The sequence below is a fragment of the Streptomyces sp. NPDC054866 genome (assembly GCF_053610745.1).
Genome location: NZ_JBSGZA010000018.1, coordinates 1 through 46,223, shown reverse-complemented (window position 1 = coordinate 46,223; position 46,223 = coordinate 1). Strand labels below are relative to the sequence as shown.

45 protein-coding genes are annotated in these 46,223 nt (G+C 69.6%); 20 read left to right on the top strand and 25 right to left on the bottom strand.

Annotation, left to right across the window (positions count from 1 at the left end):
• Together ACWGI2_RS41575 and ACWGI2_RS41570 are read right to left on the bottom strand one after the other, a co-directional pair.
• The coding region (locus ACWGI2_RS41575; protein WP_453701234.1) for a carboxymuconolactone decarboxylase family protein at positions 1–185 on the bottom strand (185 nt) is incomplete at its 3' end.
• Between the two features lie 116 nt (positions 186–301).
• Positions 302–1,216 carry an aromatic prenyltransferase gene (locus tag ACWGI2_RS41570; protein WP_453701232.1) on the bottom strand — a complete coding sequence of 305 codons (915 nt, stop codon included), beginning with the start codon at positions 1,214–1,216 and terminating at the stop codon, positions 302–304.
• A gap of 428 nt (positions 1,217–1,644) precedes the next feature.
• On the opposite strand from ACWGI2_RS41570, the gene ACWGI2_RS41565 reads away from it, so the two are divergent.
• Complete coding sequence (locus tag ACWGI2_RS41565) at positions 1,645–2,220, top strand: carboxymuconolactone decarboxylase family protein (protein ID WP_453401073.1); 576 nt, start codon at positions 1,645–1,647, stop codon at positions 2,218–2,220.
• 79 nt (positions 2,221–2,299) lie between these two features.
• Here ACWGI2_RS41565 and ACWGI2_RS41560 read toward each other — a convergent pair whose 3' ends face one another.
• The 9 genes from ACWGI2_RS41560 to ACWGI2_RS41520 form a co-directional block, all read right to left on the bottom strand.
• On the bottom strand, positions 2,300–3,376 hold the full coding sequence (locus ACWGI2_RS41560; protein WP_453701230.1) for a ScyD/ScyE family protein: 1,077 nt from the start codon (positions 3,374–3,376) through the stop codon (positions 2,300–2,302).
• A gap of 280 nt (positions 3,377–3,656) precedes the next feature.
• Positions 3,657–5,039: an alkaline phosphatase family protein gene (locus ACWGI2_RS41555; protein WP_453701228.1), complete on the bottom strand. Its 1,383-nt coding sequence runs from the start codon at positions 5,037–5,039 to the stop codon at positions 3,657–3,659.
• Positions 5,036–6,205 carry a metabolite traffic protein EboE gene (gene eboE / locus ACWGI2_RS41550; protein WP_453701227.1) on the bottom strand — a complete coding sequence of 390 codons (1,170 nt, stop codon included), beginning with the start codon at positions 6,203–6,205 and terminating at the stop codon, positions 5,036–5,038. The genes ACWGI2_RS41555 and eboE overlap by 4 nt, the downstream gene beginning before the upstream one ends.
• Positions 6,206–6,208: 3 nt before the next feature.
• Positions 6,209–7,057, bottom strand: a complete 849-nt coding sequence (locus ACWGI2_RS41545) for a TatD family hydrolase (RefSeq protein ID WP_453701226.1) — start codon at positions 7,055–7,057, stop codon at positions 6,209–6,211.
• Entirely contained in the window at positions 7,057–7,677 is a 621-nt protein-coding gene (locus tag ACWGI2_RS41540) for an EboA domain-containing protein (protein WP_453701225.1), read from the bottom strand. The genes ACWGI2_RS41545 and ACWGI2_RS41540 overlap by 1 nt, the downstream gene beginning before the upstream one ends.
• A 10-nt stretch (positions 7,678–7,687) precedes the next feature.
• On the bottom strand, positions 7,688–8,584 hold the full coding sequence (locus ACWGI2_RS41535) for a sugar phosphate isomerase/epimerase family protein (RefSeq protein ID WP_453701223.1): 897 nt from the start codon (positions 8,582–8,584) through the stop codon (positions 7,688–7,690).
• Positions 8,581–9,486, bottom strand: a complete 906-nt coding sequence (locus ACWGI2_RS41530; RefSeq protein WP_453701221.1) for an SCO3242 family prenyltransferase — start codon at positions 9,484–9,486, stop codon at positions 8,581–8,583. The genes ACWGI2_RS41535 and ACWGI2_RS41530 overlap by 4 nt, the downstream gene beginning before the upstream one ends.
• Positions 9,483–10,637 (bottom strand): inositol-3-phosphate synthase, encoded by a 1,155-nt coding sequence (locus ACWGI2_RS41525; protein WP_453701219.1) that lies wholly within the window; start codon positions 10,635–10,637, stop codon positions 9,483–9,485. Before ACWGI2_RS41525 ends, ACWGI2_RS41530 begins: the two co-directional genes overlap by 4 nt.
• A 61-nt stretch (positions 10,638–10,698) precedes the next feature.
• Complete coding sequence (locus ACWGI2_RS41520; RefSeq protein ID WP_453701217.1) at positions 10,699–11,739, bottom strand: ParB/RepB/Spo0J family partition protein; 1,041 nt, start codon at positions 11,737–11,739, stop codon at positions 10,699–10,701.
• 811 nt (positions 11,740–12,550) lie between these two features.
• On the opposite strand from ACWGI2_RS41520, the gene ACWGI2_RS41515 reads away from it, so the two are divergent.
• Both ACWGI2_RS41515 and ACWGI2_RS41510 read left to right on the top strand, forming a co-directional pair.
• Positions 12,551–13,228, top strand: coding sequence for a ScbR family autoregulator-binding transcription factor (locus ACWGI2_RS41515; protein ID WP_453401083.1), 678 nt, complete (start codon positions 12,551–12,553; stop codon positions 13,226–13,228).
• A 148-nt stretch (positions 13,229–13,376) separates the two neighbouring features.
• Positions 13,377–14,150, top strand: a complete 774-nt coding sequence (locus tag ACWGI2_RS41510) for an SDR family NAD(P)-dependent oxidoreductase (RefSeq protein ID WP_453401084.1) — start codon at positions 13,377–13,379, stop codon at positions 14,148–14,150.
• Between the two features lie 59 nt (positions 14,151–14,209).
• On the opposite strand, the gene ACWGI2_RS41505 is transcribed toward ACWGI2_RS41510, so the two are convergent.
• Together ACWGI2_RS41505 and ACWGI2_RS41500 are read right to left on the bottom strand one after the other, a co-directional pair.
• Positions 14,210–14,923 carry a ScbR family autoregulator-binding transcription factor gene (locus ACWGI2_RS41505; RefSeq protein WP_453701215.1) on the bottom strand — a complete coding sequence of 238 codons (714 nt, stop codon included), beginning with the start codon at positions 14,921–14,923 and terminating at the stop codon, positions 14,210–14,212.
• 163 nt (positions 14,924–15,086) lie between these two features.
• A complete protein-coding gene (locus tag ACWGI2_RS41500) occupies positions 15,087–16,550 on the bottom strand; it encodes a multicopper oxidase family protein (protein ID WP_453701213.1) in 1,464 nt (487 codons plus the stop codon).
• 226 nt (positions 16,551–16,776) lie between these two features.
• Between ACWGI2_RS41500 and ACWGI2_RS41495 the strand changes: the two genes are divergently transcribed.
• From ACWGI2_RS41495 to ACWGI2_RS41485, 3 genes are all read left to right on the top strand, one after another.
• Positions 16,777–17,184: a nuclear transport factor 2 family protein gene (locus tag ACWGI2_RS41495; protein ID WP_453401087.1), complete on the top strand. Its 408-nt coding sequence runs from the start codon at positions 16,777–16,779 to the stop codon at positions 17,182–17,184.
• Positions 17,185–17,279: 95 nt separating this feature from the next.
• Positions 17,280–17,930 carry an HAD family hydrolase gene (locus ACWGI2_RS41490; RefSeq protein WP_453401088.1) on the top strand — a complete coding sequence of 217 codons (651 nt, stop codon included), beginning with the start codon at positions 17,280–17,282 and terminating at the stop codon, positions 17,928–17,930.
• A 189-nt stretch (positions 17,931–18,119) separates the two neighbouring features.
• Positions 18,120–18,941 (top strand): BTAD domain-containing putative transcriptional regulator, encoded by an 822-nt coding sequence (locus tag ACWGI2_RS41485; protein WP_160502120.1) that lies wholly within the window; start codon positions 18,120–18,122, stop codon positions 18,939–18,941.
• On the opposite strand, the gene ACWGI2_RS41480 is transcribed toward ACWGI2_RS41485, so the two are convergent.
• The gene (locus tag ACWGI2_RS41480) at positions 18,929–19,579 is read right to left on the bottom strand and encodes a ScbR family autoregulator-binding transcription factor (RefSeq protein ID WP_453701212.1); all 651 of its coding nucleotides are present in this window, start codon (positions 19,577–19,579) and stop codon (positions 18,929–18,931) included. The two genes, ACWGI2_RS41485 and ACWGI2_RS41480, sit on opposite strands and share 13 nt — an antisense overlap.
• A 348-nt stretch (positions 19,580–19,927) precedes the next feature.
• On the opposite strand from ACWGI2_RS41480, the gene ACWGI2_RS41475 reads away from it, so the two are divergent.
• Positions 19,928–20,863, top strand: a complete 936-nt coding sequence (locus tag ACWGI2_RS41475) for an aromatase/cyclase (protein WP_453401090.1) — start codon at positions 19,928–19,930, stop codon at positions 20,861–20,863.
• Between the two features lie 105 nt (positions 20,864–20,968).
• Here ACWGI2_RS41475 and ACWGI2_RS41470 read toward each other — a convergent pair whose 3' ends face one another.
• On the bottom strand, positions 20,969–21,799 hold the full coding sequence (locus tag ACWGI2_RS41470) for a response regulator transcription factor (protein ID WP_453701211.1): 831 nt from the start codon (positions 21,797–21,799) through the stop codon (positions 20,969–20,971).
• Positions 21,800–22,304: 505 nt separating this feature from the next.
• Here ACWGI2_RS41470 and ACWGI2_RS41465 point away from each other — a divergent pair.
• The 3 genes from ACWGI2_RS41465 to ACWGI2_RS41455 all read left to right on the top strand — a co-directional run bounded on the left by ACWGI2_RS41465 (position 22,305) and on the right by ACWGI2_RS41455 (position 25,112).
• Positions 22,305–23,156: an AfsR/SARP family transcriptional regulator gene (locus ACWGI2_RS41465; RefSeq protein WP_453401092.1), complete on the top strand. Its 852-nt coding sequence runs from the start codon at positions 22,305–22,307 to the stop codon at positions 23,154–23,156.
• 69 nt (positions 23,157–23,225) lie between these two features.
• The gene (locus ACWGI2_RS41460; protein ID WP_453701209.1) at positions 23,226–23,681 is read left to right on the top strand and encodes a nuclear transport factor 2 family protein; all 456 of its coding nucleotides are present in this window, start codon (positions 23,226–23,228) and stop codon (positions 23,679–23,681) included.
• 153 nt (positions 23,682–23,834) lie between these two features.
• On the top strand, positions 23,835–25,112 hold the full coding sequence (locus ACWGI2_RS41455) for an MFS transporter (protein WP_453701207.1): 1,278 nt from the start codon (positions 23,835–23,837) through the stop codon (positions 25,110–25,112).
• Between the two features lie 154 nt (positions 25,113–25,266).
• Here the strand turns inward: ACWGI2_RS41455 and ACWGI2_RS41450 are convergent, their stop codons facing one another.
• From ACWGI2_RS41450 to ACWGI2_RS41425, 6 genes are all read right to left on the bottom strand, one after another.
• On the bottom strand, positions 25,267–26,313 hold the full coding sequence (locus ACWGI2_RS41450; RefSeq protein WP_453701205.1) for a hypothetical protein: 1,047 nt from the start codon (positions 26,311–26,313) through the stop codon (positions 25,267–25,269).
• 49 nt (positions 26,314–26,362) lie between these two features.
• Positions 26,363–27,076 carry a class I SAM-dependent DNA methyltransferase gene (locus ACWGI2_RS41445; RefSeq protein ID WP_453401096.1) on the bottom strand — a complete coding sequence of 238 codons (714 nt, stop codon included), beginning with the start codon at positions 27,074–27,076 and terminating at the stop codon, positions 26,363–26,365.
• Positions 27,076–28,230: a nucleotide disphospho-sugar-binding domain-containing protein gene (locus ACWGI2_RS41440; RefSeq protein WP_453401097.1), complete on the bottom strand. Its 1,155-nt coding sequence runs from the start codon at positions 28,228–28,230 to the stop codon at positions 27,076–27,078. Before ACWGI2_RS41440 ends, ACWGI2_RS41445 begins: the two co-directional genes overlap by 1 nt.
• The gene (locus ACWGI2_RS41435) at positions 28,227–29,150 is read right to left on the bottom strand and encodes an NADP-dependent oxidoreductase (RefSeq protein ID WP_453401098.1); all 924 of its coding nucleotides are present in this window, start codon (positions 29,148–29,150) and stop codon (positions 28,227–28,229) included. Before ACWGI2_RS41435 ends, ACWGI2_RS41440 begins: the two co-directional genes overlap by 4 nt.
• 95 nt (positions 29,151–29,245) lie before the next feature.
• Positions 29,246–30,676 (bottom strand): DHA2 family efflux MFS transporter permease subunit, encoded by a 1,431-nt coding sequence (locus ACWGI2_RS41430; protein WP_453701203.1) that lies wholly within the window; start codon positions 30,674–30,676, stop codon positions 29,246–29,248.
• A gap of 56 nt (positions 30,677–30,732) precedes the next feature.
• Positions 30,733–31,647, bottom strand: a complete 915-nt coding sequence (locus ACWGI2_RS41425) for an NADP-dependent oxidoreductase (protein WP_453401100.1) — start codon at positions 31,645–31,647, stop codon at positions 30,733–30,735.
• A gap of 281 nt (positions 31,648–31,928) precedes the next feature.
• On the opposite strand from ACWGI2_RS41425, the gene ACWGI2_RS41420 reads away from it, so the two are divergent.
• From ACWGI2_RS41420 to ACWGI2_RS41395, 6 genes are all read left to right on the top strand, one after another.
• On the top strand, positions 31,929–33,083 hold the full coding sequence (locus tag ACWGI2_RS41420) for a nucleotide disphospho-sugar-binding domain-containing protein (RefSeq protein WP_453701201.1): 1,155 nt from the start codon (positions 31,929–31,931) through the stop codon (positions 33,081–33,083).
• Positions 33,084–33,277: 194 nt separating this feature from the next.
• A complete protein-coding gene (locus ACWGI2_RS41415) occupies positions 33,278–34,105 on the top strand; it encodes an SDR family NAD(P)-dependent oxidoreductase (protein WP_453701200.1) in 828 nt (275 codons plus the stop codon).
• Positions 34,102–35,271 (top strand): acyltransferase family protein, encoded by a 1,170-nt coding sequence (locus ACWGI2_RS41410; protein WP_453701199.1) that lies wholly within the window; start codon positions 34,102–34,104, stop codon positions 35,269–35,271. Before ACWGI2_RS41415 ends, ACWGI2_RS41410 begins: the two co-directional genes overlap by 4 nt.
• Positions 35,272–35,413: 142 nt before the next feature.
• Positions 35,414–35,995, top strand: a complete 582-nt coding sequence (locus ACWGI2_RS41405; protein WP_453701197.1) for an NADPH-dependent FMN reductase — start codon at positions 35,414–35,416, stop codon at positions 35,993–35,995.
• Between the two features lie 30 nt (positions 35,996–36,025).
• Entirely contained in the window at positions 36,026–36,865 is an 840-nt protein-coding gene (locus ACWGI2_RS41400) for an NmrA/HSCARG family protein (protein WP_453701196.1), read from the top strand.
• A 193-nt stretch (positions 36,866–37,058) separates the two neighbouring features.
• On the top strand, positions 37,059–38,003 hold the full coding sequence (locus ACWGI2_RS41395) for an aromatase/cyclase (protein WP_453701195.1): 945 nt from the start codon (positions 37,059–37,061) through the stop codon (positions 38,001–38,003).
• Positions 38,004–38,142: 139 nt separating this feature from the next.
• On the opposite strand, the gene ACWGI2_RS41390 is transcribed toward ACWGI2_RS41395, so the two are convergent.
• From ACWGI2_RS41390 to ACWGI2_RS41375, 4 genes are all read right to left on the bottom strand, one after another.
• The gene (locus ACWGI2_RS41390; protein ID WP_453701194.1) at positions 38,143–39,099 is read right to left on the bottom strand and encodes a 3-hydroxyacyl-CoA dehydrogenase NAD-binding domain-containing protein; all 957 of its coding nucleotides are present in this window, start codon (positions 39,097–39,099) and stop codon (positions 38,143–38,145) included.
• A complete protein-coding gene (locus ACWGI2_RS41385) occupies positions 39,099–40,166 on the bottom strand; it encodes an LLM class flavin-dependent oxidoreductase (protein ID WP_453401108.1) in 1,068 nt (355 codons plus the stop codon). Before ACWGI2_RS41385 ends, ACWGI2_RS41390 begins: the two co-directional genes overlap by 1 nt.
• A gap of 18 nt (positions 40,167–40,184) precedes the next feature.
• Positions 40,185–40,655, bottom strand: a complete 471-nt coding sequence (locus ACWGI2_RS41380) for a nuclear transport factor 2 family protein (RefSeq protein ID WP_453701192.1) — start codon at positions 40,653–40,655, stop codon at positions 40,185–40,187.
• A 64-nt stretch (positions 40,656–40,719) separates the two neighbouring features.
• Positions 40,720–41,838: a hydrolase gene (locus tag ACWGI2_RS41375; protein WP_453701191.1), complete on the bottom strand. Its 1,119-nt coding sequence runs from the start codon at positions 41,836–41,838 to the stop codon at positions 40,720–40,722.
• Between the two features lie 220 nt (positions 41,839–42,058).
• Between ACWGI2_RS41375 and rfbA the strand changes: the two genes are divergently transcribed.
• The 4 genes from rfbA to ACWGI2_RS41355 all read left to right on the top strand — a co-directional run.
• A complete protein-coding gene (gene rfbA / locus ACWGI2_RS41370) occupies positions 42,059–43,006 on the top strand; it encodes a glucose-1-phosphate thymidylyltransferase RfbA (protein WP_453701190.1) in 948 nt (315 codons plus the stop codon).
• Between the two features lie 116 nt (positions 43,007–43,122).
• Positions 43,123–44,346: a methionine adenosyltransferase gene (gene metK, locus ACWGI2_RS41365; RefSeq protein ID WP_453701188.1), complete on the top strand. Its 1,224-nt coding sequence runs from the start codon at positions 43,123–43,125 to the stop codon at positions 44,344–44,346.
• A gap of 147 nt (positions 44,347–44,493) precedes the next feature.
• Positions 44,494–45,477, top strand: coding sequence for a carbohydrate kinase family protein (locus ACWGI2_RS41360; RefSeq protein ID WP_453701186.1), 984 nt, complete (start codon positions 44,494–44,496; stop codon positions 45,475–45,477).
• The coding region (locus ACWGI2_RS41355) for a homocysteine S-methyltransferase family protein (protein ID WP_453701185.1) at positions 45,474–46,223 on the top strand (750 nt) is incomplete at its 3' end. The genes ACWGI2_RS41360 and ACWGI2_RS41355, both read left to right, overlap by 4 nt.

Below are 46,223 nucleotides of genomic sequence, written 5' to 3'. Positions count from 1 at the left end.
AGGTCCTTGCTGTGGATGTCCGTGCAGAAACCACAGCCATTGATCTGACTCGCCCGCAGCAGCACCAGGTCGATCGTCGCCTTCGGCAGCAGCCCGCTGTTGATGACGGCCATGCTCGCCGTGTTGATCCCCTTCATCGCCTTGCCTGCGATCTCACTGCCGAAAAGATTCAGACGAGCAGTCATAACGAACTCCTTTAATGTGTGGTGGTTACCGCTACACCCTTCCGACGACACAGCCCCCCAAAGTGTGAGGTCGGTCCGATGTGACGCCGGTCACGCCCTTTGAAGGGCGGCTGAAGTCACACGCTTTCGCCGGTGACTTCGTGCAGCAGATTCCGCAGCAGGGGAGAGAGGCGGATATACGGCCCGAGATTCAGGTGCTGCCCGGACGGGGACCATTTCAGGGCCGCGATGATGAACGGACGGTCGGAGTACGTGCACCGCGTGTTCTGTACGAACTTCTCGATCCGCGGATCGAGGGACACGGGAAGCACGGACGGATCCCAGTCGCGGACCGGCGCCGGCGCGTAGCAGATCTTCTCGATCCGCGGGGACTGCCAGCCGAGGGTCACATAGGACCTGAACGACCTCTGCGCGAACTCCAGTGACCGCCCCTCCGGCTGTGCCAGGCCCAGTTCGCGGTTGAGCGACTGGATGTTCCGCTTCTCACGGAAGGCGTCGGGCAGGTGGGCGAAGTACAGATTGACCGTCCTGCTCCGGTAGTTGATCCCCATCATGGCGACCTTGTCCATGTGGTGACGCGCGAACAGGTCCGCGTTGTCGGCGACCGAAGGCGGCATGGAGGGGATGGCCGCGAGCTGCGCCACGGTCAGCATGTCGCCCGGGAAGTGCGCGTACACCTTGCTGAAGCCGCTGACGATGCCGCCGTCGATGAAGTACTCGCTGACGGGGACGCGCGACTTGAGGTCGTCGAGCAGGTCGGCCACGGGGTGGTCCGGTGCCGTGATGAAACCCTCGGACAGTGCGACGGCGTAGGGGTCGGGGCCCCCGACCGGCACCGTGATGGTGTAGTCGAGGTCGTCCGTGGGGCTCGCGCCGGTCGCCACGCTCAGCACCATTCCGGCGTCCGCGAGGCCGTCCCCGTACGCGGTCAGGATCGGCCAGATCTTCTCGCGCGAGCAGGGCACCCCCAGCAGTCGAGCCGACTCCTCGATGGTCGAGTACACCTCTTCGACCGCGATGGCTCCAGACATTTCTCCTCCTCCAAGTGCCTGACATTTCCTGTTTGCGGCAGGCTTCGGCTCAGCTGGGACGCATGAGGCAGGACGCTTCGGACGCGGCGCGGGCAGGGGCGGGCGGTGCTCGAAGGGAACGAGACGTCTTCGAAGCCGGCCCTCGTCGTGGCGACGGAAGGGTCGTGACGGCCAACGGGCGGGCCGCAACGGGCGGGCCGTCAGGGGCCGCGGCTCTCAACTCAGCTGCCCACAAGAGAATTTGGGCAGGGTTGGCGTGCTGGAAGAGTGACATGGATGCCGCCGCTCCGCCAAGCGTGCCGCAAAGTGAGGTGGGTCACTCCGTGAGGTCATCCCGGTCTCGACCGAGCCTCAAGAGGTCTCCAGCAACAATCGAGCCGTTGCCGATGTCCGCGGCCCAATCACGCACCACGCATAGGGAGAACACCATGGCACTGCGCGTTTCCAAGGCGGAGCTCTCCGACGAGCTCACGGAGAACCTGATCAAGACGTTCGGCGTCGTGCCCGAGCCCGTGGCGGTGGCGTGGCACAACCCCAAGGTGGCCGAGTCCACCCTGGAGTTCGGGGGCAAGGCGAACGAGTGGGACGCGGTCGACGAGGGCCTCAAGACGTTCGCGCACATGGCCGTCGCGGCGCAGGTCGGCTGCAACTGGTGCCTGGACATCAACTACTTCCAGGCGCTGAACCAGAACCTGGACGTGACCAAGGCGAGCCAGGTGCCCAACTGGCGGGACTCCGACGTGTTCACCGCGCTGGAGCGGGACGTCCTGGAGTACAGCGAGGCCATGACGAACACGCCGCCGACCGTCACCGACGAGCTGTCCGGGCGACTGCTCGGCGAGCTCGGTGAGGCCGCGCTGGTCGAGCTCACCGCGTTCATCGCCTTCGCCAACCTCGCGACCCGCAACAACAACGCTCTCGGCATCGACTCGCAGGGCTTCTCCGAAGCGTGCGAGATCCCGCTGGCCAAGCGTCCGGGGAGTGCCGCGGCGCCGTCCGCTTGATGCCGAACGCAGCGTGCCTGCACCACGGTTGCGGGGGGATCCGTGGTGCAGGCGGTGCGGGCGGTGTGGCCCGGCCGGGTCAGGAAGCCGGGAACTTCAGGAGCTGACCGCTGGTGGTCAGCGAGTTGTTGGTGACGTACATGGCACCGGTCGAGTCGATGTCCAGGCCCGTGGGCAGGTTCAGCGTGGTGCCGGTGCTGATCGGCGTGAGGGCGCCCGTCGTCTTGTTGATCCGGGTCAGGGCTCCGGTGTTCGGCTGGCTCGTCGTGTCACCCGTGGCGTACGACAGGGCGACCAGGTCGCCGTCGGGACGCACGGCGAGGTCGATGGCGCCCGTCAGGCCGGTGGTGAAGACCTTGGGGTCGCTGCCCGGCACCCAGCGCCAGATGCGGCCCTGGCCCTTGCGGATGCCGCTCATGTCGGCGATGTAGTACGCGCCGTCCGCGCCCTTCACGAGGCCGGTCGGCACCGCCTCGGCGTCCCCGTTCTTGGGGAAGACGAACTCCGTCTTGACGGTGCCGTCCGGGGTGACCCGCAGCAGGGTGTTGCCGGCGGCGTCGGTGGCCAGGAGGTCGGTACCGACCTTGACCGACCGCTGCGGGTTGGCGAGGACCTCGCCGCCGTCGGGGTTCTGGCTGCTCTCGTGCGTGGTCAGGTCGCCGAGCACCTTCCCCTTGGCGATGGCCAGCGTGCCGAGCGGCTTGGCGCCCGTACCGAGCGCGGTGCGTGAGTCGGCGGTGCCGCTCAGGCTGTAGGTCACCCGGTAGGTGCCGCTGCCCGCGGAGTCGGCGTGGTTCGCCCCGGCGATGACGTTGCTGCCGTCGGCGCGGACGATCATCTTGGAGGGCAGACCGGTGACGACGCGGCCCTTGACGGAGCCCTTCACCCGGTAGATGGAGCCGGTGAGGCCCATGCACTGGGACCCCGGCGTCGTGCAGGCCGTCGCCGGGCCGCTGCCGGACTCCGCGACCAGGACCGAGCCGTCGGACTGGACCGAGACGTCACGCGGGTTCTTCAGGCCGGTGGCTATGACGGTGGCCGCCGCCGCGTCCGCGCCCGCGGCCAGGCTCTGGCTCGGAATCGCCATCGTCGTGAGGCCGCCCACGACTGCCGTTGCCAGGAAGGCCCCCGCCCAAGACTTGCTTGCTCTGAACATGTCTCTCCTCAACTTGGCACGCCCCCGCAGTCAGGAGCGAATCAAACCGGCAACACCGTAGACACAGGAATTGGCCGGAATGGAGTGTGCAACATCGGAAATTCCGCAGTTGTGCACCAGCTCTCCGGGAAGCCACGAAATTCTTCGCTCGGCCGCGCCGAGGAATCCCCAGTTCCCTTACGCGCAAAGGAAGTCGGCGGGCTCCGGAAGAACTTCTCAAGTACTTGATAACGGGGGAGCGGATACGCTTCGATGTGCTCAGTCGGCTCGAAGTGTTCTGTCAGCCGATCCCCGCAAGGCGCAGCAGCAGCGACTTCACCTCGGTGGCGGCGAGCGTGCCCCCGACCTCGCCCGGCCGTGAGCAGAGCAGCACCGGGCCGTCCTCCGGCCGCTCGGGAAGGCGGCCGTGGCTGCCGCGAACAGGTGACGGGTCAAGGGGCACGACCGCCATGCGGTAGCGCATGCCGAGCTTCTTGCGGGCCACCGCCTTGGCCGCCTTGACCTTCACATACGGGTCGAGCGGGTCCATGAACAGTTCGGCGGGGTCGTAGCCGGGTTTGCGGTGGATCTCGACGAGCTGCGCGAAGTCGGGCGCGCGGTCGTCGTCGAGCCAGTAGTAGTACGTGAACCAGGCGTCCGGCTCGGCGATGGCGACGAGTTCGCCGGAGCGCGGGTGGTCCAGGCCGTGGGCCTTCTTGCCCTCGTCGTCGAGGAGTTCACCGACCCCGGGGAGGCCCTCGAGCGCCTCCCGCACACCGGCCAGGTCCTCGGGCCTGCGCACGTACACGTGCGCGAGCTGGTGGTCGGCGACCGCGAAGGCGCGCGATGCCATGGTGTCGAGGTACTCCATGCCGTCCTGGGTGTGCACTTCGAGGTAACCGGCCCGGCGCAGCGCCCGGTTGATGTCGACGGGCCTGCTGACCTCGGTGATGCCGTACTCCGAGAGGACGACCACGGTGCGTCCCTCGGCCTCGGCCTCGTCGAGCAGCGGGGCGAGCGCCGCGTCGAGGTCGGCGGCGGACTTCAGCGACCGGGGGTCCTTCGGGCCGAAGCGCTGCAGGTCGTAGTCGAGGTGAGGGAGGTAGCACAGGGCCAGGTCGGGGTGACGGGTGTCGAGGATGTGGCGTGTGGCGTTCACGATCCAGCGGCTGGACACGATGTCGGCGCCGGGGCCCCAGAAGTGGAAGAGGGGGAACGTACCGAGTTTCTCGGTGAGTTCGTCGTGCAGGGCCGGGGGCCGGGTGTAGCAGTCGGGCTCCTTGCGGCCGTCGGCGTAGTAGACGGGGCGCGGCGTGACCGTGAAGTCGGTGTCCGCGCCCATCGCGTACCACCAGCAGACGTTGGCGACCGTGTAGCCGGGGTGCAGGCGGCGGGCCGCGTCCCAGAGCCTGTCGCCCTCGACGAGCCCGTTGTGCTGACGCCACAGCAGTACGTCGCCGAGTTCGCGGAAGTACCAGCCGTTGCCGACGATGCCGTGCTCGGCTGGCAGCGTGCCGGTGAGGAACGTCGACTGGGCGGCGCAGGTGACGGCGGGCAGGACGGTGTCGAGACCGGCGCGTGAGCCGCGGCTGCCGAGCGCCTTGAGCCGGGGCATGTGGTCGAGGAGCACGGGGGTCAGACCCACCACGTCCAGGACGAGCAGGGGTGTGGGGGTCTTCGTCACTGCTGCTCCTTGAGTCCGAGATCGGTCAACAGGCCGCGAGCGAGGTCGAGTTCGGCGGCGATGCCCTCGGCGAGCCGGGCATCCGTGGCCGGCCGCGCCTCGGCGGGCAGGGCCTGCCAGGTGTAGGTCTCGACCTCGAAGTGGTGGCTGCGCGCCGTGGGCCCGCCGAGCAGAGCGGTGAGCGTCTCGCGCAGCACGCCGAGGGTGGAGGCCAGCGGCGGGGCGGGCGGGGCGTGCAGCGGTACGTGGAAATGGGAGCGCCAGGGCACGGTGTCCGGGAGCGCGCCTTTGGCCAGTGCCTCGCCGAGGTCGTCGGTGCCGTGCAGGACCGCGCCCGCCTTCGCGCGGGTCTGGTGCAGGAAACGCGGCTCGTCGAAGGCGGCGAGCGCCGCGCGGACCGCCGGGTCGCGCGGGTCTTCGGCGTGCAGGGCCGCGGAGAGCTGCACCTTGGGCACCGGGACGCCCGCGCGGGCCAGGCCGGCGAGGGCCGCCGCGGGCTCCTCGAAACTTGTCGCGAGGTGGCAGGTGTCCAGACACAGGCCGATCCGGTGGCCGGGCAGGGCGGCCAGCGGGGCAAGGGCGTCCGTGGTGGTCTCCACCGCGCAGCCGGGCTCGGGCTCCAGGGCCAGCCGGACGGAGCGGCCCGTCTCCTGCTCCAAGTGGTCCAGGCGGCGGGCCAGTTCGGCCAGCGCCGTGTGCGCCGACGCGGCCGCGGCCTCGTCGTAGCCGGTGCGCCAGGCCAGCGGCAGGGTGGAGATGGTGCCCTCGGTGACGTCGGGCGGCAGCAGCCGGGTGAGCAGCCGGGCCAGATCGGAGGTGTGCTCGAGACGCAGCGGGTCGGTCCAGTCGGGCCGGTAGACGCGGTACTTGACCTCCTCGGCCCCGAAGCCCTGATAGGGGAAGCCGTTGAGGGTGACTACTTCGAGGCCGCGCCGGTCCAGCTCGGTGCGCAGCCGGAGCGGCGCGGCGGGGTCGGCGTTCAGCGCGCGCACCGCGTCGCGGGCCAGCCACAGCCCGATGCCCAGACGCTCGACGCCCAGGCACCGCCGGACCGGTTCGCAGTGGGCGGCGAGCTGGGCGAGGACACCGTCGAGGGTCTCGGCCGGGTGGACGTTGGTGCAGTACGCGAGATGCACGGTCGAGCCGTCGGGATGGGTGAAGCGCACGGCTCATTCGCCCCCGCGCAGCAGGGAGTTGCCCTCGTGCAGCGCCTCGGGCTCGACAGGATCGAGGACGAGGCGGCCGCTCTGCCCGTAGAACGCGACGGGGTTGCGCCACAGCACCCGGTCCACGTCGTCCTCGCCGAAGCCCGCGTCGAGCATCGCGTCGGCGACCCTGCGGGTCTTGAGCGGATCGCTCTTTCCCCAGTCCGCGGCCGAGTTGACCAGGACCTGTTCGGGGCCGAACTCCTTCAGCACGGCGACCATGCGGTGCTCGTCCATCTTGGTGTCCGGGTAGACGGAGAAACCGAGCCAGGCCCCCGAGTCCTTGGCCTCCTTGACCGTGGTCTCGTTGAGGTGGTCGATCAGGACCGCCGCGACGGGCAGCTTCGACTCGGCCACCACGGCGAGCGTGCGGCGCAGGCCCACGAGCTTGTCGCGGTGCGGGGTGTGCACCAGAGCGGGCAGCCCGTGCTCGGCGGCGAGTTCCAGCTGCGCGGCCAGCGCGGTGTCCTCGGCAGGCGTCATCGAGTCGTAGCCGATCTCGCCGACGGCCACCACGCCGTCCTTGACCAGGTAGCGCGGCAGCTCGTCGAGGACCGGCACGCAGCGCGGGTCGTTCGCCTCCTTGGGGTTGAGGGCGATGGTGCAGTGGTGCGCTATCCCGTACTGCGACGCCCGGAACGGCTCCCAGCCCAGCAGCGCGTCGAAGTAGTCGAGGAAGCTCTCCGGCGAGGTGCGCGGCTGGCCGAGCCAGAAGGCGGGCTCGACCAGCGCGCGGACCCCGGCCTCGTACATCGCCCGGTAGTCGTCGGTGGTGCGCGAGGTCATGTGGATGTGCGGGTCGAAGATGCGCATCAGGCTTCCTTGGCGGTCAGGGCGAGTACGTGGCTCAGGTCGTCGGGGACGGGCCGCCTTGCGGCGGTGCGCTCGGCGGCGAAGTCGCGGAGCATGCGGGCGAGTTCGCCGTCGCCGCGGGCCCGCTCCGCGAGTCCGGCGACGGCGGCGGTCGGCACCCCGGTGAACAGGCACTTGAGGACGGCGTGCCGCCAGGTGTGGTCGTCCAGGTGCGCGGCGGCGCCGTTGCCGACGGCCGCGGCGACAAGACCGGTGTCGTTGGCGCGCAGCGCGTCCTCGATCAGTGGCACGACATCGCCGGGAGCGAGCGGCAGATGCGGCAGGGCCAGCAGGACGGCGCGGCGCTCCGCGCCGGTTCCCCGCTCGTAGATCCGGGTCACCGCGGCCGCGCCGGGGCGGGCCGCGTGCAGCAGGAGGACGCGGACCGCCTCCGTCGCCTCGGGCGATCCGCACTCCCGGCCCGCCGCCGCGAACCGCAGCTGCCACTCCGGTGCGCCCCGGCCCGGCGGGGCGCCCGGCGCGGAGCGCGCGGCGGCCTCGGCGGCGGCGAGCGCGTCCGCGATCCAGGCGGCGCCCTCGGGACCCGGGCGGGCGGGCAGGTTCTCTTGAGCGAACGGCATGCGCGATTCCCTACGCGTACGGTGCCGCGAGGGCGGCGGTGGGTGCGGAGTCGGTGGCGCGGGGGAGCGCGGTGAGCTGCGCGCGCAGGAACTCCATGGAGGACCGGGCGAGTTCGGGCCCGGCGTGCGAGTGGCGCGGCAGTTCGACCACGGTGAGGCCCTGGTAGCCGGTGGCGTCGAGCGCGGCGAGCACGGGCGGAAAGTCGATCTCGCCGTCACCGAAGGGCAGATGCTCGTGCACCCCGCGCCGCATGTCCTCGATCTGCACGTGCCGCAGCCACGGTCCCGCGGCGGTGACGCAGTCGGCCGGCGAGCGAGGCTCCAGGCACTGGCAGTGGCCGATGTCGAGGGTGAGACCGAGCAGCGGGTGGTCGTCGAGCCGCGTGCGCAGCCGGTGGAAGCCGTCGAGGGAGGAGAGGAGATGACCGGGCTCGGGCTCGACGGCGAGCGGGACACCGGCCGTCTGCGCCGCGTCGATGACGGGGCCGAGGGAGTCGGCGAGCAGCTCCCAGGCGGTGTCCTCGTCGACGCCCGCGGGCCGGACCCCGCTGAAGCAGTGCACCGCGTGGGCGCCCAGATCGGCGGCCACCTTCACCGCGGTGACAAGGAGCGCGGAGCGCGCCGCCCGGGCCTCGGGCTCCGGGTCGAGCAGGGTCGGGCCGTGCTTGCGGCGGGGGTCGAGGACGTAACGGGCGCCGGTTTCGACGGTGACGCCGAGGCCGAACGTGTCGAGGCGGTCCGCGACCCGGGCGACCCGCTCGGCGAGGCCGGGTCCCAGCGGGTCGAGATGCATGTGGTCCAGCGTCAGGCCGACACCGTCGTAGCCGAGTTCGGCCAGGACCTCCAGGGCGTCGTCGAGCCGCAGATCGGTCAGGCCGTTCGTGCCGTAGCCGAGGCGGATGCTCATGTGGGACTCACCTTCCGGGCCAGCTTGCGGGCCACGGGGACGAGCGCGGTGAGCAGCGCGGCGGAGGTGAGCGCGCCGGAGCGCGCCGCGAGTGCGGCCTGCAGCGGGATCATCGCGCGGATGCCGCCGCCGACGGCCCGCTGGGTCAGCGGCGGCGACGGGTTGAGCGCGGCGTGCAGGAACGGCCGGGCGGCCGTCGCCGCGTAGGCGCCGGCCAGCGCGGTGCGGGCGAACGCGCGTGGGGACCCGATGCCGGGCCGGTCCGGCCCCGCACCGGTCAGCGCTCCGATCGCGGCCGTCACTCCGAGCGCGGCGAGCGACCTGCCCGGCGCGCCGCCCCGGGTCTCGGTGCGGGAGACGGCGGTGACGGCGTAGGTGTGGGCGCCGAGCGCGGCGGCGGGCAGCAGGGAGCGGCGTACCGCATGCCCCGAACTCACCCTGCTGGTACGGGAGTTGGCGGTCGCCACGGCTCCGAGCAGCAGGTCGAGACCGCGGGCCGCCGCCATCGTGGCCGGGCCCGCGGCGGTGTGCTTGAGCCGCAGGTCGTACGCCCAGACGGTGCCGGCGAGCGCGGTGGCGGTGAGGGCGGCGGGGCGGCCCGCGGCGAACGCGAGGCCGAGCCCGGCCGTGGTCAGCGCTGCCGCCGCAGTGAGCGCCTGCGCCGGGGCGATACGGCCCGAGGGCAGGGGGCGGTGCGGGCGCTCGGCGGCGTCCTCCTCGCGGTCCGCCCAGTCGTTGAGCGCCATGCCCGCCTCGTACAGGCACAGCGAGGCACCGGCGGCGAGCGCGGTGCGGGCCCCCGGGCGCAGTCCACTCGCCGCGGCCCCGGCGAGCGCGTCGCCGGGGACGGTGAACAGGGCGGAGACACGCAGGAGTTCGGCCCAGTCGCGGGGGCTGCTCACCGGGCCGCCTCCAGGCGTGCGGCGAAGCCGAGGAGGGCGGCGTACTGCTCGGCGAGCGCCGGTGAGCCGCCGTCCGGGTCCTTGAAGTAGAAACCGAGTTCGGGCAGCGGACCGGTGATGCCCGCCTGGTGGGCGCGGGCGGCGAGCCGGGCGAGGTCGAGCACGAGCGGCGCGGCGAGGGCCGAGTCGCAGCCCTGCCAGATGGTCTGCAGGATCATCCGGGAGCCGAGGAAGCCCTCGAAGGCGACGTGGTCCCAGGCGGTCTTCCATTCGCCGAGCGCGGGCACGTCGTCGATGTGCACCTCGCCCTCGGGCAGCGTCCCGAGGTTGTCCTCGAGGACCCGGTTCTTGCCCGCGTTCTTCGCCGCGGCGGCGGCGGAGTCGGCGAGTGCCGCCCCGTCGCCGCCACCGAGCAGATTGCTGCCGGACCAGGCCCGCACGTCCAGGGCCCGCTGGCGGAACATGGGCGCGAGCACCGCCCGCAGCAGGGTCTGCCCGGTCTTGCCGTCCCGGCCCGCGTAGGGCACCTGGGCGGCCTCGGCCGCTTCGGCGAGTGCCGGGTGACGTATCCCGGTCGACGGGGTGAAGTTGACGTACGCACAGCCCGCGCGCAGGGCGGCCGCGGTGTACAGCGAGCTGGTGGGCAGCCTGAGTGCGCCGTCGGCCGGGGCGGGCTCGGTGGAGGCGACGTTGACCACGACGGTCCGGGCGACCCCCGTCCGGCGGGTGAAGTCCTCGATGTCGGCGGCGAAGGCGGCTGTCAGCTCCTCGTCGGAGCGGGTGTCCCCGGCCGCCGGTCCGCCGGCCCGGATCTCCCGGTCCGCGGCGGCCAGTTCACTCTGCACGGCCCGGGCGAGGCCGTGCGGCAGGACGCCCTGCTCGGCGAGGGCCTCGGCGCGCTTGGGCAGCGGCCAGTCGACGGTGTCGTGGCCGCCGAAGACGAAGGAGGACAGGGCGGGCAGCGCGGCTGCCGTGAACCCCTCGGTCTCGGTGACCATGCCCGTCGGCGGGCAGAGACCGGCGGCGAGCGCGGCGCACCCGGCGACGGCGGTGGTGGCGACGGAGCCGCGGGCCCCGATGAACCACACCCCCGTGCCGGTCCCGCCTTCGGGTCCGGTGCGGGGACCGGTCGGCTCGGCATGCTCGGACACGGAAGGCCTCCTGAAGTACGTGGGTGCTGACAAGCGGGGGGCGGCCAGGCGCAGGCGGGCTCTACTCGGCGCGCTGTTGGAGCTGCGTGGCCAGCTCGCTCCACGTTTCCGCGCAGCTGCGGGCCAGGTCGGCGACCTCGGGGGCCCAGTGGCAGGGCAGCCCGCGCCCGAGGGTCTCGATGCTGTCGCCGTCGACGGAGTAGTGGCGCAAGAAGCGCAGGGCGCGGCGGCCGGCTTCGGTGTGCCGCAGCGAGGGGTCCTCGCTGAGCTTGGCGAGCAGCTTCTGCCGGTCCACCACGGCCGTGGTGGCCACCGAGCGAGCGGGCGGCCGCTGCCGGGCGGGCGCGGCGACGGAGGGGGCGGTCTCGGTGCGCTCGTCGGCCGGGGTGGTGCGGTAGCGGCCCGGGACGGGGTCCTCGCCGCGGTCGATGCGCTGGCGCACGTCCCGCACCGTGGCGGGGGAGAGTCCGGTGGCCCTGGCGACCTCGCGCAGTCCGGCGTCGGGCCGTTCGAGGAAGATCGCGGCGGCGCGACGGCGGTGCTGCGCGCTGTCCACGGGGCGCACCCGGCCGTCCCGGCCGATCCGCGTGCCGGAGTGCACGGCGTCGTCGGCCGGTGACTGCGCGCGGATGCGGGAGACGGTCTTGTCGGAGATGCCGGTGGCGGCGGCGACCGCGCTGTCCGACCACTGCGCGTGGGTCCGGATGATGCGCGCCGCCGCCGCGGCACGGTCGGCGCGGGAGAGCGGCAGACCGTGGGTGACGTTGGCCTTGACCGACAGGACGAAGGCGTCCGCCGGATCGCAGTCAAGCAGCCTCGCGGCGATCTCGGTCCGTCCGTTGAGCAGGGCCGCGCGGACCCGGTGCGCGCCGTCGATGACACGCAGGGTGGGCCGGTGCACGGTGATGGGCGGCAGACAGTCCCCGGCTTCGGCGAGCATCCGCACGTGGTCCGGGTCCTCCGCGTCCAGGCGGGGGGAGTCGGACAGGACGAGCGAGTCGATCCGCACGTGGACGGGTGGCTGCGATTCGATCCAGATGGCCGACGGCTCGACCTCGTCGATGTCGACAGTCGGGTACGTCAACTCTTCGGCCAGAGACAACTTGCCCCTCCTGACAGCAATTCTCTGTTGGCGCACATGTGGAAGGTCTTCCGGATACGAGTCCATGAGCGGCGTCGGCCGCCGCGAGCCCTCGCGCACCGGTCGCCGCGTGGGAGGACCGTGCCGGGGGTTCGGTGGGTGGTGGCTGGACGCTTGCGCTTCGTCGCTCGTCGCCGGAGTCCGACGTGCCGTGAATCCATCGTGAGAGTACCGTACGGCCGGTTTTTTTGTAAACCACTGTCTCGCTGTTCTGTGGGGCGCGGCGCTCCTTTGCTGCCCCCTACGGAGCCGGATGCCAGGGCGTTCGAAGGAGACTCCAGAGGCGACACCACCGCCGCTCAAGTCGCCTCAACACCCCCTGTGGTACGCCGCGTTGGCCGCCCACCTGGGGTGATGCCGTTCGTCAGCGCAGGATGCCGTACCCGCTGCAGGGAGGGCGCGGGCTGGATCCGGGCGAGCTCGGACGGGGGCGGCGCCCTCCCTCGGTCGAGGCGTCGCGCGGCCCCACAGGAGCCAAAAAGCAAACCGGTAGGACTGTTTACGGGCGCCGAGTCGTGACCATCAGGGACCCGGGTCGTGCCGACCGGGCGGGGCGGAGTCTCCAATTCCGGCCAATGGACCGGGGTGGCTCAACCGTCCTCGTGTGGGCGACCTTTCGAGGTGACCGCCCCCTTCGCGGGTGCGCCCAGGGAGTGCGAACGAGTCGCGCTCCGTCACCGATCTAGCTCGATCTCTCCCAGAGCTGGCTTTGAAACCGGCAAGTTGGTTTTATATCTACCAAGTAACCCCCTCTGTAGTGGGAGAGCCAACAGTGAGCCAACAGGAACGGGCCGCCCGTACCCACAACGCCCTCATTCGCTCGGCGGCCGAGCTGTTCGAGCGGCACGGCTATGAGAAGGCCAGCCTGAACGAGATCAGTTCGGGTGCCGGGGTCAGCCGTGGTGCTCTGCACTTCCACTTCGACACGAAGGCCGATGTGGCCGGTGCCGTCGAGAGCGCCGCGGCCCGCGCCCTGCGCCGCGCGGTGGAGAGTGTGCCCACGGGGGACATGAGCGCCTTGCAGGGGCTGACGGATCTCTCGCACCGCCTGGTCCACCTGCTGCTCTGGGACGTGGTCGTGCGAGCCGGGTTCATGTTGAGCTGCGAGGCGGGTCAGCGCACCCGCGTCGACCTCTGCCAGGAGTGGCATGCCCACGTGCACCGGTTCGTCGCCCGGGCCGCGGACGAGAAGTCGCTCGCGCCGGGGGTCTCGCAGGAGGGCGTCGTGAACGCGGTGGTGGCCACGACGGTCGGTCTCGCGGTGCTGAGCCGCGCCGACAGGGAGTGGCTGACCGACCAGACGCTCACCAGCTTCTGGAAGGTGCTGCTCCCCTCGGTGGCCGAGCCGCGGACGGCGGCCGGGCTCAATCCGTTCGGCACCGAAGCGGCCCACGACGGCTCGCGGCGCGCCCCGGTCCCCTCGCCCGGCTACATCCCCAGGCCGCGCTGACGGAGCGGTTTTCCGGAGTCAAGGATTCATCCTCGGATATCGAACATCGACGCTACGCTTCGGGACGCTGCGGCGCCGGTAGAGCGCCTGGAGCGCAGTTGCGTTGCGCCGTGGCAACACGGCGCCGGGGCAAGGGGGATGGGGAAGAATGGCTCAAGGACAAGGCTCGCTCGCGGGAAAGGTCGCCCTGATCACCGGCGCGAGCAGCGGCATCGGCGCCGCGGCGGCCCGGGTGTTCGCACGCGAGGGGGCACGGGTGGTCCTGGTCGCCCGGCGCGAGGACCGCATCGCGGAGCTCTCGGCCGAACTGCGCTCGGACGGGGCGCAGTCCTCGTACTGCGTGGGCGACGTCCAGGTCTCCGCCGACGTGGAGCGGGCCGTGTCCCACGCGGTGCAGACGTACGGGCGCCTCGACGTGGCCTTCAACAACGCGGGCGCCGGAGGTGACGTGGCCCCTCTGCACCTCCTCGACGACAAGGCGTACGACCTGGTCATGGACACCAACGTGCGCGGCGTGTGGAACTGCCTGCGCCACGAGATCAGAGCGATGACCGAGGACGGGGGCGGCGGCTCGATCGTGAACACCAGCAGTGTGGCGGGTCTGGTGGCCAGCTCCGCGCCCGCGACCTACATCGCGGCCAAGCACGCCGTGGTCGGCCTGACCAAGGCGGCCGCCGTCGAGTACGCGTCGAGCGGGATCCGCGTCAACGCGATAGCCCCGGGCCTGACCCGGTCGGAGATGGTCGAGGAGTGGTTCGCCCGGGTTCCCGGGCGAGAGGCGAAGAGCATGGCGTCCGCCCCGCAGAACCGCATGGCCGCACCGGAGGAAGTCGCCGAGGCGGCCGCGTGGTTGTGCAGCGACCGGGCCTCGTTCGTCACCGGAGCCACGATGCCCGTGGACGGCGGGCGCACCACCTGGTGACGGCCCGCGGCCGTCCGCGGGGGGCGTCGGTGAGCCCCCGCGGACGTGGCGGCCGGAACTCAGCCGGCCGTGCCGACGGGGGTGGGCCGCTGTGCGCTCTCCGTCTCCTGCTCCGTCTGCGCCGCCTCCATCTGGGCCGCCTCCGTCTGCGCGTACAGGCGTGCGCCGCGGTCGGGCGCGAGGTCGAGGCGGGCGAGGACGGCGGGCATGGCGATCGTCGGGATCAGGTGCTCGTACAGCACGGAGATCCGCAGGTTGACGTCCGCCAGGCCGGTCTCCAGCTGCGAGAAGAGCTGGACGCCGTGGAACGTGCTGGTCAGGAGCTCGGCGGTCTGCTGCGGCACGACGTGCCCGAGGATCTCACCGCGCTCCTTGGCCTCCGTCAGCGTCCGCGCCGAGCGCTCGATCAGGGCGGGCCAGGCGCTGCCGTAGTGCTCCCTGCCCAGGGGGTCGGAGGAGAGCACGGCGCCCGCGCGCACCACCGGATCGCGCGGCAGCAGGTACGCGAGCAGCAAGCCCTGGTCCACCAGCTCCTGGACCTTGAGCTCCTGGGGTGGAAGGGGCAGCTCGACCTGCGCCTCGACCACCCCTCGCGCCAGGGCTTCCTTGGAGTCGAAGTGGAAGTACAGGGCGCCCTTGGTCACGCCGGCGACCTTGAGGATGTCCGACACGGTGGCCGTCGCGTAGCCGTACTCCGCGAATACTCTTGCTGCGGCCTCCAGCACGGCGCGGCGGGTCCGGACTGCACGTTCTTGTCGCGCCAACGAGACCATCCCTTTGTGCTCAGCGCCCGCGTCCAGTGAGCGGTGGACAGTGAAAAAGAAACCGTCTAGAGGGTACCTTATATGCGCACGTTGTCACGGCCGCGTCCGGGTCCGGGCCTTCCGGGCGGTGGAAACCAGCATTTCGGTCTGAAAACAGGCGGTCGCCGCGTGCTCAGCCGATCTTCATCGTCGCCATCATGCCCATGGCCGAGTGGTCGAGCATGTGGCAGTGGTAGACGTACTCGCCCTGGTAGGCGTCGAAGGTGGCCTGGAGCTTGACCGTCTCGCCGGGCAGCAGCCGCACCGTGTCCTTCAGGCCCGCCTCGGCGGGTCCGGGCGCGGCCCCGCCCCTCTCCAGGACCCGGAACTGCACCAGGTGCATATGGAAGTTGTGCGGTGCCTTCGTGTTGGCGTTGGTGACGGTCCAGATCTCGCTGGCGCCGGGGCGTATGTGCGCGTCGACGCGCGCGGGGTCGTACAGCTTCTCGTCGATGTACGCCTTCGGGTCCACGCGGCCGTCCTCGTCCATGCGCAGGACGACGGTGCGCTCGGCGGTGGGCGTGGGCAGCCGCGGCAGCGTCCGCAGGACGTCCGGCACCGAGCTGTTGTCCTCGGCGGTGCGCACCACGTCGAAACGCATCACCTGGCTGACGTCCTCGACCACCCCGAACCCGGTGTTCTTCAGGACGAGCTTGGTGCCGACCGGGTAGCGGGAGAAGTCGATGACCACGTCGGCCCGTTCACCGGAGGTCAGGTAGACCGCCTTGGTGGTGTGCGGGCGCGGCAGCAGCCCCCCGTCGGACGCGATCTGCACCATGTCGCCGTTGTCCGCCAGACACAGTTCGAAGAAGCGCTGGTTGGAATGGTTGGCGAAGCGCAGCCGGTAGGAGCGGGCGGCGACCTCGAAACGCGGGTGCGGCGCCCCGTTCACGAGGAGCGTGGTGCGCGCACGGTCGCTCATCCGGTAGACGAGCGCGCCGGTGGTGGCGTCGAAGTTCGCGTCGCGGATCGCGATCAGTACGTCGTACTCGCCCTTGGGCAGCGGCAGCGCCTCCTCCTCGTCGTCGGTGAGCAGATAGCTGCCGTGCATGCCGCGGTACACGTTCTCGGACTCCACGTGGTGGGCGTGGTCGTGGTACCAGAGCGAGGCGTGCGACTGCTTGTTGGCGTACGTGTACCGGCGTGCGGCGCCGGGCGCGATGGTGTCCATCGGGGAGCCGTCCTCGCTCGGCGGCACCGAAGCACCGTGCAGGTGCATGGAGGTGTCCACGCCCAGCTGGTTGCGCTGACGGATGACGACGGGCCGGTTCCTGCGGGCCTTGATGGTCGGACCGGGGAACTGGCCGTTGTAGGTGCGCAGTTCGGTCTGGATGCCGGGCAGTATCTCCTTGCGCACGGTGCGCATGGTCATCTCGTACCTGTCCACGGAGCCGATGGTGGACACCGGGGCGAGGACGGGGACGATGGGCATCGTCGCGGCGAACAACTGCACCGCGGCCGCGCCGGCGGCCGGCACGACGGGAGCGGGGTCCGCGGTCGCTCCCCGCGCGTTCAGGACGGGCAGGAGCGAGGCTCCGGTGAGCCCTACACCCGCGACGGACAGACCTGCACCGAGCACTCGGCGACGGGTGGGCATGGTGGATCCTCCTGCGGGGTGTACGGGTCGAGAGGTGCGAGAGCAGATCAACACGCGGAACTAGGGCTTCGCTCGCACACGGCCCGCGCCGCCTCATCGCCGCCTCCACGCCGTCTCCGCACGGGCGGCTCGGGCGGGATCGTCGCGGGACGCGCTCGACAGCCGCTCGACCCGCGCACGGGCGCGGCGGCGGACGCTGAACTCCGTCCCACAGAACGGAGATTCCATGTACGCGGAGGTGGCGGGGTTCTACGCCCGCCAGATGCGGCGCCTGGACGAGGGTGATGCCGAGGGGTGGGCGGCCACCTTCACCGAAGACGCGGTGTGCCGGCTGTCCACCCGCCTGGAGGCGATGCGCGGGCGCGAGGAGCTGATCGCGGGGGCGCGCGCGGCGGCGACGGCGATCGCCGCGGCCGGGGAGCTGCGGCGCCACATGACCGGCATGTTCGACATCGAGGAGCGCCCCGGCGGGTTCCTGCACGTGCGCGCGAACACCATCGTGTACGCCACCGCGGCGAGCGGCGCCTCCCGGGTGCACCAGGTGTGCACCTGCACGGACACACTGGTGCGGGGTACGACAGCCGGACGCGAACTCCTGGTCAAGGACCGCTGGATCGTCGTCGACGGCACGTGAGGGTACGGCCCGTGAGGGTACTGTCGGCGGCCTATCCACCGACTCACGTGGGGGACACCTTGCCTGGACGGCTTTCGCACCTGAACCTGGTCGCGGTGAACATAGACGGCGTACTGCTCAACGACAGTTTCAGCCCGATCATGCGCCGCCTCGTGGAGTCGCGCGGGGGCACCTACAGCGCGGGCTTCGAGCGTGAACTGCTGTCGCAGCCGCAACTCGTCGCCGCTCAGCGGGCCGCGGACGAACTGGGCGGCACCGCCGAGCAGTTGCTGAAGGACTACTTCGCCGAGCGCGAGGAGTACGTGCGGGAACATCCGGTGCACGTGCTCGACGGCGCGGCCGAACTGCTGGCGACGCTGCGTTCGCTGGACGTGCGCACGGTCTGCTACGGAGGACTGGAGCGCTCGCACTTCACCCGCCACCTCGGTGAGTTCGCCGGCTACTTCGACGAGCCCGGCTATGTGTGCACCAACGACTTCCGCCCCGGCATCCGGGAGATCACCGAACTCTTCGGGCTCCGCTACGACCAGGTCCTCTTCATCGACGACGTGGCGCGCGTGGCGGAGACGGCGCGGGAGCTCGGGACGGCCTTCATCGGACACCCCGGCGAATCCGGCCACGGCTACCAGCGGCAGATGATGGAGAAGAACGGTGTGCGGCACATCGTCGGCACGCTGAGGTCGATCGATGAGGCGTTGCTGCGGACCGTCGACGCCGAGGCGGCCGCCGGAGACATCTGGGACTGACCGTATCGGCCGTATCGGGTTCCTTTATTTCAGCGGGTTAAGATCCCTCTGAATTTCCCGGATCTCTGCGGAATGGAAGTCCTCTCGAGGGCGGCTGGAGAAAATCGGGAGCTCCCTCAATTTTCGCTACTGTGCTCGCTGCGGCGATGAGAGCCGTCGAGGACGAATTCGCGATGCGTGGGGGTGTCCGTGGAGATTCAGGTGCTGGGATCATTGAGCGCCGAAGTCAACGGGGGAGCGATCGTTCCGAACGCGGCCAAGCCGCGGCAGATCCTCTCCCTGCTCGGGCTCCGCCCGGGACGGGTCGTGCCCGTCCACACGCTGATGGAAGAGCTCTGGGGGGCCGATCCCCCCCAGAGCGCCCGCACCACCCTGCAGACGTACATCCTCCAGCTGCGCCGACGCCTCGGCACCGCCATGGGCCCGGACGTCCCCGGCGCCGCCAAGGACGTGCTCGTGACCCGGCACGGCGGCTATCTGCTGCAGGTCCCGCCCGAGTCCGTGGACGCTTACCGCTACGAACGGCTGGTCGCGGAAGGGCGCGCCGCCCTGGCGGACGGCGACGACGAGGTGTCGGCGGGCTGTTTCCGGCGGGCCCTCGACCTGTGGCGCGGACCGGCTCTCGTCGACGTACGGGTCGGGCCGGTCCTCGAGATCGAGGTGCTGCGCCTTGAGGAGAGCAGGCTCGGCACCATCGAGCGGCGCATAGACGCCGACCTGCGCCTCGGCCGGCACTCCGAACTCATCTCGGAGCTGACCGAGTTGACGGCCCGGCACCCGCAGCACGAGGGGCTGCACTCGCAGGCCATGGTCGCCCTGTACCGCTCGGGCCGGCAGGCCGCGGCCCTGGACATCTACCGCAGGCTGCGGACGCGCCTCATAGAGGAGCTGGGCGTCGAGCCATCGCCGCAGGTGCGGCGCCTGCACCAGGCCATGCTGGCCGTCGACCCCAAGCTGGACGTCGTCGCCGGTCCGCAGCGCACCTCCACCTTCGATCTCTACGCGGCCTGAGACTTCCCGGCGCCGCTCGCCGCTTCCACGTGGCTGCCCGCCGCCGCCAGGTGGCGCAGCGCCGTCCGGTCGGCGAGAGCGGGCAGCTGAAATCCCCAGAAGGCGGCGATGGTGTGCCGCGAGAGCCACGCGAAGTCGTCGCGCCCGAGCACCTCGAACCCCACGGTCGACGACATGATCGCCCCGGCGGCGCTCTGCCGTGACAGGTCAGGGACGAGCATGTTCTCCCGCGCCGCCTCCGCGAGAAGCCGCTGGATGTGGGCGTGCCACTCCTGCCGCAGATCGGGGCGGCGCCCGTGGCCCTCCTGGTTCAGCAGTACGCCTGCCTTGACCACGCTGTCGGACCGCAGGAGCGCGGCGATCGCGTGCGACGCGTCGATCAGCCGCTGGAGAGCGCACGTGCGGCGGCGGTGGACCGTGCGGACCGCTGACCGCAGGGCGCCCACGGCCTGGCTCACGACCGCCGCGGCGAGCTCCTCCTTGTTCTCGAAGTGGAAGTAGAGCGCGCCGGTACTGACACCTGCCTGCCGGCTGACTTTCGTCAGGCTGGCGCGCACGAAGCCGTTGCGGTTGAAGACGTCGGCTGCGGCGGCGATCAGCTGGGACCGGGTGCGGGCGGCTCGCTCCTGCTTGGTCATATGGGTTCCTGGTGAGGTCGACATGGGGGCTGAGGGCAATCTCAGTAGTAAACCGCAAGGTCGGTTTAATGACCAGCGTTCAGGGGGAGGGCTTGCCTGGGTGGCACCGCCCTGGCCTGACCCTGGCCTGCCCGTTATGGACGCTGTGGCAGGCCTTGCTGCGGGTTTCGGTGGCCTCGTGGAGTGGCCGTACTCGGCTGCCGACCCCTTTGACAAACAGCGATGTCGGTTTGTAAGTTCTCCGTGCCTCATTCTGAGGCCCTCAGCTCCGCCGAGAGGGCGTCGCGGGCCCGGCCACCGACTCCGCCGCCTTGATCACGACACAGACCCTCAAGGAGACAGCCAGACATGACGACCCGTGAGGTTGAGCACGAGACCACCGTCGCGGCCCCGGCCGCCGACGCGTACCGGCTGCTGGCGGACGTGGAGAACCTGCCGCAGATATTCCCGCCCACCATCTTCGTGGAGCAGACGGAACGCACCGGCGACGAGGAGCGCATCCGCGTCTGGGCCACCGCCAACGGCGAGGCCACGAGTTGGTCTGCCCGCCGCACACTCGACGAGCGGGCCCTGCGCATCGGCTTCGAGCAGGACGTGTCCCCCGAGCCCATCGCGTCCATGCGCGGCACCTACATCATCGAGCCCCTGGGCGACGACAGCTCGCGGATCCGCCTGCGGCTCGACTACCGGGCCGCCGGTGACGACCCCGAGTCGCTGAAATGGATCGACCAGGCGGTCGAGGAGAACGCCCGCTCGCAGCTCGCCTCGCTGAAGGTCAGCCTGGAACGGACGCACGCCGACCGGGACCTGACGTTCTCCTTCGAGGACACCGTGCGCGTCGAGGGCTCCGCCAAGGACGTCTACGACTTCATCAACGAGGCGCATCTGTGGGAGGAGCGGCTGCCGCACGTCGCCGCGGTCCGCCTCGTCGAGGACGCGGCGGGCCTGCAGACGCTGGAGATGGACACGCGTGCCAAGGACGGCAGCCTGCACACCTCGAAGTCGTACCGCGTCTGCTTCCCGGACCACAAGATCGCCTACAAGGAGGTCAGGAGGCCCGAGCTGCTCAGCCTGCACACCGGCTACTGGACGTTCGAGGACACCGGCGACGCCGTGCTGGCGTCCTCGCAGCACACGGTCGTCCTCAACGCCGCCGCCATCGCCAAGGTCCTCGGGCCGCAGGCGACCGTGGCCGATGCGCGCAAGTACGTGCGCGACGCCCTGAGCTCCAGCAGCCGGGCCACGCTGGGGCGTGCCAAGGCGCACACCGAAGGCAGGCGCTGAGCGCGGTCGTTTTCTCGCCGCCGCGTCGGGCGCGGATCCCCGTACTTCCTTCAGTACGGGGATCCGCGCCCGACGCGCGTCACGGGCGCCCCGGAGCGCCGTGACTCAGGGGTGCCCCAGGCGGAATCCGACGCCGCGGATGGTGATGATCCAGGTGCTGGCGCCCAGTTTGCTGCGCAGGCTGCTGACGTGCGTGTCGATGGTGCGTCCGGGGCGGGACCAGGAGTCGTCCCAGACCTGGGTCATCACCTGCCGACGGGATATGACCGTCTCGGGCTGGGCGCAGAGCAGGTGCAGGAGGTCGAACTCCTTGCGGGTCACGTCGATGTGCTCGCCGTTGAGAGACACCTGCCGGGTGCCCGCGTCGATGCGCAACGGGCCGCGCTGGATGACCTGTTCGGGAAGCGGCTGCGGGCGGACCCTGCGCATGATCGCCTCGATCCGGGCCATGAGCTCGCGGAAGCCGTACGGCTTGACGATGTAGTCGTCCGCCCCGGCCTGCAGCCCCAGTACCCGGTCGAGTTCGGAGTCGCGCGCCGAGACGGCGATGAGCGGTGTGTCGCAGGCGGCGCGGATGGAGCGGCAGACCTCGATGCCGTCGAGATCGGGCAGGTCGAGGTCGAGCAGCACCAGGTCGGCGCTGTGCTTCATCTGCAGTGCCTTGGCGCCGGTGGTGACGCTGTCGGGGCGGTGTCCGTGCCGGCGCAGCCCCTGGACCAGGGCTTCCGCGGCACGCGCCTCGCTCTCCACGACGAGCACCCGCAGGGCGCCGCGCTGCGAAGGACCGGCGGTGGGCCCCGGCGGAATCTCCTGGTCGAAGTAGTACGAAGGCTGTGCGTGCGAAGGCTGTGCGTGCGAAGGCTGTGCGTGCGCGGGCTGTGCGTGCGCGGCGTCCGCGTGATGGTGCTGAGATGCCCGCGGTTCTGAGAACCGCATGGTCTTCCGGTCCATCTGTATCCCCCAGCCGTCTGCCGCCAGACACGTGTAGACGTTCGCCAGAACATTACAAACCAGCAGACCGGTTTGTCAAAGCCTCCAGATCGTCCTGTAGCTGCCGTGTAGCGACCTTGAGGTTCGCGCTCAAAGCCCCTCATCTGGGCGTTCTGGCCGGTGGGGACCGGGTTGACGCTTGCGGGGTGCAGAGTCCGAGTAGTGTGCGAGGATGGGTAACAAACCAGCACGGTGGTTTGATCATGGAAGGGGGAGGGGGCAGCGGACCGACGACGTCCCGACGTCATTCACGGACGCCTTTCAGATGCGGTATCGCTAAGGCCCCGGCAGATGTCTGAAGTAACTTCACTCAGCTCTGAAGTTTTTTCCTTGACGTTCCCTTTCGCACCCGCAGAGACTCGTCAGGAATCCCGGCAGGTGGTCGCTGGAGGCACCGAAACCTCTTCAGCTCTGGAAAGCCGTCATCTCTATGTGATGAGGAGTTAATTCCATGCGATTCAATCTGATAGGCCCGTTCGAAATCGTCGCCGACGACGGCAGGACCTATCGGCCGGGAACTCCGAAGATGTGTCAGACGCTCGCGCTGCTGCTGACGAGGGCGAACGAGATCGTCACCGCGGAGTCGCTCATCCAGGAACTGTGGGGGGACAATCCGCCGCGCAGCGCCGTGACCACGCTGCAGACGTACATCTACCACGCACGCCGGATGTTCGTCGGCGAAGGACTCGCACCGGCCGACCGCGAACTGATCGTCACGAGCGCTCCCGGATACGCCATCCAGATCGGCGACGACGAGGTCGACGTCAAGATCTTCGAGCGCCTTGTGATGCGGGCCCGCGGCGAGCTCAACGACCAGGACCCGGGCGCGGCGCTGAGCACCGTACGTCAGGCGCTCGCCCTGTGGCGCGGCCCCGCCCTGTCCAACTCGCCCGCAGGAGACCTGCTCAGGGGGCACATCGTGCACCTGGAAGAGCTGCGGATCCGCGCCTTCGAACTGCGGATCCAGGCCGAGGACCAGCTCGGCCGGCATCGCGAGTCGATACCCGAGCTGCGGAAACTGATCAACGACTACCCGCTCAACGAGTGGTTCCACACCCAGCTCATCGCCGCCCTCGGAGCCGCGGGCCGGCGCGCCGAGGCGCTGCAGGCCTACCAGGATGTGCGGCGGCTGCTGGCCAGAGAGCTGGGACTTGAGCCTTCGCACGAGCTGCAGCAGATGCACATCGGGCTGCTTGGTTCCAAGTCGACCGATCTCTACTCGTCCCGCAACGCACTGGACACCCCGGCCCGGTTGCGCCCGGTGAGCGGTCTGCTGCCCCGGGGCGTCGCCCGCGGTGCCTGACCGCACCATGGCCCCGACCCCTCAACTCCCTCGCGACAGTTCGCCCTTGGGCGATGAAAGGCCGGACGTATGACTGTCTCTCCGTCCGACGGCACCTACGTCTCCGCGGAGCTCTACACGCAGGTGCAGGAGTTCTATGCCCGCCAGATGAACCTCCTCGACGGCGGTACGGCCGATCCGGTGGCGTGGTCGCGGACGTTCACGCAGGACGCCGTGCTCGGGTCGAACCTTCAGGAGGCGCCGGACACCGGACGGCCCGCCGTCCTGCGGGCCATGCGGGAGGGGCTCGAACACATCGCCGCGCAGGGGCCCGTCGATTTCCGGCACTGGTTCGCGATGATCGACGTACAGCCACAGCAGGACGGCAGTCTGCGCACGCGGTACTACGGCCTTGCGATGTCCACCGCCTCGGGCGGGAAGCTGCAGATCCGCGGGCACATGCTCTGCCGCGACGAGCTGGTGCGCCGCGAAGGCCGCTGGCTGGTGCGGCACCGCTACCTGGAGGCGGACGGCGTACCCGCTTGACGCTCTGCCTGTCCTACCGTTCCGGGGCGGGCCCACGGTTGACCTCAACCAAGCTTGATGTCTGAGACTCCTTGTATCCGCCGGGATACAGGGTCCTCGTTGGCACCTCACTCGGCGACATCTGCCGCCGATCTTCAGCGAGGGCATCCCGCCATGAACGACCTGAGACTGCTGCGCGACAAGCGCTTCTCCTTACTGTTCACGGCACGGACCGCATCCGTCCTCGGATCGGCATTCGGCCCCGTCGCCCTCGCGTTCGGCGTGCTCGACCTGCCGGATGCCTCGGCCACGACACTGACCGCCGTGCTCGTCGCCCAGGCCGTACCCGAGATCGCCCTGATGCTGTTCGGCGGCGTGATCGCGGACCGGGTGCCCAGGCATCTGCTGATGATGGGCGCCGAGCTGGTGGCGGCGCTGGCCTTCGCGAGTTTCGCCGCCATGTTCCTGACCGGGCACGCGCCACTGCCCGCACTGATGGTCTGCTCCGCGGTCGTCGGCACCTCGTTCGCCCTGTTCTACCCGGCACTCACCGGTGTCGTACCGGACGTGGTGCCCGCCGAGCGGCTGCAGACCGCCAACGCTTTGCTGCGTCTGGGCATGAACGGGGCCCGGCTCCTGGGGCTCGCACTGGCCGGCGGCATGGTCGCACTGGTCGGCGCCGGCTGGGCGCTCGCAGTCAACGCTTTCGGCTTCCTGCTGTCGGCCACCCTGCTCGCCCATCTGCGGCTCGGCCGCAACCCCCGGCAGGCCCCGAGCACCTCGGTCCTCGTCGATCTGCGGGAGGGCTGGCGGGAGTTCTCGAGCCGGCGCTGGCTGTGGGTGATCGTGCTCCAGTTCTCCCTGGTGATCGCGGCGATGCAAGCTGCCTTCGGCGTCCTTGGCCCCGTGGTCGCCAAGGACGAGATGGGCGGGGCAGGGGCCTGGTCGATGGTGCTGCTCGGGCAGTCGGCCGGCACGCTGGCCGGCGTCGCGGTCTCCCTGCGGCTGCGGCCGCGACGGCCGCTGCTCGTGGCCACTCCCATGGTCTTCGCGGTGGCGGTGCCCGTCCTGCTGCTCGGGGTGAGCGCGCCGCTCGTGCTCGTGGTCGCCGGCTCGTTCGTGATGGGCATCGGATTCAACGTCTTCGGCGTGCTCTTCGAGACCACCATGCAGCGGGAAATCCCGCGCGAGGCACTGTCCCGCGTAAGTGCGTACGACGCGCTCGGCTCGTTTCTGATCGGCCCCGTCGGGCTGATGGCCGCGGCGCCCCTCGCGGCCGCCGTGGGAGCCCGCACAGCCATGCTGATCTGCGGAATCCTGGTCGTGGTGACGACGAGCTGCACCCTGCTCGTGCCGGAGATCCGGCAGTTGAGGATCCCTGGCCAGGTGCTCGTGGCCGGCAGCGGGGACCTGCGCTCACCCGCGGACCGGCTGCCGGCCAAACGGAGGTGAACGGGCATGAGGGCACTCTTCCCCGGTGGCGCTGCCCGACTGGACGCCGAACCGCCGCTCGCCGTACCGGAGTCCGGGGTGATGGATGGCCCGGATCCCGGCCGGCATGAGCAGCGAAAGCGAAGCGGCCCTCAAGCGCCGATGGGAGTGCCTGCTACCGCCACTGTCCCGCGCGCGCCGACCCGCCGGAGACGGTCACGACACCGACGGCTGTGCCGTCCGGGGCGACGGAGTACGCGTCGCCGACGCCCGGCGGCATGGTCAGCGGCGTGACTGCGCCGTTCGGGGCCCACCGTACGGGGCGGTGCTCGCCCTGGGCGTTGACCGAATAACCCACCGCGTAACCCGTGTTGCTGATCGCCAAGGCGTTGCTCGCCGTTTCGCCCGGCAGCGCGTCAAGCGCCTTGACCGCGCCACCGCTCGTCCATTTCACCGCCCGGGAGGGCGAGTTGACGCTCACGCCCGACGCACCGACCGCGATGCCCTGGTCGTTGATGGCCGTCGCGGCGGAGTCCTTGTGTCCCGACAGGGCCGGAAGCTGCTTTACGGCGCCGTTCGCTTCCCACCGGACCGCGTGGTTCAACCCGTCGGAGGTGCTCGAAGCGCCCACGGAGACACTGTGGTTGTTGATCCACGTCGCCCCGGTGGACACGTCCCCGGACAGCCCGGGAAGCTCGGACACCTTGCCCTCTGCGCTCCAGCGCAGCGCGTGCCAGTTCTTCTCCGCGTCGACGGAGAAGCCCACGGCGACCCGGCTGCCATTGACCGAGTACGCCCTCGACTTGACGGCACCTGCGAGTCCCGGCAGTTCCACGATCTTCCGGTCCCGGTCCCACTTCACCGCGCGTTCGGCTCTGCCGGTGGAACTGCCCACGATGGTCGTGTCGGTGCTGTTCACCGCGAACGCGGTACTGGAGCTGTCTCCCGGCAGTACGCCGAGATCGGTCGTGGCGCCGCTGCGGTTCCACAGAACGGCATGGTTCGATCCCGCGGTGGTGCCGGAGTCGCCCACGACCAGGCCGTCGTTGTTGATGAAGAACGCCCTGTTGGACGTGCCGCCGGGCAGTGTCTTCAATTCCGTGTACGAACTCTTCTGCGGGTACGAGCTCTTCCCCTGCGCGGCGGCCGGCAGGCCGGTCAACGACCCGCCGGCAAGCGCCGCGGCGACCGCGGGTATCAGTATGAGCCGGTTCTTTCGCATTGCTTTCTCCCCGTTGAATGTTTGTCGACAGTAGAGATGGGTGCCTGTTCTACTCGCGAGTGCCCACGAAGAAGCCGGGCGTTGAACCCCCGTCGTGGAGGTACTCCACAGCCAGTCCGCTCTCGCGGAAGGCGCTCGTGTAGTCGTCGCGCGAGAAGAGGGTGAGAACGTCGACCTCGCTGCGGTGCTGGACACCGGAGGTGCTGTCAGAGGTCAGGTAGTGGATCTCCATGCGGGCCTTGTCGCCGTCCCGTGTCGAATGGGAGACCCGGGCAATGCCCCGGTCGTCCCTCTTCAGCGAATGCGCTGAGACGTGCCCGGGAAGGAAGGTGTCAGGGAAGTACCAGGGCTCGATCACCAGGACGCCGTCGTCGGACAGATGGCTCGCCATGGCCCGCACCGCGCTGTGCAGGTCGGCCACGGTGTCCAGATAGCCGATCGAACTGAACATGCACACCACGGCGCTGAAGCGCCGGCCCAGGTCGAACGTCCGCATGTCACCGATGTGCAGGGGCACGCCCGAGAGGCGGTCCGAGGCGCGTGCGGCCATCGACTCGGACCGTTCCAGGCCGGCCACTTCGCTGAAGTGCTTGGCGAAGGCCGACAGATGGATCCCTGTGCCGCAGGCCACGTCGAGAAGGGAGGACGCGTCCGCCGAGCGCTCCTGGACCATCGACGCCACTCGGGCCGCCTCGGCCGCGTAGTCCTTGCGGTCCTCGTAGAGCATGTCGTAGATCTCTGCCTGGTTTTCGTTCTGGTACATCAGTTACCTCCGAGAGTGACATCGATCCGGGCGGCGATGGATTCCAGTCCGTGCACCATGGCCTGCGGGGTCGGGGCGGTCAGCATTTCCGCTCTCAACCGGTCGGCCGATTTTCGGTACGAGGCTTCGGAAAGCAGTTCCTCGCAGGCCAGCAGCACATCGGCCGGTGTGTCTTCTTTTGCGGAAAGCACCTTGACGGCGCCGGAGTTCTCGATCGTGGCGAGATACTCCCTGAATTCGGGCACGTTCGGGATCATGACCTGCGGGACCCCGTGAGCCGCCAGGCCGAGCAGGGTGCTGCCGCCGCCGTGATGGACCGCCAGATCGCACGTGGGCGCGAGGACGTCGAAGGGCAGCCAGCCCACCTTCGTGTTGTCCGGCAACGGGCCCAGCCGGTCCGCGAGTTCATCGGGGGTGGCGACGAGGAGCTCGACATCCAGCCGGGCGGCCGAGTCGACAAGACGCCTGAGATAGTCGAGCCCGTAGTCGCTGCCCACCCTGCTGCCCGCCGAGACCCATACGCGGGGCCGGCGGCCCTTGGCGTACATCCAGGGCTCGACCGTCCGTGCGGGGGAGAAGGGCAGGTACCGCATGGCCTGACCGGGCAGATAGCGCATCGCCCCGTCGGGGTGGCGGAAGCTTTCCGGGCACAGAATGAGGCGCTGGGCCGGCTCGGGCAGCTCGCCGAAGCCCTGCCGGGCCAGCTCTTCGAGGGTGGCCAGGTGCCAGTTCAGCGGTTCGGCGAAGCCGAACTCGACGGCCACGTAAGGGACGTCCAGGTCCGCCGAGAGCAGAGGCGCGGCATAGGCCAGCGGGCCGCCGACGATGAGGTCCGGACGCCACAGGCGTGCCATTTCCAGAAGCTCACGGTGGGCGTCGACAGCGATGTTCGCCCCGATCGTCCCCAGGGGGATCGCCCGCTCATCGACGTCACCGGTGAGCGGGACGAGTTGTCCGTCCCGTATGGCGCGGTAGTCCTTGGGCGACTTCAAAGGTGCCGCGACGGTGGGGATCCCGGCTCCGAGCATGCTCTGCATGGATTCCGCGTGCGTGGCGGCGATCACCTCGTGTCCCGCACCCCGCAGGGCCTGTGCTAGCGGAACCAGCGGCAGGATGGCACCGGCGCCACCTTCCAGGACGAAGAGGCACTTCATGCCGAGGGGTCTACGACGATGACTATCTTTCCCCGGCCGTGCCCGAGCTCCACGGCACGGTGTGCTTCAGCCGCCTCGGAGAGCGGGTACGCCCCCCGGATGTGCACGGAGATCGCACCCTCGTCGTACAGATCGACGAGCTGGGCGAGCCGCGTCGCGGACCGTCCGGGGCCGAGCAGCGGAACGCCGAGTTCCTTGGCCTCGTCGAAGGAGAGCATGGTGCGGATGCGGTTGGGGTCCTTGACGAGCTCCACGCAGGCACGCAATGTTTCCGGGCCGACCGCGTCGAGAGCCGCGTCCACACGGTCAGGGGCCACCGCCCGCACCCGCTCGACCAAGCCGTCCCCGTAGGCCACCGGAATGGCGCCCAGCGAGCGCAGGTAGTCGTGATTGGCCTCGCTCGCCGTCCCGATGACCTTCGCGGCCCCCCACGCCAGGGCCAGTTGCACCGCGAAGCTGCCGAGTGCGCCGGCCGCCGCGTTGATCAGCACGGTGTCGCCGCGACCGACTTGCATGGCCTGCAGGGCGAGATGGGCCCCCTGACCGTTGCCGGAGAACCCGCCGGCGACCTGCCAGGGCATGGCTGCGGGCTTGGGCACGATCTGGTCGGCCGGTACGACGACGTACTCGGCGTACGCGTTCAGCGTGCTGAAACCGATCACCTCGGTGCCGGTCTCGACGCCGGTCACCCTGTCACCGAGCTGGTCGACGACACCGGCGAATTCGTTTCCCGGCACCACGGGCGGCTTCGCCGCCAGGAACGGCGGAGTCCAGCCTCTGCGGATCGCCGCGTCGAAGGGCTGCACGCCCGCGGTCTTGACCCGCACGCGCACCTCGCCGGGGCCCGCGTTCGGCGTCTCCAGTTCATGGATCCGCAACGCGTCCGGCGGGCCGAACGATGCAACTGCTGCTGCCTTCATGGCGTTCCTTTCTCACACTGATGCAGTGATGGACATTCGGGGTGTGTGGCGCCGCTGATTCAGATCCTGGCCGGGCTTCAGATCCTGGCCGGGCTTCAGGCCTTGGCCTTGGGGGGCAGCAGCAGGGCGAGTGCGAAGGGCACGAGGAGCAGACCGGTCATCCACCAGAACGTGGTGGCGAACGCGGATCCGTCGAACTCGCTGCCCGGCTCGGACATCAGCTGCAGGCTCACCGCGGCCATGGCCCCGCCCAGTGCGCCACCGACGCGCTGCGCGACGGCGCTGATCGTGGTGATGTGCGGAATGGCCTCTTGAGACAGGACGCTCTTGTACAGAGAGGCCGACAACGGGATCGAGATGGAGGCAAGACCCATGCCGCGCAACACCAGCGCGGTACCGAGGAGCAGATCGTTGGGTTCCGTACCGGAAAAGGCGAAGGGAAGAGTGCCCGCGGTGGTGAGCACCAGACCGCACAGCACGATCGGCCGGGCACCGAATCGGTCGGTCAGCGATCCGATGAATATCGCCGCTATACCCATACCGGCGCCCTGCGGCGCAAGGAGAGTTCCCGCAGCCGTCGCGCTGAGACCGACGATTTGCTGATAGTAGAGCGGTATCAGGAAGAGCAGACCGTAGAGGAGAAAACCTACTACGAAGAGCAGCACGATGGCGACCGAAAATCCCTTGTTCCTGAACAGAGACAGATCGATCAACGTGTTTGCGCGCCGCCGCAGCGAATGCCTGATGAATAAGGACATCAGTAGGATTCCGGCAACTACGAGTCCCACATCCTTGACGACACCGAAGGCCCCGGTGGAACCGCCCCCGCCCATGTCGGCGACTTCCGAAAGGCCGTACACAAGGGCCGCGAGGCCGGGCGTGATGAGCAGCAGTCCTCTGGCATCGAGCCGCGCAGTCCGGTCCACGGTGTCACGCGGCAGGATGGCGAAAGCCGCGACCAGGGCGATGACGAGGAGAGGCAACTGCCCGAAGAAGAGCCACCGCCAACTGACCACGTCGATGACCGCGCCGGCCGCGATGGGACCGAGAACCGGCGCGAGGGTGGAGGGCACCGCCACCGCGCTGAACGCGCGGCCGGCGCGCTCCGGTCCGGCCGCGCGCGTCAGCACAACCGTGGCCACCATGCCGATGAGGCCGCCGGAGAACCCCTGAAGGACGCGGAAGAGGATAAGACTCAACGGCGACCAAGCGATACCGCACAGCACCACGGAAGCCAGAAAGGCAACCAGCGAAGTGAGCCATACCGTGCGGGCGCCGAAGCGGTCGACCATGTATCCGGAAATCGGAATGGCCGCACACGTGGCCAGGAGATAGGCGCCGGTGACCCACTGAATAGCCTGGGCCGATGCCGAGAAATCCTTTCCGATGACATCGATGGCCACCACCATCACGGTGCCGTCGATCGCGGCAACAATAGTGCCCAGAATGACGACGCAACCGAGCGCGATCAGACTGGTTTCCTTCTGCGCCGTTCCGACGCCCGCTGATGTAATGTCTGGCGCCATGGCCTACATTCCCTTCCGCTTTCTGGAGTTCCGGCCGCCGGGGGGGGCAAATGCGCTCAGGCGACGGTGAGAACCAGCTTTCCGCGCCCGTGACCGGTTTCCAGTTCCCGGTGCGCTTCGGCGGCATCGGCGAGCGGATAGGCGTTGCGGATATGCAGGCGGATCTTGCCCAGCTCGTAGATCTCGATGAGCTCGAGCAGTCGCTCGACCGACCGACCGGGACCCAGAGCCGGCACGCCGAGCTCCTCCGCGGCCTCGTCGGAGATCATGGTCCGGATGCGGTTCTTGTCCTTGACCAACTCGACCGAGGCGCGCAGCGCGTCGGGGCCCGCGTTGTCCATCGCGGCGTCCACGCCGTTCGGCGCCAGCGCCCTGACCCGGTCGACCAGTCCCTCGCCGTACGTCACCGGGACGGCGCCGATCGACCGCAGATACTCGTGGTTGGCCTCACTCGCGGTGCCGATGACGGTGGTGGCGCCCCATGCCTTGGCCAGCTGCACCGAGAAGGTGCCGAGGGCGCCGGCCGCCGCGTGGATCAGCACCGTGTCGCCCTGTGACACCTTCATCTCCTGCAGGCACAGGTGGGCGCCCTGGCCATTGGCCGAGAAGCCGCCCGCGATGTCCCAGGGCATGCTCTTCGGCTTGTGAACGATCTGGTCCGCGGGTGCCACGACGTACTCGGCGTAACTGCCCAGCGTGGTGTACCCGAGGACCTCGGAGCCCACGGGGAAGCCGGTGACCCCCTCGCCCACCTGGTCGACGACGCCGGCGAACTCGTTGCCGGGGACGACGGGGAAGCTGAGGTCGATGGACGGGGGCGCCCAGCCCTGCCGGATGCCGGTGTCGAAGTGCTGAACACCGGCCACCCGTACGCGAACTCGCACCTGACCCGGGCCGGCCTCCGGCTCGGCGACATCGGTCAGCTTCAGGACCTCGGGCCCGCCGAACGAGGACAATGCTGCAGCCTTCATCACAATCACTTCGCATTCACTGGTACGTGGAATCGGGACACTTCGATGGACCTCGCGGCACCGACTATCGGCGCTGTGAGGTTCGAGCAACCGTCTTGAGATTGCCTCGACGGCTGCTTGATGCCAGGTGACACGGGCTGTTGGCCGTCCGCGCGTCCGCCTCACGAGGCCGGCGCATCAGGCACACCTCGAGCCTTCTTCGAGCTGTGCGGGCCACAGTCTGGGCCGACCGTCGACAGCGGTCGCCGTTCACCTGATTTCTTGGGATTGAGGTCGTCGCGATGCGTGTGCTCTTCTCCATCTCCCCGGGACTCGACCACCTGTATCCGGCCTCGGGTCTCGCTTGGGGTTTTCGCACCGCGGGTCACGATGTCGTGGTCGCCACGTCCGGGGTCTCCACCCAGGCCGCGGCCCACGCGGGCTTCGCGGTCCGCGAAGTCTCCCCCGGTGCAGACTTCGAGGCGATCTTCCCCAAGGTCGGCACGCTCGAGGAGCGGGCCAAGGCCATGCGCGAGCGAGGGCTCGCCGTCGCCAAGTCGCTGCAGACTCCGGAGATCATCCTCGAGAAGTTCTCCAGGGTCAGCGACCTCATGGTGGAGGGCACCCTGCGCTTCGCGGAGGCCTGGCAGCCGGATCTGATCGTGTACTCCCGGCTTCAGGGAGCCGCCCTGGTCACCGCGCGGGCACTGGGTGTACCGGCGGTCGAGCACGGATTCAGCTTCTTGCGCGAGGGCACGATGCCGCAGCGTTTCCTGCCCCACCTCAAGCCCGTGTACGAACGCATGGGCGTACCCGCCGAGTTGCCGGACATCACCGCCGTCCACTTTGCCCCGCAGCACATGATGCGCGGCGAGGGCGAGGGCTGGACGATGCGCTCCGTCCCCTTCCACGGTGGCGGCACGCTCCCCGACTGGATGGCCACGGCCAAGCAGCGCCCGCGCGTCTGCGTCACGCTCGGCACAACCGTCCCGTACGTGGCGGGAGTCGGCAGCCTTCAGGGCATCGTGAACTCCGCGGCCGACGTGGACGCGGAGTTCGTCCTCGCGCTCGGTGACAACCCCGAGCTCGAGGCAATCGGCACGCTGCCCGACAACGTACGCGTCGTCGGCTGGACCCCGCTGAGCACGCTGCTGACCACCTGCGACGCCATCATTCACCACGGCGGCGCGGGCACCACCCTGGCGTCGGCGCACGCCGGGGTACCCCAGCTGGCCATACCGCACGGCGCCGACAACTGGATCAACGCGGACATCATCACGGGAAGCGGGATGGGACTCAGTCTGGAGTCCGGCGACATCGATTCCGCCGTCCTGAAGACGCTGGTGCACGACGAGGATCTGCGTTCCTCCGCACGTGCCGTGGCCGCGGAACTCGCCCAGCAGCCCGGCCCCGACCAGATGGTGCCCCGGCTCCTGGACCTCACCGGGCGACGGTGATCGGCGACCACCTCCGGTGGTGCGGACCCTGTAGTCATCAGTCAAGTCGCCCTCCTTGCGAAAGTGCACCAACTTGGCGCTCCCAATGGGGTGTTGGCGGGCCGACGGGCGCCATGGAAGAAGTCTTGAACATCAAGCGTGATTGAGGTCAAGCCGCCGGCTCTCGATCCCTACCAACACAAGGGGAGGCACTGATGGACCTGTCGAATCAAGTGGCGCTGGTGACGGGAGCCGGACGCGGAATCGGGCGTCAGATCGCGCTGACTCTCGCCGGAGCGGGCGCACGAGTAGCGCTCATGTCCCGCAGCCGCGACGAGCTGGAGGAGACCGCCGCGCTCGCGGGCGGCGACCGCGACCGCGTCCTCGTGACGCCCGGCGACATGACGGACGAGTCCGCGGTCCGCGGCGTCGTCGACCAGTTGAACGACCACTGGGGACCGGTGAACCTGCTGGTCAACAACGCGGCGGTGTTCACTGCCGGTCAGCCGCCCCTGTGGGAGGCCGGCCTCGACGAGTGGTGGAGCACGTTCGCCACGAACGTCCGCGGCCCACTGACCTGCATCCGGGCGGTACTCCCTACGATGATCGCCGAAAAGGCGGGCCGGATCGTCACCGTCGGCAGTGACGCCGGTGCGCTGCCGCACCCCCTGACGTCCTACTCGTTCAGCAAGGCCGCCCTGGTGCGCCTCTCCGAGACGCTGGACATCTCGCTGGCCGAGGCCGACACCGGAGTCCGGACGTTCGTGATCAGCCCCGGCGTCGTACGCACCCGGCTGACCACGTCGTTCGCCGCCGCATACCCGGACATGGAGTTCACCCCCGTCGAGCACAGCGGCGCTCTCGTGGCCGCCTTGGCGTCCGGCACGTACGACGCGCTGCACGGTCGCTATCTCTCGGTCCGCGACGACCTCGACCAGCTGCTCGACCGCCTCGACGAGGTGGAGCGGGATGAACTGCTCGTCCAGCGCATGCGCGCCTATGCGGACGACGGCACCGTCACCACTGACTGGGAGCGCGGGTGACCTCCGGCGGGCGACCACCCGCGCTTCCCTCGCTGACCGGGATGCGGTTCATCGCGGCGTTCCTGGTCTTCCTCTCGCATCTGTCCGCCGCCTGGATGTTCACCTCTCAGCAACTCAACTCGGACCTGGACAGATATCTCGGCACCCTCGGCAGCGTGGGGGTCGCGTTCTTCTTCATCCTGAGCGGCTTCGTGCTGACGTACTCGGCACGGTCCGGCGATCGGCCCGTGCTGTTCTGGCGACGCCGACTCGCGAAGATCTATCCGAACCACTTCGTCACCTGGGTCGCCGGGCTTGTGCTCGCGCTCCTGGCCGGGCGGGCCGTGACGGGGCAGGAGTTCTTTCCCGGGCTCTTCCTCGTCAGCGTGTGGGTGCCCGAGTACGAGGTCATCCGCGGCACCAACGGAGCGGCCTGGTCGCTCGGTGTGGAGCTGGTCTTCTACCTCGCCTTCCCCGTGCTGCTCTCACTGCTGAGGAAGATCCGGCCGGAGCACCTGTGGAGGTGGCTCGGCATCATGGGGCTGGGCGTGATCGCCGTTCCGATGGTCGCGGAGACGCTGTTGACCGACCAGCCGATGCCCGGACTCAAGTACGGCTGGACGCACTTCTGGTTCGTCTACTTCCTTCCCATCAGCCGCCTGTTCGAGTTCGCCGCCGGCATCCTGCTCGCCCGCATCGTCCTGTCCGGCCGCTGGATTCCGGTGAGCCGGACGGTGGCGGTGCTCTCACTGATACCTGGCTATCTCCTGACGATCCATGTGCCGAACTCCTTCGGCCTGGTGCTCCCCGTCTTCGTCCCGCTCTGTCTCATCGTCGCCAGCTTCGCCCAGGGCGACATCGCGGGGCGCTCCAGTCCCATGGCCAACAGGCCGATGGTGTGGCTCGGTGAGATCTCCTTCGCCTTCTACCTCTGGCACATGGTCGTGGCCTACAACGGGCCGATCGACTTCGGCACCGGGCACCAATGGGACACCCCCGAGGCGCTGTTGCGCACGGCCGGCTGGTTCACCATCACCCTGGCACTCGCCTGGGCCCTTTACCGATTCATCGAAGTACCCGTGATGCGCCGATGGTCCCGTCCACGCCCACACCTCGTACCAGTGCCTCAACCCGCTCGAAGCCGAGGCCGGAGAGCTGTCGCGAAGTTCTGGGCCGCCTCCACTTGACCTCATCCATGGTTGAGGTCAGATCGTGGTGGTGGCGCGGGACGTCCCGCCCCGCTGGAACGATCCGCCGCACCGGTCACGGCCAGGGCGACACGTCCGCCCTGCCCACTCGTCCGCACCAACTCTTTCCCAGGAGCCAGAGATGTCCAATGCCCCCCTCCATCTCGCCGTGATCATCGGCAGCACCCGTGAAGGCCGCTTCGGAGGCACGGTCGCCGAGTGGTTCGCGGGCATCGCGCGCCAGCACGACGGCGTGATCGTGGACGTGATCGACCTCGCCGAGCACGCGTTGCCCACGGTCATCTCGACAGAACTCGCTCCCGCCGCACAGCAGGTCCTCACCGAGGTGACGAACCGCCTCGACAAGGCGGACGCGTTCGCCGTGGTCACCCCGGAGTACAACCACAGCTACCCGGCATCGCTGAAGACCCTGCTCGACTGGAGCGACGCCCAGTGGCAGGCCAAGCCGGTCGGCTTCGTGTCGTACGGCGGGCAGGCCGGCGGCACCCGGGCCGTGGAGCACCTGCGCACCGTCTGCTCCGAACTGCATGCCATGACCGTCCGCGACGTGGTCACCCTCACCAACTTCTGGGAGCAGTTCGACGAGGACGGCCAGATCACCAACGAGGCGGCTCCCGTGGCCGCCAAGGCCCTGCTCGAACAGCTCATCTGGTGGGGCAACGCCCTCCGGGAGGCCCGCACCAAGACCCCGTACGGCGGCTGAGAAGGCGCGGTCCAACAGCCATCAAGGAGTATGACGTTGAGCGACAACAAGATCATTCTCGTCGTCGGCGCCACCGGGAACCAGGGTGGCGCCACGGCCCGCGAGCTGCTGTCTCGCGGATGGACCGTGCACGCACTGGTGCGTAACCCCGACAAGCCGGAGGCGCGGGCGATCGAGGAGCAGGGCGCCGTACTCGTCCAGGGCGACCTCGACGACGTCGAGTCGCTGCGTCGTGTCATGGCAGGCGTGCACGGTGTGTTCAGCGTGCAGGCGCTGGCCTACGAGCCGGAGACCCTCGCCGACGAGGTGCGCCAGGGCAGGACGGTGGCCGATGTGGCCAAGGAGAGCGGCGTCGCGCACCTGGTGTACAGCTCCGTGGACGGTGCCGAGCGCGGCAGCGGCATCGACCACTTCGAGAGCAAGGCCGAGATCGAGAAGCACATCCAGTCGCTCGACATCCCCACCACGATCCTGCGGCCGGTGTTCTTCATGAACAACCTGCTGTACTTCTCCGTGGAGGACGGCGAGCGAGTGGTGAAGCTGCCGGTGAAGCCCGAGCGGCCGATGCAGTTCATCGCCTCCGACGACATCGGCTTCTTCGCCGCCGAAGCCTTCGACAAGCCCAAGGAGTACATCGGCCGGCAGGTCGCGCTCGGCGGTGACGAGATCAGCTTCTCCGAGGTCGCCGCGGTCTTCGAGCGGCTCACCGGTACGCCGACCCGCCTTGAGCCGCAGCCCATCGAGGACCGGATGTTCGTGTGGTTCGCCGAGGAGGGCTACCAGGCGGACATCCCGGCGCTGCGGGGGCAGCACCCTGGTCTGCTGACGCTGGAGAAGTTCCTCTCCCAGCGGCTGCCCGCCGCCTCCTGACCCGGCCCGGCCGCACCCCGCGCCCGTGAGCCTCGGCGAGCCCCGCCGAGCGCCCACGGGCGTTCGCCGTTCGCCGCCCAGGCCTTGGGCACACCTCGACCGTTCCTCCAGGAGTCCTGGCGACCCTCGAGGAGGCAGTGCACCGCAGCAGCCCCGAGAGGCAGCAGCTCCGAGAGCGGGAGGACCAGGACACATGGCAGTACACGAGCAGGCGGCGCGAGCCGCGCACGAGGTCAAGGTGGCGGCACCTGCCCAGCAGGTCTACCGGCTCCTCGCCGACCTCGACAACTGGCCCTGGATGTTCCGGCCGTTCGTCCACGTCGAACTCCTGGGAACCGAAGGGGATTTCGAGGGGGTAGGGATGTGGACCACCACCGGGGACGAGGTCGAGCACTGGATCGCCCTGAGGCGCCTGGACGAGGCCCGGCTGCGCATCGACTTCCGTCCCCAGAGTCCCGAGGCCCCGCTGGCGACCATGCAGCGCACATGGGTCGTCGAGCCGCTGTCCGAGCGGGAGTGCACCGTCCGGCTGCTGCACCGGTACACCCTCACCGAGGACGATCCCGCGGCGCGTGAGGCCACCGACCAGGTGATCGACACGATCGCCGGCGCCGAGACCGAGGCCGTGCGGACAGCGGCCGAGCTGGCGAACGAGACACCGGAGCTGCTCGTCACCGTCACCGACACCGTCGGCATCGAGGCGCCGGCCGACGAGGTGTACCGCACCCTGTACGACGTGCGTGCCTGGCCCGGGATCCTGACGCACGTCGCGCGGGCGAAGACGCTGCAGGACGCCGAAGGGCTGCAACTCGTGGAGATCGACACGGTGGAGGCGACCGGCGGGCTGCTCGCCATGCGGACCGCGCGGGTGGGCCGCCCCGCGCACACCATCGCGTACAAGCAACTCGTGCTGCCGCCGATCGGCAGCAGTCACCACGTCCGCTGGCACATCGCACCGACGCCGAAGGGCGCCCGTGTGACGTCCGAGCAGACGGCTGTCATCGACCGGGACGGCGTCGAGCGGATGCTGGGCCAGGGCAACAGCACGGCCGAGGCCACGTCCTTCGTACGGCGCGAGCTGAGCGCGAAGGCCCGGTTGCTGCTCGGGGGCGTGAAGGAGCACCTGGAGACGCGGTAGAGAACGGCTATGCGTGTGGCCCGCCCCTCTCACCTGGGGCGGGCCACACGCATACCGCGTACCTCGTACGAGGATGATGACGAGCCGGCCGTTTCGAGAACCGCTCGATACGCGGTCACCGAAACGGCCTCGGCACCTTTCAGCCCCGCTGTTCAGTCCGCTCCGACACCTCGGCGAGTGTCCGCAGGACTGCGGTCTGCTTGGCGTCGCGCTCGCGCACCAGCTCCTCGAAGGACCGTGCGCCGTACGCCTCTTCCGCCTGCTCGATGAGCGATTGGATGGTGGCGTCGTCCATGGGCGGGCGGCCGAGCAGCTCCCAGCCCTGTTCGAGACCGGCGCCGAGGGTGGTCAGCCACTTGCGCAGACCGCCCTTGCCGCCGCCGAGGTGGAAGGCGAGGAAGGGTCCGACGGTCGCCCAGCGCAGCCCGATGGAGTGGGTGACCACGCGGTCCAGCTCCTCTAGGGAGACCACGCCTTCGCGCACCAGGTGGACGGACTCGCGCAGCAGAGCCGACTGCAGCCGGTTCGCGGCGAAGGCCAGGATCGGCTTGCGCAGCACCACCGGAACCCTGCTGACCGACTCCAGGAACGCGACTGCCTCGTCCACGGCGTCCGGCGCCGTCCGCTCACCCGCGACCACCTCGACCAGCGGCACCACATGCGGCGGGTTGAAGGGGTGGCCGACGACCAGGCGGCTGGAGTCCGCCATCCTCGCGCCCATGTCATCCGGGTTCAGGGTGGAGGTGGAGGAGAGGATCAGCGCGTGCGCCGGGACGGCCTTGCCGATCCGTTCGAAGAGCTCCTGCTTCAGGGCCAGGTTCTCCGGGGCGTTCTCGACGACGACGTCCGCGTCCGCGACGGCCCGCTCGACGTCGGGCTCGAACTCGAGCCGCTCGCCGAACGTCGCCGGATCCGCCGTGCCCTCGGGGAGATACGGGGCGTACAGCTCGAGTGCCTCGGCCACGATGGTCTCGGCGTCGGGCCTGCGGCTGTTGACCCGCACCCGCAGACCGTGCCCGAGGAACAGGGCGATCCAGCCCAGACCGATCGTGCCGGCACCGATGACGGCGACCGTGGGCCGCTGCGCGGTACCCATCAGCGCCCCTCGCCCAGCTTCGGGATGACCTGCTCGGCCATCAGCCGCATCGTGGTCGCCGCGTCCTCGAAGGACAGATGCCCGGAGTGCACGCCGAGGCTGATCGTGATGTCGTCACCGAACCAGTCGGCGATCTGCTCCAGTTGACCGCGCACCTGCTCCGGGGCGCCGATGAGCAGCTTGTTCTGCTCCAGCTTGGACTCGAAGTGGGAGTGCTTGGTGGCCTCGAAGAGCTTCTCGTACCCCGGGTAGGCGTCGGATCGCGTGGTCCCCCAGGCGGCGACGGCCTGATGGATCGCGGCCGAGTTGCGGTCGTCGTCGCGGCGTCCCTTGACGCGGGCCTGCTCACCGTCGGAGTCGACGACACAGGGATAGCTGAAGTGGATCTGCTCGGTGCCCGGGGTGCGGCCGGAGGCCGCCCACTGCGCGCGGTACAGCTCGAGCCGGGACTGCAGCTCCTCGGTCGACATCACGTTGGGCACCGTCTGCAGGTGGTGGCCGTTGCGGCCCGCCTCGGCGCAGGACTCGGCGCTGCGCGCCGTGGTCACGAACACCGGCGGGTGCGGCTGCTGCACCGGCCGCGGCAGCAGCGTCACCGGACCGAACTGGTGGAAGCGGCCGTCGACGACGACGTCCTCCTCGGACCACAGCCGCTTGATCGCGTCGACACCCTCGACGAAGCGGTCCTTGGACTCGTCCATGGAGATGCCGAAGGCCTTGAACTCGTCGGGCAGGAACGCCCGTCCGAAGGCCGCGTCCACCCGGCCGTTCGAGATGTTGTCCAGCATGGCCAGCTTGCCCGCGAGCTTCACCGGGTGCTGGAACGCCGGGATGGTGGCGCTCGTGCCGAGACGCACCCGCCGGGTGCGCCCTGCCGCGGCGGCCAGGAAGGTCACCGGGTCGGGGCTGTAGCCGCCGTAGGCGAAGAAGTAGTGCTCCACCATCTTCACGTGGTCGAAGCCGAGTTCCTCGGCGAGGTCGACCAGGCGCAGCGACTCGTCGAAGTACTGCTGTGCGGGCTTGTCGGCGGGGCCGACGGTGGGGAAGAAGACAATCCCGAATTTCACGAAAGCTCCTCAGCGAGGTCAGTCACGGCCGGAGCCGTCGTGGTGCAGATCGCGGTGGCGGACCTGCCAGCTGCCGTTCACGTTCACCAGGTGGTCGTGGCAGATCACACTGGCGAAGATGTCGAGGGCGCCGCCGCGCGGAGTGCGCATGGCCAGCGCGTACGCACGGGTGCGCAGTGAGCCGTCGTCCTCGCGGGTCACGTCGAGCATGCCGAGCCAGTGCCTGAAGTCGACCTTCTCCTCGTCGAGCCGCTTCTGGCGGGCACGTGACGAGGCCCGGATGGCGTCCCGGCCGCGCAGCGGTTCGGCCAGCCGGCTGGCCTCCTGGAACACGCCGTCCTCGGTGAAGGTCTCGGCCCATTCGTCGGGCCGGCCGTCGTCGATCAGGCCCATCTGGCGGGCGTAGAACTGCTGCACCTGTACGTACAGTTCGGCGGGGACGGCTGCGTCCGTGGCCGTGCCGATGGTGTCGGGGATCGAGTCGCTCACGCGAACCGCCTTTCGTCAGTGAGCCGGATGGCCGGCTCGGGTACGTCGTCGAGGTCCGCGGGGCTCACAGAGCACCCGAACCGTCCAGGAGCTGGCGCCCGTAGGCGCGGGCCGCGGGGTCGAAACGCAGCGCCACATGGCTGGCCAGGCTGTGCACGTCGCGCCAGACGCGCTGCACGGGATGACCGGCGAGCTGGCCCGAGCTGCCCGACGCACGCAGCAGCGACTCGACCACGTCCACCAGCTGTTCCACGGCGTACGCGCAGTCCGCCGGGGAACGGACCAGTTCCAGGGGAGTGGCCTCAGGCGCGTCGGCCACCCGCGCGGCCCGTTCGAGCAGCAGCTGTGCGCTGTCCACCGCGATCGTCGCCCGGGCCAGTGCCGAGAGCGGCCCGGTCTCTTCCTCGGCCGCGCCGCGGGCCGAGTCCTCCCACGCGCGCAGCGCGGCCCGGGCGGCCCCCAGCGCCGGTGCGCCGAAGACCAGCCCGCTCAGGAGCCGCAACGGCGCCGTGTGGCAGCGGGCGTCGGAGCCGACGCTACGGCCGACGAGCATGTCCTCCCGAAGGAATCCGCGCTGCGCCGGCACGAAGACGTTGTCCGCGAGCAAGGTGTTGCTGCCCGTGCCGCGCATCCCGAGTGACGTCCAGGTGTCGGCCACCCGGTAGTCCTCGCGCGGAAGGGCGAAGAACCAGGGCACCTGCTTGCCGTCCTCGGGAGCCAGCGCGCAGACGAGGGCCCAGTCGGAGAAGTCCACGGCGCTGGTGAAGCTCCACTCGCCGGTGACCCGCCAACCGCCCCTGACCGCGGTGGCGCTGCCGCGGGGGATCAGCGCGCCCACGACGGTGCTGTCCGCGCCCTTCGCCCACAGCTCCTGCTGCGCCTCCTCGGGCAGGTAGGCGCCCATCCGGCCGGCGGCGGCGATCACCGACGCGCACCAGCCGGCCGATGTGCAGCCCTGGGCGAGGGCGGACACGGCCTCCAGAAGTTCGCCGGCCGAGCCGTCCCGGCCGCCCCAGCGGGCGGGAACGAAGTGCCGGGCGAATCCCGCGTCGCGGATCCCGTCGGCCACGGGCGTCGGCAGCAGGCGTTCGGCGTCGGCCCTGTCGGCGTGGCGCGCGGCGACGGAGGCGAGCTCCTGCGCCCGAACGCGCAGTTCCGTACCGGTAGTCGGCCAGCTTGGCATCAGCAACCACTTTCCTCGCTCGTCGTGGTGGTGCCGCAACAGGGGCGGGCAGTGCACCGACTGTCGCCGCGAGGGATCCAGACACGCTGGAAGGCTGCTCAACGTCGTGGCGGGGGTTGCTCCGCGCGGCCACGACTCACCTTCGACCGAGGCCACCCATGCTCGGTGCGCCAGGAGTTGGGGACGGCCCAGAGCCGACGACGACACGAGGTGACTTCCGTTGAAAGGCATCATCCTTGCCGGGGGCAACGGCACCCGGCTGCACCCCATCACGCTCGGGGTGTCCAAACAGTTGTTGCCCGTCTACGACAAGCCCATGATCTATTACCCGCTGTCCGTGCTGATGCTGGCGGGCATCCGGGACATCCTCGTCATCTCGTCGCCGCGGGACCTGCCGCAGTACCGGACCGTACTCGGCGACGGCAGCTCGCTCGGAATCAACCTCTCCTACGCCGAGCAGGCCCAACCGCGCGGTCTGGCCCAGGCGTTCACCATCGGCGCCGACCACATCGGTGACGATTCCGTCGCGCTGATCCTCGGAGACAACATCTTCCACGGACCCGGCTTCTCAACTCTGCTTCAGGAGCATGTGCCGCACACCGACGGCGCCCTGCTGTTCGGCTACCCGGTGCGCGATCCCGAGCGCTACGGGGTCGGCGAGGCCGACACGCTGGGGCGGCTCACCTCGCTGGAGGAGAAGCCCGTCAACCCGCGCTCCAACCGCGCCATCACCGGCCTGTACTTCTACGACAACGACGTCGTCTCCATCGCCCGTCAGCTGCGGCCCTCGCCGCGCGGCGAGCTGGAGATCACCGACGTCAACCTGGACTATCTGGCCCGTGGCAAGGCCCACTTGGTGGACCTCGGCCGTGGATTCACCTGGCTGGACACCGGCACCCACGATTCGCTCCTCGACGCGGGGAACTACATCCAGGCCCTGGAGCGCCGCCAAGGACTGCGGATCGCGTGTGTCGAGGAAGTGGCCCTGCGTAAGGGCTTCATCAGCGCCGACCACTGCTACCGCCTCGGGGAGCAGCTCGGGAAGTCAGGTTACGGCCGTTACGTCATGGACGTCGCCGCAACGCTGCGCGGCGCGGGACCCGAGCGACGCGGCGGGTCCATCGGCGTGGAGCACGGCATCCGAGAGGCGGAACCGGCCGCGCTGTGAGGCACCACGGCCTCGGCTCACATCCCGGGCGCCACCCGGCGAACCACGCCCCTTCAAGCAGTTCTCCAGAACGGTCGGGGACTGTCTATTCAGCTGAAGCAACAGGAGGAACCGTCGTGTCCCGTCGTCTGTTCACCTCGGAGTCTGTGACCGAGGGGCATCCCGACAAGATCGCTGACCAGATCAGCGACGTCATTCTCGACGCGCTGCTGGGCCAGGACCCCGCTTCACGTGTCGCGGTCGAAACCCTGGTCACCACCGGTCAGGTGCACATCGCGGGTGAGGTGACGACCTCGGCGTACGCCGACATCGCCGCGCTGGTGCGCAAGAAGATCCTCGACATCGGTTACGACTCGTCGGCCAAGGGCTTCGACGGCGCCTCCTGCGGGGTGTCGGTGTCGATCGGCGCGCAGTCGCCCGACATCGCGCAGGGCGTGGACACGGCGTACGAGTCCCGGGTCGAGGGTGTCGGGGACGAGCTGGACCGGCAGGGCGCGGGCGACCAAGGCCTCATGTTCGGGTACGCGACGAACGAGACGCCGACTCTGATGCCGCTGCCGATCGAGCTGTCCCACCGTCTTGCGCGCCGTCTGACGGAGGTACGCAAGGACGGCACCGTCCCCTACCTGCGCCCCGACGGCAAGACGCAGGTCACCATCGAGTACTCGGGCAGCCGGCCGGTCCGCCTGGACACGGTGGTCGTCTCTTCGCAGCACGCCGGCGACATCGATCTGGACGCGCTGCTCACCCCCGACATCCGCGAGCACGTGGTCGAACACGTACTGGCGCAGCTCGCCGAAGACGGCATCAAGCTGGAGACCGAGGGCTACCGCCTCCTGGTCAACCCGACGGGACGCTTCGAGATCGGCGGCCCCATGGGCGACGCGGGCCTGACCGGCCGAAAGATCATCATCGACACCTACGGGGGCATGGCCCGCCACGGCGGCGGCGCGTTCTCCGGCAAGGACCCCTCCAAGGTGGACCGTTCGGCCGCGTACGCGATGCGCTGGGTCGCCAAGAACGTCGTCGCCGCCGGCCTCGCCGACCGCTGCGAGGTGCAGGTCGCGTACGCGATCGGCAAGGCCGAGCCGGTGGGCCTTTTCGTGGAGACCTTCGGCACGGCCACCGTCGCGGTCGAGAAGATCGAGGCCGCCATCGCCGAGGTCTTCGACCTGCGCCCGGCCGCGATCATCCGCGACCTGGACCTGCTGCGTCCCATCTACTCCCAGACCGCCGCCTACGGCCACTTCGGCCGTGAACTGCCGGAATTCACCTGGGAGCGCACCGACCGCGCCGACGCCCTGCGCAAGGCGGTGAAGGCGGTGAAGGCGGCGGCCTGACGGTGCGGCGCCGCCGGGAACCCCCCGGCGCCGGAGCCAGCGGTGCACGGCTCCCCCCCCGGGCCGTGCACCGCTTTCCCCGTGTGGTGTCAGCCACCGGAGCTGTTTCGTTCCCGATGTCGGCCTCAGGTTCAAGGAGTGCTTTTCGTGCGTATCGCCGTGACCGGATCGATCGCGACCGACCATCTGATGGTCTTCCCCGGACGCTTTGCCGAGCAGTTGATGAAGGAGCAACTGGAGCGGGTCTCCTTGTCGTTCCTCGCCGACCGGCTGGAGGTGCGCAGGGGCGGCGTCGCCGCCAACATCGCCTTCGGTCTCGGTCAGTTCCGTCTTGAGCCGATCCTGGTGGGCGCGGCGGGAATCGACTTCGCCGAGTACGACAGCTGGCTGCGGGCGAACGGCGTCGACACCTCCGAGGTGCGGGTCAGCGAGAGCCTGCACACCGCGCGCTTCGTGTGCACCACCGACGACGACCAGAATCAGATCGCCACCTTCTACGCCGGCGCGATGGCCGAGGCGTCCCGGATCGACCTGGCCGAGATCGTCGCCCGTACGGGGAAGCCCGAGCTCGTCCTGGTCGGGGCCGACGACCCCGAGGCGATGCTGCGGCACACGTCCACGGCGCACAGCCTCGGTGTCCCCGTCGCCGCCGACCCCTCCCAGCAGCTCGCCCGCCTCGACCGGGAGCAGGCGCGTCAACTGGTCGACGGGGCAGGGTGGTTGTTCACCAACGAGTACGAGGCGGCGCTCCTGCTCGAACGCACCGGCTGGAGCGAGCAGCAGCTCCTCGGCCGGGTCGGCACCTGGATCACCACGCTCGGCGACGCGGGTGTCTCGCTGGCCAGGTCAGGCGACCCCGTGGTGCGGATACCGGCCGTGGCCACGGACAGGATCGCCGACCCCACGGGTGCGGGCGACGCCTTCCGGTCGGGGTTCCTCGCGGGCACGGCATGGAAGTGGCCGCAGGAACAGGCTGCCCGGCTCGGCTGCGCCCTGGCCACCACGGTGCTGGAGTCGGTCGGCACCCAGGAACACAAGCTGGTCCCCTCGGACCTGATCGCCCGTATCGACCAGACGTACGGCAATGACGTGGCCCGTGCCATCGAGCCACGGTTGGCGGGTCTGTCATGAGTACGGCAGAGCGCCGGCGCGTCGATGCCTTCCGTGAAGCCCTCGCCACGCGTGTGGTGGTGGCGGACGGTGCGATGGGCACGATGCTCCAGGCGCAGGACCCGACGCTTGAGGACTTTCAGCAGCTTGAGGGCTGTAACGAGATCTTGAACGTGACCCGCCCGGACATCGTCCGCTCGGTGCACGAGGAGTATTTCGCGGTCGGTGTCGACTGCGTCGAGACGAACACGTTCGGCACGAACTTTGCGGCGTTGAGCGAGTACGACATTCCCGAGCGGAACTTCGAGCTGTCCGAGGCGGGTGCCCGTATCGCCCGTGAGGTCGCCGATGAGTTCACCGCGTCGACCGGACAGCAGCGCTGGGTGCTGGGTTCGATGGGTCCGGGCACCAAGCTGCCGACCCTGGGCCACGCCCCCTACACGGTGCTGCGCGACGCCTACCAGACCAATGCCGAGGGCATGATCGCGGGCGGTGCGGACGCGCTGCTGGTGGAGACCACCCAGGATCTGCTGCAGACCAAGGCGGCGATCCTGGGCGCCCGCCGCGCCCTGGACGCTACGGGTGCGAATCTGCCGGTGATCTGCTCGGTGACCGTCGAGACGACGGGCACGATGCTCCTTGGCTCGGAGATCGGCGCGGCGTTGACGGCGCTGGAGCCGCTGGGCATCGACATGATCGGCCTGAACTGCGCGACGGGTCCGGCGGAGATGAGCGAGCACCTGCGCTATCTCGCCCGCCACTCGCGG

Bases quoted from the DNA above. Each gene is read 5' to 3' on its own strand.
- ACWGI2_RS41570 (WP_453701232.1), bottom strand. From the start codon at position 1,216: ATGTCTGGAGCCATCGCGGTCGAAGAGGTGTACTCGACCATCGAGGAG.
- ACWGI2_RS41565 (WP_453401073.1), top strand. From the start codon at position 1,645: ATGGCACTGCGCGTTTCCAAGGCGGAGCTCTCCGACGAGCTCACGGAG.
- ACWGI2_RS41560 (WP_453701230.1), bottom strand. From the start codon at position 3,376: ATGTTCAGAGCAAGCAAGTCTTGGGCGGGGGCCTTCCTGGCAACGGCA.
- ACWGI2_RS41545 (WP_453701226.1), bottom strand. From the start codon at position 7,057: ATGCGCATCTTCGACCCGCACATCCACATGACCTCGCGCACCACCGAC.
- ACWGI2_RS41540 (WP_453701225.1), bottom strand. From the start codon at position 7,677: ATGCCGTTCGCTCAAGAGAACCTGCCCGCCCGCCCGGGTCCCGAGGGC.
- ACWGI2_RS41535 (WP_453701223.1), bottom strand. From the start codon at position 8,584: ATGAGCATCCGCCTCGGCTACGGCACGAACGGCCTGACCGATCTGCGG.
- ACWGI2_RS41510 (WP_453401084.1), top strand. From the start codon at position 13,377: ATGGCTCAAGGACAAGGCTCGCTCGCGGGAAAGGTCGCCCTGATCACC.
- ACWGI2_RS41505 (WP_453701215.1), bottom strand. From the start codon at position 14,923: ATGGTCTCGTTGGCGCGACAAGAACGTGCAGTCCGGACCCGCCGCGCC.
- ACWGI2_RS41500 (WP_453701213.1), bottom strand. From the start codon at position 16,550: ATGCCCACCCGTCGCCGAGTGCTCGGTGCAGGTCTGTCCGTCGCGGGT.
- ACWGI2_RS41495 (WP_453401087.1), top strand. From the start codon at position 16,777: ATGTACGCGGAGGTGGCGGGGTTCTACGCCCGCCAGATGCGGCGCCTG.
- ACWGI2_RS41480 (WP_453701212.1), bottom strand. From the start codon at position 19,579: ATGACCAAGCAGGAGCGAGCCGCCCGCACCCGGTCCCAGCTGATCGCC.
- ACWGI2_RS41475 (WP_453401090.1), top strand. From the start codon at position 19,928: ATGACGACCCGTGAGGTTGAGCACGAGACCACCGTCGCGGCCCCGGCC.
- ACWGI2_RS41470 (WP_453701211.1), bottom strand. From the start codon at position 21,799: ATGCGGTTCTCAGAACCGCGGGCATCTCAGCACCATCACGCGGACGCC.
- ACWGI2_RS41465 (WP_453401092.1), top strand. From the start codon at position 22,305: ATGCGATTCAATCTGATAGGCCCGTTCGAAATCGTCGCCGACGACGGC.
- ACWGI2_RS41460 (WP_453701209.1), top strand. From the start codon at position 23,226: ATGACTGTCTCTCCGTCCGACGGCACCTACGTCTCCGCGGAGCTCTAC.
- ACWGI2_RS41455 (WP_453701207.1), top strand. From the start codon at position 23,835: ATGAACGACCTGAGACTGCTGCGCGACAAGCGCTTCTCCTTACTGTTC.
- ACWGI2_RS41450 (WP_453701205.1), bottom strand. From the start codon at position 26,313: ATGCGAAAGAACCGGCTCATACTGATACCCGCGGTCGCCGCGGCGCTT.
- ACWGI2_RS41445 (WP_453401096.1), bottom strand. From the start codon at position 27,076: ATGTACCAGAACGAAAACCAGGCAGAGATCTACGACATGCTCTACGAG.
- ACWGI2_RS41440 (WP_453401097.1), bottom strand. From the start codon at position 28,230: ATGAAGTGCCTCTTCGTCCTGGAAGGTGGCGCCGGTGCCATCCTGCCG.
- ACWGI2_RS41435 (WP_453401098.1), bottom strand. From the start codon at position 29,150: ATGAAGGCAGCAGCAGTTGCATCGTTCGGCCCGCCGGACGCGTTGCGG.
- ACWGI2_RS41430 (WP_453701203.1), bottom strand. From the start codon at position 30,676: ATGGCGCCAGACATTACATCAGCGGGCGTCGGAACGGCGCAGAAGGAA.
- ACWGI2_RS41425 (WP_453401100.1), bottom strand. From the start codon at position 31,647: ATGAAGGCTGCAGCATTGTCCTCGTTCGGCGGGCCCGAGGTCCTGAAG.
- ACWGI2_RS41420 (WP_453701201.1), top strand. From the start codon at position 31,929: ATGCGTGTGCTCTTCTCCATCTCCCCGGGACTCGACCACCTGTATCCG.
- ACWGI2_RS41415 (WP_453701200.1), top strand. From the start codon at position 33,278: ATGGACCTGTCGAATCAAGTGGCGCTGGTGACGGGAGCCGGACGCGGA.
- ACWGI2_RS41405 (WP_453701197.1), top strand. From the start codon at position 35,414: ATGTCCAATGCCCCCCTCCATCTCGCCGTGATCATCGGCAGCACCCGT.
- ACWGI2_RS41400 (WP_453701196.1), top strand. From the start codon at position 36,026: ATGACGTTGAGCGACAACAAGATCATTCTCGTCGTCGGCGCCACCGGG.
- ACWGI2_RS41395 (WP_453701195.1), top strand. From the start codon at position 37,059: ATGGCAGTACACGAGCAGGCGGCGCGAGCCGCGCACGAGGTCAAGGTG.
- ACWGI2_RS41390 (WP_453701194.1), bottom strand. From the start codon at position 39,099: ATGGGTACCGCGCAGCGGCCCACGGTCGCCGTCATCGGTGCCGGCACG.
- ACWGI2_RS41375 (WP_453701191.1), bottom strand. From the start codon at position 41,838: ATGCCAAGCTGGCCGACTACCGGTACGGAACTGCGCGTTCGGGCGCAG.